Below are 55283 nucleotides of genomic sequence, written 5' to 3' on the forward strand. Positions count from 1 at the left end.
TGTTGTGTGGTACCGCTCAGATAAAGAGGAGCCAAAGGCCAGAAAAGTGAGGTCAGGAGAGGCCAATGTAGTTCAAATACCACTGCACAAGGTCTGTACCGTAGAACAAGGCAATTAACCCCCCAATGGCCAGGTACGGCCCAAAGGGAATCTGGTTGTCGCCCCCAAACCGCCGCATGATCAGGCCAATGATGGCCCCCGCGAACACCGCAACAAAAACCCCCACCAACAGGTTGGTGAAGCCCAGCCAGACCCCCAGAAAGCCAGCCAGCACCACATCGCCATAGCCCATTACGGTCACGTAGCCGGTGAGGTTTTCGCCTTTTGGCTCGGGCTCGACCTTGTCGGTCGGGTTGCGCAACCACCAGTAGAGCATACCGGCCAGGGCCATGCCGCCCGCGCTCACCAGCATGCCGCGCAGGCTTTCCAGGGGCGAAAGGCCCAACACCCAGGCCAGCAGGGGCGCCAACGCGGCAAGCCCCAGGGTCAGGCCGTCGTGCAGGGCGAATACCTTTCCGCTGCGGGCGTTGAGTGAGGCATTTAAGAGCCCCACCACAATGCCCAACCCACCCAGCCAAACGCCCCCCACCGTACCCAGCATTCCCCCCCAGGCCCCAACCATGGCAGCCAGGTGTACCAGGTGCAAACCAAAGGGACCTTCGCGGGGGCCATCCTTCAAGCGGTTGTAAAACAAGCCCCCAAAGCCTGCAAACAAGGCCACCAGCCCAGCTCCCATCAGGCCGCTATCTACGGCTTGTGGAAAAGCCTGTGGATAACCCACCAGCCCGGCTCCCAACAAGCCCAGCAAGATACCGGCGAAGTTAAGGGAGTTGGGTAAGGTTTTGGTATCAATATCAATAAAAGAAAGCGCTATCAGCAAAGCAATAAAAGCCCAGATGAAGAGTAAGTCGGGGAAAACCGGGCGCAGGAGGGCCGCCGCAGCGAAAAGAAGCGCCGTGAGGGCTTCCACGGCCGGATAGCGCGCCGAGATGGGGGCCTGGCAGCTTTTGCACTTTCCTCCTTGTAAAACCCAAGAGAGGATCGGTACCAGTTCGCTGGGGGAGAGGACATGCCCACAGTGGGGGCAACGCGAGCGGGGCCACACCACCGAGATACCGGCTGGAAGGCGATAAATTACCACATTCAGAAACGAGCCGATCAGGCTACCCAGCACAAACGCGAACACCGCCAACACGGGCAAAGGGAAAAAATCCACTCCGTTATTGTAGGCGCTGGGTCTTGTCTGGCTTGTGATGTATAGGGAGTCTGGGTCTACTGGAACCCAAGCCCCCTTGCAACCAGGGTTGGTCGCGGATTCAAAAAGACAGTTCACAAAACCAAAAAACTCATTAGGTTTTCTTTTTGAATTCTGGAGTACACCCCTGTGGGTTGGCGAAAAAAGCGCCTCCCTTTCCAAGTAGCGGTATCGCCCTCCGCTACGCGGATAACTTCGGTCGGGTTGATTCGTTACCGAACGGTAACGAATCAACCAATATCTGGTGTCAGTCTTTGCAAACCATACATAGCGCTATTAATCTGATACGGATTTGGGTGCACACTAACCCGGGTCTGGAGGGAGTATGAAAAAACTGCTTATTCTGACGGTGCTGTTTTTTGGGATTTCGCTGGGTCTGGCCCAGGGCAATCGCAGTGCCTTCGGCCTTTATGTGCTGGGAGCACAGTATACCCTGGACGCGGGTGCAGTAGACTTGCGTCTGGGAGCGGGCTTGCCCTTGTTATTCTTTGGCTCAGGGGGTGGCACCCTGCTTTCTGGTTCCCTGGATCTGTTGTTTCCCATGGGCCTGGTGGGCTCGAGTGCACGGTGGTATTTGGGGGCGGGCAGCGAAGTCTATCTGGCCCTGGGTGGTGGTGGGGGTGGAGCTGTCTTCACCCCTCGAGGGTTTGCCAACTTCGAGTTCGGCGGGGATGGGGTGAGCTTCTTCATTGAAGGGGGGTTGCAGGGTGTGGTGGCCGTGGGGGGCGGCAGTGTGTTTGGGGCCAGTGTCCTGATTCCCCATGTGCGCTTGGGAGTTAACTTCCGTTAGGGGTTGTTCGCAGTAAGCGCTATGGTCATGCTACAAAGCCCGCTGCTGGAAGTGCCGCATGGCTTTACGACCCGTGCGGGTGGGGTTTCTCCTGCCCCCTTCGAAAGCCTCAACCTGGGGTTATCTACAGCAGACGACCCGGCGCATGTGCAGGAGAACCGCCGGCGGGTTCTAGCCTTTTTTGGTAACCCGCCCCTGGCCGGGTTAAGTCAAGTCCACGGCAACCTTGTACATGTGGTCGAGACAGCGGGGGAGTGGGAGGGCGATGGTTTGCTCAGCTCCACCCCTGGACTGCTGCTGCGGGTGAGTGTGGCCGACTGCTATCCCATCCTGCTGCACGACCCCCAAAAAGGGGTGGCAGGCGCCCTGCATGCGGGCTGGCGTGGCGTGGTTTCGGGCATCCTGCCCCGGGCCATCGAATTAATGCAATCTCACTGGGGTAGCCGCCCTGAGGATATACGAGTTGCGGTAGGCCCTGGTATCAGCGGCCCCCATTTTCAGGTGGGGCCCGAAGTGCTGGCCCAGTTCGAGCGAGCGGAACTGGCTTTTGCTGTGCCAGACCCCCGGTATCCGGGCAAGTACTTGCTCGACCTGGAGCGGGCCATACGAACCCAGGCCCAGCGGGAGGGCATTTGCCCCGAACACTACTGGGCCCTGGGGCGCTGTACCTATGCCGACCCGGCGTTTTTTTCTCATCGGCGCGATAAGGGACAGACCGGGCGTATGTGGGCCTTGGTTATGCTGCCAAAGCTATAAAATTGAAGACCAAAACAAACCCATTTGCAATATTGGAGCATCCGGCAAGATTTCTGATCCGCTCCCGCATGACCTGTAGTCTTACACAAGTTTTCGTTACACTATTGGGGTGCTCAGGCCCAGGGCCCGCCTCAAATCGGTCATGGCCATCACCCCCGCGTGGCTTCGGGAGCGGGGGTTGAGGGCGGTTTTGTTTGACCTGGATAACACCCTGGTACCCTACAAGACCTATGGCGAGGCCCCCCAGGGTCTACTGGAATGGCTCGAGGCCCTCAAAGAGGCTGGCATTCAGGTCATGCTGGTTTCCAACGGTAGCCGCCGCAGGGTGCGCTACTGGTGTGAGAAGCTGGGGGTGCCGGGCTTCGGTCCGGCGGGCAAGCCCTGGTTTGGCTTTCGTAAAGCCCTGCGGCGGTTGGCTCTTGCCCCCCGTGAGGTGGCCGTGGTTGGAGATCAGCTTTTTACCGATGTGCTGGGGGGGAACCTGATTGGCGCCTATACCGTACTGGTTCCTCCTCTTTCTAAGAGGGAAATGGGATATACCCGGTTGGTGCGAAAACTCGAGCGCTGGGTGTTGCAAAACCCCGGCTTGGGGCTGGCGGCTGGGGGAAATGAGGAATTTGACCCAAAAGAACCCCGCCAAGAGCCCACAATAAGCAAAGACTAGAAGGAGACGAAGCGATGGCTTGTATCACCCGCTACCGCAAAGAAGGAACCGGCGCCCTGCCCTTTATTTGCAACCACATCACGCCGGGCAGCATCTGCTTCGCATAGGAGGACGGGTCGAATGGCGAATGTCTTGACCATTGGAGACAAACGATTGGGTGCCGCCCTGCTGGACATGGGGCTTGCTGGGGGATGAAGAACTCCAACGGGCCCTCGAGCAACACCGCGAAGTGGGGGGCAATCTCTCGGACATCATTGTCGAACTGGGGCTGCTTTCCGAACGACGAATTGCCCAGGCCATCGAAGAGACCTTCGGCGTTCCGATGGTGGAGCTGGTGGGCCTGGAGATTGCCCCCGAGGCCAAATCCCTGATTCCCGCCGAGCGGGCCCGCGACCTGGGGGCCATTCCCTTCAGCGTGGAGGGCGGTACCCTGCGGGTGGCCCTGCTCAACCCCCTGGACAACCTGGTTCTGGAGGAGCTGGAAGACCTCACCAACCAGATCATCGAACCCTACCTGACCACCCCTGTCCTCCTTCCGCTACGCCCTGGCTTTGCACTACCCCGAGCTAGGCTTGCCGGTGCCCCCGCCGCCCTCGGCTGACCTCGCCGGGCGAGATGCAACTGGGCGAGATCCTGGTGAGCAAGGGGTGGTTGAGCCGCGACGACCTCGAGGCTGCCCTGGTCGAGCAAGAGAAAACCGGCGAGCTGCTGGGCCGTCTGCTAATTGGCAAGTATGGCCTTGAAGAAGAAAAACTCTATCAGGCGCTGGCCGAGCAGGCTGGGCTGGAGTTCAAGACGGAGTTGGACAACCTCGAGCTGCAAAACGAAGTGACGGCCCTCCTGCTGCGCCCCGATGCCCTGCGCTATCAGGCGGTGCCCATCCGCCAGGACGGCCAGCAGGTACTGATTGTCCTGGCCGACCCCCGCCACCGCCACGCGGTGGCCCAGCTGGTCGAGCGCCCGACCAGGTTCGTCCTGACCCTGCCCAAGGTCTGGGAAACCTTGTTTGGCAAGGCTTATCCCGAAAAGAGCCGCCTGGGCGAGGCCCTGGTTCAGGAAGGCAAGCTGGGCCGTGCGGCCCTCCAGGATGCCCTTTCGGTGCAGCGCCGTATGGGCAAGACCCGGCCGCTTGGGCGAGGTGCTGGTGGAGCTGGGGTACGTCACCTCCCAGGACGTAGAAGAGGCCCTCTCCAAGCAGCGGCAGGGCGGCGGTCGCCTGGAAGACACCCTGGTGCAGTCGGGCAAGATCAAGCCCGAGATGCTGGCCAAGAGCCTGGCTACCCAACTGGGCTACCCCTACATTGACCCCACCGACTCCCCCCCGGACCCCTCGGTGCTCACCATGGTGCCCGAATCCACCGTGCGGCGTTACACCATCTTCCCGCACCACCTGGAAGGCAACACCCTGGTGGTCTTGATGAAAGACCCCCGCAACATCCTGGCCATTGACGACCTGCGCATGATCACCAAGCGCGACGTGATGCCGGCGGTCTCGGCGGAGGCCTCCATCACCAAGTTGATCGAGCGCTTCTACGGCGGCTCAACAGGGGTCGAGGAACTGGCCCGCGAGTTCGAGGGCAAGAAGGAAGGATGAAGAAGCGGCCGACACCAGCGGCCTGGACGACAACGCGGTGGTCAAGCTGGTCAACAGCATCATCCGCGAGGCCTTCTTGCAGGAAGCCTCGGACATCCACATCGAGCCGCGCCAGTCAGACATTCTGGTGCGTATCCGGGTGGACGGCAGCCTGCGCGAGTATATGCGTCTGCCCAAGGGGGCAGGCCCGGCCATTGCCTCGCGGGTCAAGATCATGTCCAACCTCGACATCGCCGAGCGGAGGCTGCCCCAGGATGGTCGGGTGCGCTACCGCGACCGTTCCATAGACCTGGACTTGCGTCTTTCTACCCTGCCCACCGTCTACGGCGAGAAGATCGTGATGCGCCTCTTGCGCAAAGCCGCCGACATCCCCGAGATCGAGCAGCTCGGTTTTGCACAGGATGTATTTCAGCGCTTCGAGGATGTGATTTCCAAACCCTATGGCATCTTTCTGATTACCGGCCCCACCGGCTCGGGTAAGTCGTTTACCACCTTCAGTATCCTCAAGCGCATCGCCACCCCCGATAAAAACACCACCACCATCGAAGACCCCGTAGAGTATGAGATTCCCGGCATCAACCAGACCCAGGTGAACCCGGTAGCCGGTCTGACCTTCGCTAAAGCGTTGCGAAGCTTCTTGCGCCAGGATCCCGGACATCATCATGGTGGGTGAGATCCGCGACTCCGAAACGGCCAAGATTGCTACCGAAGCCGCCCTCACCGGCCACCTGGTCATCGCCACGCTGCACACCAACGATGCGGCGGGTGCGGTTACCCGTCTGGACGAGATGGGGGTGGAGCTTTTCAACATTTCTGCTGCCCTGGTGGGGGTGCTGGCCCAGCGCTTGGTGCGCAAGATTTGTGAGCATTGCAAGATTCAGGTGGAACCTGACCCCAATGTATTGCGCCGACTGGATCTGAGCAAGGAAGATGTGCGCGGCAAGAGCCTGTACAAGGGCACCGGTTGCGATAAGTGTAACGGCTCGGGCTACAAGGGCCGTGCGGCCATCCACGAGCTGATGGTTCTGGACGACGAAATCCGCCGGGCCATTGTGGAGGGGCAGTCGGCCACCCAGATCAAGGAGATCGCCCGCAAAGGTGGCATGAAAACCCTGCGCGAGGACGGCATCCAGAAAGCCTTTTTGGGCCTGACCACCCTGGAAGAGGTGACGGCCCGCACCAACGAGTAGTCCACCTGCTGCATAGGGTGCTCTATTGTAGCGGTGTGGCCAGAATCAGTTCTTCGTATGCGGTTTGCAGGCTGTGCGGATACCGCAGCACCAAGGCCGGTATGACCAAGCACTTGGTTAGGTGTGTGGAGCGCCACCCTGCCAAGGCCAAAGGGAAACCCGTCCGGTTGTTTCACATTCGGGTGGAGGACGCTTACCGACCCTCACCTTTCTGGCTGGATGTGGAGGTTCGGGCCAGTGCCTCCTTGCGCGAGCTGGATCAGTTCTTACGGGACATCTGGCTCGAGTGCTGCGGACATCTGAGTATGTTCGAGATCGGGGGTGTAATGCTACGAAGTTTACCCGGATCGCACCTGGGGCCCTGCCGAGTCTAAATCTATGCAGGCCAAGCTGAGCCAGGTTGTACAGGTGGGTAGCGCTCTTTACATACGAATACGACTTCGGCTCCACTACCGAGCTGAAAGCTCAAGGTGTTGGGTGAGCGTGAGGGCTACCAGAACAAAAACCTGCGCTTGCTGGCCCGCAATGAACCCCCGGTCTGGCCCTGTAGCGTCTGCGGGCAGCCGGCCACCCAGATTGACACCGAGTGCGCCTACGAGTTAGAGAGCCCTTTTTTCTGTGAGGCTCATGCCCAGGAGCATATACAGCAAAAGCATGATGGCGACGACTATATGCTGTTGCCGGTCGTGAACTCGCCGCGCATGGGGGTATGCGGTTACGAGGGGCCGGACGACGAGACCTCCTATCTGCCCTGAGGCGGTAGAATCGCCTTGCTATGAGCTGGAAAGACTACCTGACCCTTCACCAGGCTGCTCACCTCGAGGACTTCCGCACTTTCCTCTCCATCCCCAGTATCTCGGCCCAGCCCGCCCACCAGGACGACGTCCGCCGGGCCGCTTTGTGGCTGGCTGCGCGTTTCAAGCAGGCCGGTTTCCTGCAAGCCGAGGTACTGCCAACCGCAGGGCATCCGGTGGTGCTGGCCGAGTACTGCCCATACCCGGACAAACCCACGGTGCTTTTCTACGGCCACTACGACGTACAGCCCGCCGACAACCCCGAGCGCTGGAACTCTCCGCCCTTCGAGCCCACTGTGGTAGATGGCCGTATAGTGGCGCGGGGGGCCTCCGACATGAAGGGGCAGGTGATGGCGTTTCTACTTGCTGCCGAGTCGCTTATTGCCAACGGAGCGCTCGAGCTAAATGTGAAAGCCCTGATTGAGGGGGAAGAGGAGATCAGCAGCCCCAGCCTGCCCGCTTTCATTGAGCAGAACAAGGAGCGCCTGCGCTGCGACATGATCATCAACGGTGATAGCGGCCAGCTTTCTGAGTCCACCCCGCTTTTGGGGCTTGGCGTAAGGGGGATTTGTGCCCTGGAGTTTGACCTGGTGGGCCCAAGCCACGACCTGCATTCGGGTACCTGGGGCGGTGGCCTCCAGAACCCGTTGCACGCCATGGCCGAGCTGGTGGCTTCGCTGCATAACCCCGATGGCAGTGTGGCGGTAGAGGGCTTCTACGATGACGTGGAGCCCCTGAGCCCTGAGCTACGTGCGTGGTACAAGAAAATTCCCTGGGACGAGGAAGCCGAGCTGAAGAAACTGGGCCTGCAAGAGTTTTATGGCGAGGAGGGCTACTCCCACTGGGAGCGCACAACTGGGCGGCCCACCCTCGAGGTCAACGGCATGTGGGGTGGCTATACCGGCCCCGGCGGTATGACCGTAATCCCCTCCACCGCCCACGCCAAGATTACCTGCCGCCTGGTGCCCCACCAGAACCCCGAGAAAATCGTGATGCTGGTCAAAGCCCACCTGGAGAAACATTTGCCCAGGGGGGTGCGCCTGCAAGTCCGCACCAAAGAAGCTGGGGCCTTTGCTTTCCGCATGAGCGCCGACCATCCGGGTTGCGTGGCCGCCCGGGAAGTGCTCACCGAACTCTATGGGGTGCCCCCGGTTGAGACCATGTTCGGTGGCTCGGTGCCCATCCTGGGCACCCTCAAGCAGATGCTGGGCCATGACCCGGTGAGCTTTGGTTTTGGGCTCGAGGACGAGCTCATCCACTCGCCCAACGAGTTCTTCCGGCTTTCCAGCTTCGAGAAGGGCAAACAGGGCTACGCCATGTTGCTGGGTCGGCTGGCACAGTAGTTGAGAAAAAAGGTTGTAGGCCGACGTATTGGGGGGCACTGGAGGCCCTGCCCAAGAAGGCTTGATGAGTCTCGAGGCCCTTCCAATAAGCGCTTTGAAGCCCAATCAGGATAGGCCGACCGCGTTTGGGCTGGGGTGCGTGACGAAAATATCGGCGCTGACAAGGCCTTAGAATGCCCCTATGGCCTTAACCTGTATATTGTGTAATCGGCTCATTTGACTTGACAATAATACGCTCAAGTTTCATACTATTTTTAGTATGAACTTGGAGCGTTGGACCGAACAAGCTCGGCAGGCGGTGGCCCAGACCCAGGTGCTGGCCCGGGAGAACTCGAACCAGCAAATGGATGTGGGGCATCTGGCCTCGGTGCTGTTCCGCGACCCTTCGGGGTTGCCCGCACAGCTTTTGAAGCGGGCGGGGCAGAACCTGCAGGCGGTGCAGCAGACCGCCAGCCGCGACCTGGGGAGCTACCCCAGGGTTTCGGGGGCCGAGGGAGGGCAGTATCTTTCGGGTAAGCTCTCGAGCGTCCTCGAGCGCTCGGAAAAGCTGGCGGCAGAATTAAAGGACAAGTTTGTCGCCATAGATACGCTCACCCTGGCCCTGGCCGAGACTGGCTATGGGGGGCTCAATGCCAGCGCCATACGGTCGGCGCTGCTGGAGATGAGGGGAGGTAAGAAGGTGGAATCTGAACATGCCGAAGGAACCTACAATGCCCTCGAGCAATACGGCATAGACCTGACCAAACTGGCCGAGCAGGGCAAACTCGACCCCGTGATTGGGCGCGACGAGGAAATCCGGCGTACCATTCAAATTCTGTTGCGTCGCACCAAGAACAACCCGGTCTTGATCGGCGAGCCGGGGGTGGGCAAGACGGCCATTGCCGAAGGGCTGGCCCAGCGCATTGTGAAGGGCGACGTGCCCGAGGGGCTCAAGGGCAAGCGCATCGTGAGCTTGCAGATGGGTTCGCTCCTGGCCGGGGCCAAGTACCGCGGCGAGTTCGAGGAGCGGCTCAAGGCGGTCATGCAGGAGACCATCCAGAGCGCGGGGCAGATTATCCTGTTCATTGACGAGCTGCACACCGTGGTGGGGGCCGGCAAGGCCGAAGGCGCGGTGGATGCGGGCAACATGCTCAAGCCCGCGCTGGCCCGGGGTGAGCTGCACCTGATTGGGGCTACGACCCTGGACGAGTACCGCGAAATCGAGAAGGACGCAGCCCTCGAGCGCCGCTTCCAGCCGGTGTTTGTGGACGAGCCCAGCGTAGAGGACACCGTGAGCATCCTGCGCGGCATCAAGGAGAAGTACGAGGTGCACCACGGGGTGCGCATCTCTGACCCTGCCCTGATTGCCGCCGCCCAGCTCTCGCACCGCTACATCTCGGATCGCCGCCTGCCCGACAAGGCCATAGACCTGATTGACGAGGCCGCTGCCCGGTTGCGCATGGCCCTGGAAAGCAGCCCCGAGACCATCGATACCCTTAACCGCAAGAAACTCCAGCTCGAGATCGAACGCGAGGCCCTGAAGAAAGAAACCGACGCCGAGAGCAAGTTCAGGCTGGGAGAACTGGAAAAAGAAATTGCCGAACTCACCGAGGAGATTCACAAGCAGCAGGCCCTTTGGGAGGCCGAGCGCGAGTTAATGCAGAAGCTCCGCGCGGCCCAGCAGCGCCTCGACGAAGTACGTACCCAGATCGAGCAGGCCGAGCGGGCCTACGACCTCAACAAGGCCGCCCAGCTTCGCTACGGGGAGCTGCCCCGGCTCGAGCAGGAGGTCAACGAGCTCTCCGACCGCATGGCGAGCGCCCGTTTCGTGCGCCCCATGGTGGCCGAGGAGGACATCGCGGGCATCGTGAGCCGTTGGACGGGTATTCCGGTGAGCAAGCTGATGGAAGGCGAAAGGGAGAAGCTCCTGCGCCTCGAGGAGGAACTCCACGCCCGCGTGGTAGGGCAGGACGAGGCCATCAGCGCGGTGGCGGACGCCATTCGCCGCGCCCGGGCGGGCCTCAAAGACCCCAACCGGCCCATCGGCTCCTTCCTGTTTCTGGGCCCTACGGGCGTCGGTAAAACCGAGCTGGCCAAGACCCTGGCCGCCAGCCTCTTCGATACCGAAGAAAACATGGTGCGCATCGACATGTCGGAGTACCAGGAGAAGCACACCGTGGCCAGGCTCATTGGAGCGCCTCCAGGCTATGTGGGCTACGAGGAGGGGGGCCAGCTCACCGAGGCGGTGCGCCGCCGCCCCTACGCGGTAATCCTCTTCGACGAAATCGAAAAAGCCCACCCCGACGTGTTCAACACCCTCTTGCAGGTGCTCGACGATGGCCGCCTGACGGACGGGCAGGGCCGCACGGTAGACTTCCGCAACACCGCCATCATCCTCACCTCCAACATCGGTTCGCCCCTCATATTCGAGGGCATCCAGTCCGGCCAGAGCTACGAGACCATCCGCGAACGCGTGTTTGGCATCCTGCAACAGCACTTCCGCCCTGAGTTCCTGAACCGCCTGGATGAAATTGTGGTCTTCCGTCCGCTGGCTAAGGAACAAATTGCCGCCATTGTGGAAATTCAGCTCTCGGCGGTACGCAAGCGCCTGGCCGAACGGCGCATCAGCCTGGAAATGTCGCCCGAAGCCCTGCAGTTTATCGCCGAGCGGGGCTACGACCCGGTCTTTGGGGCCCGGCCCCTCAAGCGCGTCATCCAGAAGGAAATCGAGACCCCACTCTCGCGCAAGATTCTCTCGGGCGAGGTGCCGGACGGCACCACCGTCTACGTTACCCCCGGCCCTCTGGGCTTGCAGTTTGAGACCCGCAAAGCGGCCATGGCCTGAGCTGCTGGCCCTGGGCTCCTACCTTTCCGTAAATTGTTTGTATGACGGCCAACGACAACATCACCTCCTGCGTTCATTGCGGTGCCAAGAACCGTTTGGGCAGGCCCCCTGCCGGTCAGGTGCCGGTGTGTGGGGCCTGCAAGAAGCCCCTGCCCTGGCTGGTCAATGCCCACCAGGGCCTGACCCCCGAACTCGAGGCCGGTGTACCGGTGCTGGTAGACTTCTGGGCCGAGTGGTGCGGGCCCTGCCGGGTGATTGCGCCGGTGCTCGAGGAACTCGCCCGCGAGTATGCGGGTCGGCTCAAAGTCGTCAAGCTCAACGTAGACCACCACCCTCTGGCCCAGAGTGCCTACCACGTGCAGGGCATCCCCACCCTGATCCTCTTCAAGAACGGACAGCCGGTGGAGCGGATTGTGGGGGCTGCACCCAAGCATATGCTGGTGCAGAAATTGCAACCCTACTTGTAAACTTGTAACCTGCCGGTTTTGACCAGCTTTACAGGTCCAGTTGTGGCAGAATAAAACCAATTCGCTCCACGTATTGTCTTCTCCTGCCCTCCCCGAAAGGGGAGGTTTTATTTGGCAGGAGCGTTACTGCAAGGTCTTTCACGCCGCGCTGCGGCGCGGCGCAGGGGCCAGAGTTCACCCATCTCTTGTGCCGTGCGCTTTGTACATACATTTTGCTTATGTCATTCCGAGCGAAGCGAGGAATCTGGTACATCACAGGCTAACAAAACCGCGTTACTTCAGTTCCTTGTCGGCTGCATCTCCCCAGAATGACCCGGTGAGCGCAGTGTAGCAACGCCCTAATGATTTTTTAGCAAACTGGCTAACTATACTTGACAACAATATACTCAAGTTTTATACTTTTCTCCGTAAAGGAGGTTGCTATGATTCGATACAACCCTTTCCGTGAGATTGAGCAAATCCAGAACGCGCTGCTGCGCAACTTCTTCACCCCCGCCACCGAAAGCGCCAACACCCCGCTGGTGGATGCCCTCGAGGACGCCCAGGGGGTACATCTGGCGGTCTACCTGCCGGGTGTGGAACCCAGCCAGGTCGAGGTAACTACGGAGAACAACACCCTCACCATCAAGGCCGAGCGGCCCTTCAGCAAGCCCGAAAATGCCAACCAGTGGCGGCTGGAGGGGGTCTATGGCAAGTTTGAGCGCAGCTTCGTGATCCCCAACACCTACGACCTCGGCAAGATTGAGGCCAACTTCAAGCACGGCATCCTCTACCTCGACATTCCTAAGGCCGAAGCAGCCCAGCCGCGCCGCATCGAGGTGCGCGTCAACGGATGAGTCCACCTTCTCCGGTAACTCCCCGCCCGCCGGGGAGTTTTGCTTTTTGGATGTACCTTGCGCTTGAGGCCCATCACACTGCTGAACCTGGCGAGGCGGCTGTAGGCCGACGAAGCGATCCAAAGTGGCCCAGTAAGCTCGCGGGCTTGAGGGTTGCCTGTATTGCTTCCCCCTCGAGTGCACCTCAGGGTCGCAAAAAACCGATCGACTTTCGTTTTGGGCTGCCGAGATACACCCCATAGTTGATTAGTCCGTGCATCCTGCATTATCCTTCTGCAGGTAACACACAGCTTGAGCGGTGCGTTGGAATTGCAAACGAGGTGCATATGGTACGAGCAATCGCGGTGGTATGGGTACTGGCATTGAGCCTGGCCTGGGCCAGGGACAACACCTTCTCTCTCCAGCTAAACGCTGGCTGGTTCAATGGGCTCTCTGGCGAGATTGGCCTGGGACTGTTCAACATCGGGGGTGAAAAAATCGGGGTGCGCTTTGGGCTGGCTTATTCCCAGGCCGACGCCGTGGACAACAGCGTATTTGCTCCCAGCAGCGAAAACGCCCAGAACATTACCCTGGGCCTGGACGTGTCCTATTCCTTCGACTTCCAGAGCGCTTTCACCCTCAGCCCCTACCTGGGCGCTCGCTACAACCTGTTTTCGGGCTCGGTCACGGTGGGTAGCTCTTCCAACGCACTGGCTTCCAACCAGTTCGGCTTTGGCGGTGGGGTGCGGGCAGGCTACTTCCTGGACAGCCAGTTCAGCCTGCTGCTGGATCTGGGGGTGGACTACTTCCTGGAGAGTACCATCCAGGTGGGCTCTACCCGCTATAACCCCGGTGATACCCTGGGGCCCCCCCTCAACCTCAACGTCCACCAGTGGGTCAACGACCCCCGTCTGGTCTGGAAGGGCCGTGTTGGCCTGGCTTTTAACTTCTGAACCCGCTATGTTTGTCAAGCACAATGCCGACTTCCTGCCCGGGGGATAAGGTAGGCTGTTGACATGTTTCCGCTGCACGACATTAACAGGGCTCATCGGCGCCCTTATGTGGTTTACCTGCTGATTGTCCTGAACCTGCTGGGCTTTGTGTATGCGTTTTTCCTCACCGATCCCGCTGCAGTGATCCAAGCATACGGTTTCGTGCCTGCGCGGTTTGTGGCCGACCCTTTGAGCGAGTGGTTCACGCTTTTCAGCAGCATGTTCCTGCATGGGAGTATCCTGCATATTTTGGGTAATCTGTGGTTTTTGTGGGTCTTCGGCGACAACATCGAAGACCGCCTGGGACACTGGCGCTTTTTGCAGTTCTACCTGCTGGGGGGTGTGCTGGCGGCTTTTATGCAGGGTCTGATGGGGGGCTTTTCCAGCGAAATACCCATGATCGGCGCCTCGGGCGCCATCTCGGCCTTGCTCGGGGCGTACATTGTGCTTTATCCCAGGGCGCTTATTCTGTCGCTGGTGGGCTGGATTCCCGTTCCCATCCCGGCGGTTCTCTACCTGGGCTACTGGCTCCTGATTCAGTTTGTAGGGGACTTCATGGGAGAGGAAGGCATAGCCTTCTGGGCGCATATCGGGGGGTTTGTGGCGGGGGTGGTGCTTATACGGTGGTTTGAGGGGACCGCCAAGCCCCGGTCACTGCGGCGCTGAGCTGGAGGTTACCACGGAGCGTGAGCGTACAATGGCCCTATGGCAGCAGTAGCTCGAGAAACCCTCGAGGTCATCCTCGCACACATTCGAGCGCGGCTTTCACCCCTGGCCATCTACGTGTATGGCTCCCAGGCCACAGGCCAGGCCCACCCGGGCAGCGACCTGGACATAGCCGTTTTGGGCCTTGCTCCTTATGACCCCTGGACACTATTCATGCTGTCCGAAGAGCTGGTCTCCCTGCAGGAACAGTACCCCCAGAACGGCCCGCCCAGCGAGTTAGACCTGCTAGACCTGAATGCCGTACCTCCCACCTTGCAAGTAAGCATCGTGACACAGGACCGACGTGTGTTTTGTGCAAACCGCCTGCGCTGCGATTTGTTCGAGATTCGAGTGCTAAAGGAGTACTGCTACCTGCAAGACGAACGGCGGCCCATCCTGGAAGAGATCCGCCGCAGGGGGCGGATTTATGGATGAAGTGCTTTTGGGTAAGGCGGCTACCATCGAGCGCTGTTTGAAGCGTATCGAGGTCACGAAGACGAGCTATTTGTGAATTTCACCCGCCAGGATGCCATTATCCTGAACCTTTTACGGGCTTGTGAGGCGTCTATTGACCTGGCCATGTATATGGTGCGCTTGCATCATCTGGGTCTGCCGCAAAGCTCGCGTGATGCTTTTCGCCTATTGCAGGAAGCAGGCTTTATTTCAGCCGATCTGGCGCGTCGAATGCAGCGTATGGTTGGCTTCTGCAATGTAGCTGTTCACGACTATCAGGCACTATCCCTGCCGATTTTGAAGACCATCCTGGAGGAACGCTTGGGCGATTTTCTCGAGTTTACTTCTGCGCTGTGGCGCCGGGATAACCCAGAAGGCTGAAGCCGATCAACGCCTCTATAGGCGAGGAGGGGGTCGTCTTCTGGGTGCAGATTGGGAGTTTGTTGTGGGTTGGAGTTGATTTGGGTTGGCGAACAGATAAACTCAACGGGTTCTGGAAGGCGGTTTTCGTCTTATGCGTTGGTTTTGACCGAACTGATGAAGCAAAACCTTTCATAATATGAGCAAGCTATGTCTAGTCTCTTACCAAAGATATTACTGTTGTGTGGAAAAGGTCAGATAGCTGCAAACGCTTTGCGCTATACCCTGTCGTTTTTGAAAACTCATAATTTGAATTGTTCACTTGTGGCTTGTCCAAATAATGATGATAAAGGCTATGAAACTTGGTATCCATCACTTTTAGGGGTTGCTAAAGCTTCGGGGGTCGCGATAACAAAGGATATTTATGAATATGCTTCTGAGCCAGAGTTGGTGCTCATTTCTTTGGAGTATAACAAGATCATTCGGATTGACCGTTTTATTTCGCAGCGTCTATATAACATTCATTTTTCGAAGTTGCCGAAGTATCGTGGTGTTTATACGTCAATCTGGCCGATTTTGAATGGTGAAAGAGAATCTGGCGTCACTTTGCATACATTAAGCGCCGGTGTTGATGATGGTGATATTGTTGGTCAAATTGCCTTTCCGATAGGTATTTCTATAACGGCCCGCCAGTTATATCAACTCTATATGGATCACGCCTTTGAGCTCTATCAGCAATACCTAGAACTCCTAATTTCCAAGCCCATCAGGGGTATACCTCAAAATCACAGTCAAGCAAGCCTCTATAATCGCAAATCGCTTGACCTTACTAGAGATTCGATAATTTCTCTTGATATGACCAGTGAAGTGATTATTAGGAAGGTGCGAGCTTTTTATTTTCCTGAATATCAAGTGGCCCGCTTTGAGGGCCGTGGAGTCAAGCAGGCTTGGGTAGTAGGTTCTTCAAGTCATATGCCTGGTTCTAAACTAGCAGAGACCTCGATGAGTGCAGTGTATGTGGCTTCAGATGGATTGGCTGTAGAGCTAGTGTGGGCCTAAAGGAGAAACATGCCACTTGACCAAGTGCGAATTATAACCCTTCCCAAGATTAGTGATCCCAGGGGAAACCTGACCTTTGTCGAGGAAAATCGCCACGTTCCCTTTGAAATCAAGCGTGTTTATTACCTTTACGATGTGCCTGGTGGTGAAGTACGGGGGGGTCATGCGCACCACGAACTAGAACAACTCATTATCGCAGCTTCTGGAAGTTTTGACATTATCCTTGATGATGGCTATGTGCGGCATCGCTTTCATTTGAACCGTTCTTATTTTGGCTTGTATGTGCCTCGAATGATTTGGCGTGAAATGGATAACTTTTCCTCGGCCTCGGTCTGCTTGGTTCTCGCATCAAATTACTTCGATGAGGCTGACTACATCCGAGACTATGCTGAATTTGTAAAGATGGTTCGCAATGGATAGAGTGCCTTTTCTGGATCTCAAAGCCGCTTACCACGAACTCAAGACGGAGATTGACAGTGCTGTTCTGCGCTCGTTGGATAGTGGCTGGTACATCGGTGGTTCGGATGTAGAAGCCTTCGAGGCAGCCTTTGCCGAGTATTGTGGAGCGGAGTTTTGTGTGGGTGTCGGGAACGGACTTGATGCCTTGCATCTGGTGTTGAGAGCTTTTGGCATAGGCCCTGGCGATGAGGTAATTGTGCCCAGCAACACCTATATTGCTACCTGGCTGGCGGTGTCTTACACGGGCGCAAAACCAGTGCCTGTCGAGCCGGAGGAACGCACCTACAACCTGAATCCCGAGCTTGTAGAGGCTGCTATAACACCCCGCACAAGGGCCATTATTCCTGTTCACCTGTATGGCCAGCCAGCTGATCTCGATCCGATTCTGTCTATTGCCCAGCGATATAACTTGCGGGTGCTTGAAGATGCGGCGCAGGCGCATGGGGCACGTTACAAAGGACAAAGAATTGGGGCACACGGCGATGCAGTGGCTTGGAGTTTCTACCCCGGCAAAAACCTGGGCGCGATGGGAGATGCAGGGGCTGTTACTACCAATAACCGCGAGGTTGCCGAAATAGTCCGAATGCTGCGCAACTATGGCTCCAAGGTCAAATATGTCAACGAGATAACGGGCTACAACAGCCGCCTTGACCCACTTCAGGCCGCAGCACTTGGGGTCAAACTGGTTCACCTTGACGAATGGAATGCACGTCGCCAAAAGATCGCTGCTTTCTACCTCAGAGAGCTGGCTGATACCGGTCTGATGTTGCCCTATGTGCCCGACTGGGCCGAGCCTGTTTGGCATTTGTTTGTGGTTCGCTCCCCAGAGCGGGATCGCTTGCAAAGGCACCTTGAAGATAGAGGTATCAGTACCCTTATTCACTATCCCATCCCCCCTCACCTTCAGCGAGCCTATGTTGAGATGCAGCTGCCAGAAGGAAGCCTCCCCCTCTCCGAAGCCATTCATCGGGAGGTGCTTTCCTTACCGATTGGTCCGCACCTGAGTATGGAGCAGGCAGGTCGTGTGGTGGAAGCTGTCCAGTCCTTTGCATGGGCTCGATACTGAAGGCCACTCTAGTTCTGGGTAGCGGCTCGTTCGTAAGCCTGCTGGCAGGTTTTGTCTCGAACAAGGCTTATGCGGTTTTGGTGGGGCCGGAAGGGGTAGGGCTGCTTGGATTGTTGCAAGGTTTATTGGGCTTGGCAGCCTTGACGGCTGGCGTGGGTCTTTCATCGGGCTTGGTGCGCTTTGGTGCACTTTATGCTAGCAAAGATGACCTGACAGCCATAGCCGCCTTGCAAAAGGCTGCCTGGCAAATCTACCTATATTTTTCAGGCTCCGTGGCCCTGATGATGCTTATTTTTAGCCAACCTATTGCCGACCATATGCTAGCGGACAGCCCGTTTTGGGTGGTGGTACTGGTTGTGTTGGCGATGCTATTGAGTTTAGCAGCTGGGGTGCAAATCGGTATTATCAATGCGCATCATCGGGTGAGAATACTGGCCCAAGTGACGGCAATTTCCAGTGTGTTTGGGGCGGTTTGGGGAGTTGTACTGGTCTGGTTTTGGCGTGAAGCGGCAGTACCTTGGCTGGTATTAGGTATGCCAGTGGCCCAAATAGTGCTATCAACCTACTTTGTTGGGGAACTGAACTTACCGAGAGTACCGTCCAATGCCGCAAAGGTAAAGGAAGCTAGGGTACTGCTGCTGCGTTTTGGTTTGCCCTACACCGGAAGCCAGCTCGTCGGTAGTGCTGTACAGCTTGCCATGCCATTTCTGGTGCTATATCAGCTTGGACAGGAGAACGTAGGATATTACAGAGCGGCGGTACTCTATTCAACAGCATATATTGGTTTTTTGCTGAGTGCTCTGGGTCAGGATTTTTATCCTCGTTTGTCGGCATTAAAAGACCAACCTCAAGCCTTCCAAAAAGCCATAGACGTTCAGCAGAAATTTCTGCTGCTGCTCGGTAGCCCGCTGGTTGTACTTTCGCTGGTATTAGCTCCTGTGGCTGTCACGCTTTTGTTTTCATCGGAGTTCAAACCAACTGTCGGTGTATTGCAGTGGCAACTGGTAGGGGATTTGCTACGTTTTGTGAGCTGGACGCTGGGCTTTGCGGTATTGACGGTCTTGCCAAGTCGCACCTACCTTCTAACGGAAACCTTGGGTGGCGGTATGCTGCTGGGCTTTAGCTTATGGGGAATGCAACAATTTGGTTTGCAGGGCTTAGGTATTGGCTGGATGGCGGCCTATGCTGGCTATTTACTGGTTCTGACCGTAACCTTGAGTCTTAAGAGGATTTGGATACCGTCTTTGTCAAATGTGGGTTTGCTGCTGTTATGCCTGGGGATAGCTGTGCTGATCAAGGTTATTTCTGCGCCTTTGGCTCTGATTATTGCTTTATTATGGGTGTTGGCGTGCGGGTTCTTGCTGGCCAAGCATGTACTCCAGTCCAGAGTGAAGGGTGTAGAGCTATGAACGAATCACTGGTGAGTGTGCTAATCCCAGTCTACAATCACGCTCGCTACGTGCGCCAATGTCTGGATAGTCTGCTGACAGAGGGTTGGTCCAACCTCGAGGTTCTAGTTACGGATGATGGTTCGACAGATAACTCCTTCGAAGTAATCCAAGAGTGGCGTACTGAGCATCCAAATGCCTTTGTACGATTTGAACTTACAAAGCAAGAAAATCAGGGTCTCACAAAAACCCTCAACCGCTTGGTAGCCAAAGCCAAGGGTGAGTTTGTGACTTTGGTAGCCAGTGATGATTACCTGCTGCCTGGAGGCATCTCCGCACGAATTGAATCTATGCAGGAACACCCCAACTGGTTTGGAATAATTGGCAATGCATGGATCATTGACCCCTCCGGTAACTTGATACATGAGGATGGCACACTTGTATTTAAGGGTAGAAGGAGAGGAATTTTTGGCAATACCGATACTTTAAAGCGTGAACTACTAATAAGATGGTGGTCTCCAGGCCCAACTTTACTTTTGCGACGAGATTGTTTTGATTCAAAGAAAGGATTGGGTCTGTATGATGAAACTGTCTCTTTCGAGGATAGAGACTATTACATTCGTTTGTTGGCTCGTAACGCCTTGGGTTTCGTGGATTATCCAGTGGCAGCTTACCGTGTAGATATGGTTCGTTTAGCTACACCGCCATCTCCAAAAATGTTGATGGATGAGGTGCGTTCGGAACTTAAGAACCTAAAGCAATTTTCCGGTTTTGAGCAGTTTGTTTTATGGTGTAGAGCACACCGTACGCTGGCTAAACTGTCACTTAGAGAAAATCCTCAGTTCTTATTTGGCAAAGCTAAGGCTATTGTTGTTTCAAGGAGTTTGGGCCGCCATTCAACTACAGCATTGGGTTTACCTGCGATTAAGAACCCTGTCTTCAAACTAATTCCATGAAAAAGCTGGCAGTTCTTATTCCTGTGTACAACGACTCAAAAGGTCTTGAAATAACACTGGATGCTTTGATAAATCAAGCTGAGTGCACTGGATATATGGGTCGTTGATGACGGAAGTGATATTCCTATACAACTACCAAAATCCGATAGTCGCCTAACATTTATTTGCTGAGAACACCATACAACCTGGGTATTGTTGGGGCTTTGAATGCGGGTCTGAGGCGAATCCTCCAGGAGGAATACCCCTACATTGCCCGTCTTGACGCGGGAGACATACCGTTGCCCGGGCCGTTTTACCAAACAACTTGCACTTTTTGAATCAAACCCCAAATTGGGCCTTGTAGGAACACATGCTGAATTTGTAGACCTAGAGGGGCGACTACTTTATATTTGGCGGCCTCCAGCGAATCCGGCGCTTTTGCGCAAATTCATGCACTTACAAAATCCTTTTGTTCACTCCTCGGTGATGTATACCTCGGAAGCAATCCGCACAGTTGGGTTTTACAGCGAAGAATATCCGGCCTCAGAAGACTATGAGCTATTTTTTCGTATTGCAAAGCATTTTGAAATTGCCATGATTGGTGACATCCTTATGCGATGCGACCTAAATCCAAAGGGACTATCTGTTCGGAAAAGAAATGCGCAAATGCGTTCAGCGCTCTCAGTACGGTTAAGAAACTTTGATCCCAGGGTTATTGAAAGCTATAAAGGACTTGTTCGTGGCGCGATTTCAAGCATCATGCCCCTGGAGTGGGTCAACGCAATCAAACGTCAGATGTGGGGTAGGGAGTAGGCTTTAGATGAAGGTTTCCGTGATTATTCCTACATGGAAAGCTGAATACTATGTTCGTCCACTCGCAGAGGTCCTCTGGCGACAAACCCGCAAACCCCTCGAGATCATCATCATAGACTCTTCCTCTCCCGACCAAACGGCCGCAATTGCCAAAGAGATGGGCTGCCGGGTTGAGGTAATTCCCCAGTCAGAATTCAATCATGGAGAAACGCGCAACCGTGCAGCACGGCTGGCGAAGGGTGAAACCCTGGTTTTCATGACCCAGGATGCCCTGCCTGTAGACGAATTCTTTCTGCAAAAGCTGATTGAACCCATCGAGCAGGGTAGAGCCGTGGCAGCCTATGCCCGTCAAATCCCCTATCCTGATGCCAACCCCCCCGAAGCCTTTGGACGACAGTTCAACTATCCGGCTCAAAGCCACCTGCAAACTCTAGACCAACTCCCCCAGAAAGGTTTCAAAACTTTTTTTTACTCCGACGTAGCCTCGGCGGTGCGGGCCGAGGTGTTCTGGGCGATGGGGGGCTACCCCGATTGGGTGATTGTGGACGAGGATGTGTATTTGTGTGCCCAGTTGCTCCGAGCAGGGCATTCGGTGGCCTATAGTGCCGAGGCCAGGGTATGGCATTCGCATAACTATAGCCTCTCTCAGCAGTTTCGCCGACTATTCGATGTGGGGGTGTTTGTAAGTCAGGCAGGGGAGATGCTGGCGGGGGCCAAGACCAGTGGAGAAGGGCTTCGATTTGTGCGGCACATGACCACACATCTGGCCCAAAATGGTGCCTGGGGCTGGATTGTGTATGGCTGGCTCGAGGCCGCCCTCAAGTTCCTGGGTTATCAGATGGGCCGCCGCCATGGCTTGCTTCCATTGCCGCTTAAGCGTCACCTGAGCCTGCACCGGCGCTTCTGGGATGCCAGTTCCTGAACCTGCGGCATTTGCCCCAAGAAAATTGGCAACAGGCGCTAGGCTAAAGGAGATGCAGTCTCGTATTCCCAGGGTTTTGCCCTATCCTATGGCCAGGTCGAACGCTGTGGTTGCCAGCAAACCTTGGCTCACCATTGCCACGCTTGCAGTGGGCGATGCTCTTACCCTGGCGGCCCTGATGGCCGGAACGGTCTGGGTGCGCTACGAGCTGGGTGGAGTGTACGAGTTCCAGACCTACTGGCAGCTTTGGCCAGCCTTGTTCCTGTTTGGGGCGGTCTATGCCTTACTGGGGCTCTATCCGGGTGTGGGGCTAAGCATTCCCGAGGAAATTCGCCGGGTTTTTACCGCTACCACGGTGGTCTATTTGCTGCTGGGCTCTACCACTTTCTTATTCAAGGAAGCCGAAACCTATTCGCGGGCCATTTTTCTGGTGGCCTGGGCGCTCAGCCTGGTGGGGGTTCCGCTCGTCCGGGCCCTCCTGCGGCACTGGTTTTCCGCACAGCCCTGGTGGGGCTATCCGGTGGTGGTGTTGGGGGCAGGCAAGACCGGCGAGGCGGTGGTGCAAGCCTTGCGGCAGCAGCCCGGACTGGGCTTGAAGCCAGTGGCGTTTCTTGACGACGATCCGGCCAAGCGCGGCGAGTTCGCGGGGTTGCCGGTGATGGGCGGACTGGAACTGGCCCCCAAAATAGCACAGGAGTGGGGTATCCGCCATGCCGTGCTGGCGATTCCCGGTGCCTCGAGGGCGCGGCTCCTGGAGGTTATCGAGCGCTATGGCAGTGCCTTCCCCAGGCTAACCCTGATTCCCAATCTGTTTGGCATGGCCAGCTTATGGGTATCGGCTACCGATATGGGGGGCATCCTGGGCCTGGATTTGCGCCACAACCTGCTACAACCCTCGGCTCGCTGGCTCAAGCGAGGGCTCGATTTACTGGGGGTGGGGCTTGGGGGCCTGCTGTTGCTGCCCCTGCTGGCCCTGCTGGCGCTCCTGATTCGCCTGGATTCACGTGGCCCGGTGCTGTTTGCTCACCCACGCATCGGCAAGGACGGAAGGCCTTTCAAGGCGCTTAAGTTTCGCACCATGGTACATAACGCCGACGAGGTTTTGCAAAAAGCCCTCGAGCAAGACCCTCTCCTCAAGGCCGAGTGGGAGCGCGACCACAAGCTGCGGCGCGACCCCCGCATCACCCGCGTGGGGGCCTGGCTGCGCCGCACCAGCCTGGACGAGCTGCCACAGCTCTGGAATGTGCTAATGGGGGAGATGAGCCTGGTGGGGCCACGCCCCATCGTGCAGGCCGAGGTTGAGCGCTACGGCGACCGTTTTTCGCTTTATACCCAGGTGTTGCCCGGCATGACCGGCCTGTGGCAGGTCTCGGGCCGCAACGACACCACCTATGCCCAGCGGGTAGCGCTGGATACCTACTACGTGCGTAACTGGTCGCCCTGGCTGGATTTCTACTTGCTGGCCCGCACGGTATGGGCGGTGGTCTGGAGTAAAGGGGCCTACTGAAGAGGCCAACAAGAAACTTTGCTGCCTATCGTTCGCTTTGAAGCTGCCTCAGCAGAGCAGGGGCCTCTACGCTCCAATCCCGGTAGGTCTTCTGAATTCCCTGACCCAACGGCACCCCTGCAGGCCGGAAACCGGGGGGAAAGTGTTTCAAGCCAGCCTCGAGGGCGGCTATTGCCTCTTCTTTACGCCCTAGCTGAAGCGCCAACTGGGCTTGTTGCCAATAGAAGCTAGGGCTGGCCAAGGGGAAAGTGCGATTAATTTGAGATAGCGTAGCAAGCTGTTCTTCCGGCGTCTGGGCGTATTGCAGCTTGGCCCGGTAAACCCACAGGCTTTTGGGGTTAAGCTGGGCTGCTCTTTCCAACAGCGCTCGCTCGCTCAGATCCGGAAAGTTTGGCGGCCTCGGCCAATACTTCGGGGCGATAACCTAAATGCCTTGTGTTGGCGCAGTTGTGGGTGCAGGGCCAGTACCACCAGGCCAAGAGCCCAACTGCCAATCCAATTCCAGCGAGCGGAACAGCCAAGCCCAAATTTGATCTGGGCCGATCAGGCGGTCTGCTCACCTGGCCTCTGGATTTGCCCGTAGACGGCCCCCAGGCTGGCAAAGGCCAGCATCATCACTGCTGGGTACATGCCGGTGATGTCAAAAGCCAGGGTGGCCCATAGCCCCGCAGCCCCCAACGCCCAGGGCCAGGCTGGTGAATTCCAGCCACGCCAGAGTATCCAGCCCAGTATTCCCAGCAGCAGTAGCAGCCGCAGCCAGCCTCCAGTGGCGGCGGTCTCGAGGTAGTAGTTGTGGGCGCTGCTGAAGAGTACCCCCGGGTATTGCTGATAGGCTGCCAGAACATCCCGAAAACTGCCATTGCCGGTGCCCAGGGGCTCCTGCAGAGCAATGTTCAGGGTTTGTTGCCACATCTGAAGTCGGCTGCCGAAGCTGCCCTCGGTGGTGGCATCGCTAAGCTGTTGTTCTATAGATGCACGGGTGCCCAGGGCAGTTTGAATGGGGTGAAATGGGAGAGCAGTATCTATAGCAAATATAACCAGGCCCACAGTGCCCAGCCCTGCCAAAATACGTGGAGCGCTAATTTGCTCTCGCCATAGCCGGTATAGAAGTAGAACAAGAATGAGTAAGAGGGGCAGATAGACGGCTCGAGACCCCGACATCAGGGCCAGGTACAGGGCGCCCGTTAGCAGGAGGCCACCCAGAAGGGGCCATCTCGAGCGAAACATCCACACCATAGCCAGTGGAACGAGTACCAGGGCCTGGGCTCCGGCCACATAGTGCGCCGAGCCTGAAAAGTACATCACCAGTCCAGACCAGGCCAGTGCGAGGGTAGTTAGTAGTCCATAGCCCAACAAAAAAACATTTAACCCTACAAAACCTATCAGATGGCCTCCGGCGGTAAAAGCGGCCAAGTAGGCAAGCTCCCACAATCCCACCAGCAAAGTATTGCTGGGTGTATAGCTCCAAAACACTGTCACCAGACCCATTGCCCACCAGAGCCAAACAAAAGCCGGGGTTTTGAAAGTCAACAGAACTAAGCTACCAACTCCAAGACCAATCAACCATAACGGTGGCTGATCATGGTGGGATGCGGTCTGCTGCCAGAGCCAAAAGAGTAGGCCAAGAATCCCCAACGAGAAAAGCTTAAACAGCGATTTCATTTTTTGGCCTTGAAGTATGAGGTAGTGCCCATGCTGCGGCTAGTAGAATCAGGTGAATGGGTTCCACTTGCATCACCGGAAACCACGCAAAATAGTAGATCATAAGTGCAAAGAGCACCCAACCCAACCGGTGTCCCTGACGCAGGGTCAGATACACAGGATACAGCCACAAAATCAGCCATACAAAAACGCTAATTAACCCGAAAGCCAGCCAGCGATCCAGAACGTAATTGTGCGCTCTATCTATGGCAAAACCGTGCTCCTTGGTTACATTTTTTTGCCCATCGAATAGTTCAAATTCGAAGGCGATCCATTGGTCTCTGATCTTGATGTTTTCCTCGGGAAATTTCTTGATATGGACATCTTTAACTGTAGCGTCCTTAGGCCAGTGAAACTCTAGAGCATATTGTTTTGCAAGCAAATCGAAGGGAGGATTGCGCAATTGGGCTAACTTAAGCGCATCCGGCCCGCCCCCCAACATTGGTTGGAGAGGTGTTTCTCGAATGGCTTTCAGGGCGATTTCCCAAATGACGAAGCGAGTTTCCAGAGTGCTTGTGTCTAGGTAACTCTGACTATTTTCAAAGTTTCTGGGGCTGGTCAGAACTGCCCTAGGAATTAGAACGGCAGCTACCAATAAGCAGCTTAAGAAGATCAGAAGCCAATTCCTGTTCACAAAATTCATGGCAATTAGTGTCACAACTAAACTATAAAACGCTGCACTATTGCTTGTAATTCCCAGCCCATATGCTGAAAGCAGCGCGGCGCTTATCCAAAGAAGACGGTAGCGAGGCTGTTTTTCTTCAATAGCCAGCCAAAGTGCGACTAGAGTCCCCGGTAGCAACAGTGCAGCTACCATGCCTGGATGTCCTAGTGTGCCGAGAGGTACGTTAGATTCTTGCCAGAGCCGGAGCGGTGTTACTGGGTCAAGGTTGAGTCTTTGCAAAATTACAACCAAGCTCTGAACAAAGCATCCCGATACCAGAGCAACAGCAATCTTGTGAAAATGTTGAGGTGCATTTCTCAGATTCAGATACGCTATAGTGCCAATGGCAGATAGTCCTAAGTGATACAAAATTCCATCGAATCGCTGACTTGGCCCTAGGAGATTATAGGTGAGTTCGTCGTGGGCATTAAAAGTACTTAGAACTACTAGTATTATATGTGCAAGTAGCATAAGCAAGAAAACCGATATTGTAATCTGTTTTCTAACTTCTATTAGCCCCAAGGTACCTACAGCTAGCAAAAACAATAACTTGGGTAGATACAAAAACTGCTCGGAAGCCATTATGTTATCGAGAGGCGTAATAACTGCCGGTCTACCCAAAAGGGTGCCAGGAAAAAACAAAAGAGGGTACGCAAGAACAAAGAAAAAAAGAAGCCAGGGATATGCTGGCTGCTTCTCAGTAGAGGGCCGCATATCCCTGATTGTAGTGGTCGGAAGCGGATCTAGAAGCCGATTGTGACCCCAGGCTGAACGCCTCCTGAGTAAATCACTGAAACCTGGGTCGCTTGGTTTGTATAAGTGCAACTTGTTACGACTAGAGCACTGGTGGGCGCAGGTACAACATAGCCACCAAAGTTAGCACCAGCAGTACAAGTGCCGCTAGGTATGAGTGCCGACGGGTTTTCGCCAATGTATGCCTGAGCGGATCTGTACACATTCGAAGCATAGGCTAGGGCAGCTCGATCAATTGCTACTTTGCGGGCATTAATGAGATTAGGTATTAGTACAGCCGCCAGGATACCAATGATGGCGATGACGATCAGCAACTCGATGAGGGTAAAGCCTCTTTGAGACCTCATGATCTTTTTGGGAAAAATGCCCTGCCAGAGGGCAGGGCATTGTCTAGGCTTCCAGCTAGTTACCCACGGTCACGGAGGTTTGAGTGCCGCCAGTGTAGGTGACAGTGACAGTTGCACCGCTAGCGGGAACCGTGCAACCCGTGATGAAGGAACCAGGAGCGGGCACGCTGTAGCTGCCAGCAGTGTAACCGGCGGTTCCCGAGCAAGTGGTGGGCACGGTGGTTACGTTTACGTTCTCAGCCAAATAGGCTTGGGCAGTCTTGTAAACGTTCTGGGCAAAGGCTTGTGCAGCGCGGTCGTTGGCAACGGCACGGGCACGGAGCAGGTTAGGGATCAGCACGGCGGCCAGGATGCCAATGATGGCGATGACGATCAGCAGCTCAATCAGGGTAAAACCGGACTTCTTCATGGTACTTCTCCTAAGGTTCCGCACCGGGATATGGGTATGGGTGCGGTATGGCGTAGTGCAGATGACTTGGGGCCTCGAGGGAGCGGGCCGATTCCCGAACTCCAAGTAGCAGTATAGCCCCCGGTTTTGTTAAGCGTGTGGAATTTGACCCAACCCAACCCCCAAAGCGTTACGTGCACGGCAACCCCGCCCGATACTCGTGTTTTTTTGTTCTAGACAATAAAACACCCCAAAACTGTCCTTATTGCGTAGGAGGCCATACGACCGACGAAGCAATCCTGAAGGGATCGTGGTTGTACCCGGACGTGGTGAGGGAGGATAGTGTTCCCATTCCCTGCCCGGAGATGAGCTGTGTCTGGACGAGGTATACGAAGGTTTGGATGTGCCCTACGAGCCCCCAGTGTACGAGCCCCCAGTGGAAGAACAGTTTGCTAGACTGAAGTGGTGGGTTCACTGAGAGATTTGCAACGCATTAGCTTTGAGGCGTACCTGGCCCTGGAGGAAAAGGCCCAGGCGCGACACGAGCTGGTGGATGGGGTGCTCTATGCCATGGCGGGGGCTAGCAGCAACCACAATCTGTTGGTTACGAATGTTTCAGGCCTGTTGTGGAACAAAGCTCGAGGTAGCGGGTGTAGGGTGTTCAGCAGCGACATGAAGCTGCGGGTAGATGCCTTTACCAGCTACTACCCCGATGTAATGGTGGTGTGCGAGACGGACAAGGCCGAATACTACAAGGAGCGGCCCTGCCTATTGGTGGAGGTGCTCTCGCCCTCTACCGAAGCTACCGACCGGCGGGAGAAGCTCGCCAAATACCGCCAGATTCCCAGCTTGCGGGCGTATGTGCTGGTGGATTCCCTCTCACGGCGGGTCGAGGCCTACTACCGCGAGGGCCAGAACTGGCTGTACCTGGACGTGGTGAGGGAGGGTAGCCTTCCTATTCCCTGCCCGGAGATGAGCCTGTGTCTGGACGAGGTGTACGAGGGTTTGGATGTGCCCTACGAGCGTCCTGCTGATGAGGCTTGACGAGATGGGCCTTGCCCCCTATACTTTCCCTTGCTGTTTGCGGGGCTGTGGCGCAGTTGGGAGCGCGTCTGAATGGCATTCAGAAGGTCAGGGGTTCGAATCCCCTCAGCTCCACCAGAGAAGTGAAACCCGTGGTTAAACGCCACGGGTTTTCGTATTTACCATAGCCTTGCCAAGGCTACGACACATTTTCACTGTTGCCGTAAAAGGTTCCAAGCCCACTTTCTTCTGCACCGGGAGGGTGGGGGAGGGTATTGGGCAAGGCCTGAGCGCTGGCGGAAGCCCTAGCGAACCCGGTGGGCTCAGCAGGCGCAGCCCCACCAGCACCACAAAAACCGTGCCGCCTTCGTGGGCCACAACGCCCATCGGGAGGGGTACTTTTCCGGCCAGGGCAAAAGCGCCCACCACCACAATCACCCCCAGGGCAAAGCTCAGGTTGAAATAGACGGTGCGGGCGGTGGCGCGGGCCAGCTGTTGGGCCCCTACCAGGCGGTTCAGGTCGTTTTTCATGAGCACCAGGTCGGCGCTCTCGAGCGAGACGTCGGAACCAGCGGCCATCGAGACCCCCACCGCTGCGGCGTTCAGGGCCGGGGCATCGTTGAGACCATCGCCCACCATCACCACCGTGCCCTCCTGCTCTAGTTGCTGGATGCGCGCCAGTTTATCTTCCGGCAGCAGTTCGGCATAGACCTCGCTAATGCCGACCTGGGCTGCGATGTGGTGGGCCACAGCTTTGCGGTCGCCGGTGAGCATGACCACCCGCGCCCCTTGCTGCCTGAGCCGGGCGATGGCCTGGGCGGCTTCGGGGCGGGGGGTATCGGCCACGCCCAGCAGGGCGAGGGGGTGGTGGTTGGTGCCCAGTACGGCGGTGGTCAGCCCCCGATCCTCCAGGGCTTGCATCTGGGCTTCAACGCTGGGCGAAAGCGCAATGCCCAGGCTTTCCAGCAAGCGCCGGTTGCCCACCCAGACCTGTGAACCGTCGGCCAGAACACCCAGCACCCCGTGGCCCCGCACGGCCCGAATTTCACTTACCTCGGGGGTGGGGCCCTCCCAGCCCTGGACAATGGCCTGGGCAATGGGGTGTTCGCTGTAGCGCTCGATGCCCGCGGCCAGGGCTCTGGCCTCGGCTTCGGAGCCTTGTAGGGCACCTCACCTCCACCAGCTTCATGCGCCCCTCGGTGAGGGTGCCGGTCTTGTCGAACACAAAGATATTGGCCCGGGCCAGCGATTCCAGCGCGGCTCCGCTCTTGAACAGGGCCCCGGCCCTGGCCCCTGCTGCCATGGCCGAAAGCACCGCTGCCGGGGTAGCGATCACCACCGCGCAGGGGCTGGCCACCACCAAAAAGGTCATGGCCCGGTACCAGGCCTGGGCGGCCTCGAGGCCAAACACAAAGTGGGCTACGGCAAATACCACCGGGGCCGAAAGCAGCACCGCAATGGTGTAGGGCCCCTCGAAGCGCTCGGCAAACCGCTCGGTGCGGCTCTTGCTGGCCTGGGCGCTTTCCACCAGTTTGATGAGCTTGGCCAGGGTGCTTTCGCTGGCAGGCCGCTCCACCCGTACCCGCACCACCCCGTGCCCATTAAGGGTGCCGCTCTTGACGGGGTCGCCAGGCTTTTTGTCCACCGGTACACTCTCGCCGGTGAGGGCGCTTTCGTCCACATCGCTGTAGCCTTCCAACACAGTGCCGTCGGCAGCGAAGCGCTCGCCAGGGCGCACCACCAGCAGGTCGCCGGGGCGCAAGGCTTCCAGCGGCTTCCACTGCTCACTTCCATCCGGCAGCAGCACATTGGCCCCTTCGGGGTGCAGGGTCATGAGGGCCTCGATGGCCCGCCGGGTGCGGTTCATGGCCCAGCTTTGCAGGGTGTTGGAGAGGCTGAACAAAAAAAGCAGGATGGCCCCGTCGCCGGCCTGTCCCACCGAGGCGGCCCCCAATGCGGCCACCACCATCAGCAGGTCTACATCCAGCTTGCGCTCCTGGAACAGGCTACGCATTGCTTTGATGGCCGAGGGAACCCCCCCGGCCAGAAAAGCCAACGTCCAGAGGCTATTTTGCAGCCAGACCTGTTCGTAGGCCCCTGCCACAAAGCCCCCCACCACCCCCAGCAGGGTCAGGCCAGAGAGCAGAAAGCCCCGCTTGACTTCATGGTGCCAGAACAATAGCCAGGGATTTTGCGGTCGGGAGGTAGAAGCTCGCGATAGCGCTCATAAGGGGTTCCTTTGGTATCGTGAGGTTTTATTGCAACTAGTAATCATTATCAATAAGAGTATGTCATCAAAACAAAAGAAATGCAAGTCGAATCCCGAGTGGTTTAGTGCGGATTCTTCCCGTTCCACACGTAAATTCTACCGCTTAACCCCCCAGGACATTCGGCATCCTGATAAGTGAAGTGGCCTTTGGATCGTATCAAACTGGGGAATCGGCCCTGAACACACCTTATCGGTGAGCCAGCTTTGCGGATCCGCTCTGGATTGCGTTCCTCTGGGGCTATCCAGCAATGATGTATCAAAAGGGCGACAGATTAGATTGGACGCTTGACCACGGAGAGGGCCGAAAGCAAATCTTCTTCGCCAAAGGGCTTGGGGATGTGGGTGACTCGAGCGTTCCTGACCCAAAACCCCCGGGGGGGCTGCTCGGCAATCAGCCAGATGGGCAAAAAGCGCCCCCCCGGTAAGGCCCGCAGTTGGCGTACCTTGTCGGGTAGGTCGGCGCCCTCGAGCAGCACCCCGTGGAGCCGGTGGTGCTCCAGAATGCGTTTGGCGCTTTCGAGGTCGGGGGGCAACATGACCCGGTAGCGGTGGCGCTCGAGGGTTACCAGCAGGAGCCGGCGGATCAGGTTGGAGTCGCTCAAAACCATCAGCAGCGGGTCGTGGGGGCGCACGTCGGCTTCCATCAGAATCCCCCGGCTTTTGAGTTCGTAGAGCAGATGGTAGACCTGCTCCTCGGGCAGGTCGCACTCCAGCGCCACCGAGCGGGCCCGCTTGAGGCCATCAATGGCCTCGAGCACCGTCCAGGCGTCGGGCGAAAGGGCGTAACGGGTGGGGTCGCCGGCAAGTTGCAGCACGGTTTCGGGCTCCACCCTGCCCCGCATCCACTCGTCCAGGCGGCGCAGGGCTTCCATCAAGATGGTGCTGGTGTCGGTGACGCCGGGCAGCAGCACCTGCGAGGCGTCCACGGGTGGGGTCTCGGCTATCAGCTCGCCTTCCTGCTGGGCCAGAATGGTGGCCAGGGCCTCGAGGATTTGTGCGTGTAGTACATCGTTGAGCTCGTCCTGGGTGACCACTTTTTGTTGCAGGGCCAAAAGCCCCAAAGGGGTGCCGGGGTTCTCCTGCTGCTGGTATTTGACCAGTTCTTGCACCTGTTCCAGGGTTAGATAGTCGAAGCGCACCAGGTATTCGCCCAGGTGGGGGCCGGGGTGGGTCTGGATGTAGGCAATCTTGCCCTCGCGGATGTGAATACGGCCCTTCAACTTGGGGCAAGTAATGCCAATGACCGCATTTTTGCGGCCTGCCTCGAGGGTGCGCAGCAGGTCTCCCAGTTCAATCTCGTCCAGCTTGGCCCGAATCACGGCAAAGTATCCTCGGCGGCTGCCCGGGGCAACCCAACCTCAGTATGGCACTTCCTGGGGGCGGGGGCAGGGTAGAGGGGACAGGGATCGGGGTTCAAAGAGGAAAAATGGGCTGTTGGATATCGCCTGGAGAGTTTTGGGGGTAACCGGTTTCCTGTCCCCAGCCGGCTTTGTGTATGCCCCGTCCGGGCTCGGTTCCCGGCCCCTGAACCCTACTCCAACAGGCGGCTTTGCTCGGGCAGGGGATAGCCAAAGTGCGCATAGGCCCGCTCGGTGGCCTGGCGGCCCCGGGGGGTTCGCTTCAGGAGGCCTAACTGGATGAGGAAGGGTTCGTGGACTTCCTCCAGGGTCTCGGGGTCTTCGGAGAGGGCGGTGGCCAGGGTCTCGAGGCCCACCGGCCCCCCGGCAAAGCGCTCGATCACGGTCTGCATAATGAGGCGGTCGCGGGCATCGAGGCCCAGGGCGTCCATGCCCAGAGCGTCCAGGGCCTGCCGGGTGCGCTCGAGGCCCACCACCTGCTCACCGGCCACCTCGGCAAAGTCGCGCACCCGCCTGAAAAGCCTTTTGGCGATGCGCATGGTGCCCCGGCTGCGGTGGCCAATCTCCAGGGCTGCCTCGGGTTCAATTGCCAGTCCCAAGAGCTTAGCGTCGCGTTGCACACCCTGGGCCAGCTCGGTCTCGGTGTAAAACTCCAGGTGCTCGATAATCCCAAAGCGGCTGCGCAGGGGCCCGGAGATGAGCCCCGGGCGGGTGGTGGCCCCAATCAGGGTGAAGCGGGGGAGGTCCAGTCGCAGGGTGCGGGCGGCGGGGCCGCTGCCAATCACGATGTCAATCTTAAAGTCTTCCAGAGCCGGGTACAGGTGCTCCTCGGCGGCCTTGGAGAGGCGGTGAATCTCGTCGATAAAGAGAATGTCGCCTTCTTCCAGGCTGTTGGTCAGGATGGCCGCCAGATCGCCGGGTTTCTCGATGGCGGGGCCGCTGGTGACGCGGATGTTCACCCCCAGCTCGTAGGCCACCACATGGGCCAGGGTGGTCTTGCCCAGGCCGGGTGGCCCAAAGAGGAGCAGGTGGTCGAGGGCCTCCCCCCGGTTTTTGGCGGCCTCGAGGTAGACCCGCAGCTTTTTTCTTGAGCTTGGCCTGCCCCACGTATTCCTCGAGGCTTTTAGGGCGTAAGGTTAGGTCGGACTCCACGTCCTTCATCATAGCAAGCAGCGGGGTTTCATTCTGTTTTTGGCATATAAGTGCTGCCCAAAGGCTCCAAATAATTTTCCAGCTTGGGGGAAACCTCTTGCTGGGCATCCTCGAGCAGCGCGTCCAGCGTACCCTCCCGCCAAAGCGCTCCCAGGGCTTGCACGGCTTCTTGATCGAGGGGCTCGCATAGAAGACGCTGGTAAACTTCCAAGGGCTTGAGCGCCCCACGGTAAGGGCGGTGACTGGTGAGGGCATCCCAGACGTCGGCCACTGCCAGAATGCGGGCCTCGAGCGGGATGGCCCCTCCGCTAAGCCCATCCGGATAGCCGCGCCCATCCAGCCGCTCGTGGTGGTTGCGGATACCCGGCAGGTGGGCTGCAAGCGCCCTGGATTGACGGGCAATCTCGTAACCGATGAGCGGGTGGCTTTCCACCAGCTTGCGCTCCTGGTCGTCGAGCTTATCCGCTTTTTGCAGGATAGACTCGGGGACTCCAATTTTACCGATGTCGTGCAGCAGTCCGGTAATGTAAAGCCGGTAGGCTTTTTGTGAATCCCAACCCAGCTTTTGGGCGATGAGCTGGGCGTAGGCCCCCACCCGCTGCGAGTGGCCGCGGGTATAGGGGTCTCGAGCATCGATGGCGGCAGCCAGGGTCTGTACGGTATCGCGGTACAGCTCGAGGTTCTGTCGGCGCTCGGCCTCGAGGGCCTGGGCTAGCTGGTTAAATCCCTGGGTCAGGTCGGCCAGCTCGTCCCAAGCCACCGCGCTCACCCGCACTTGTCCTTCTCCGCACCGTATGGCCTGCATGCCTTCCAGCACTGCTTGTAAGGGTCGGGCCACCTCCCGGGTCAAGAGAATCCCCCCAGCCACCAGCAAGATCAGGCCGGAGCACAGCCCCCAGATCACCAGCCCTGGCAGGTGGGTGGACTCGAGCCGGAAGTAAACCAGCACGGCCACCTGCATGAGCGGGAGCAAGCCCAAGGCCAGCAAGACCCCCAGCACTTTGAAGACAAAAGGAATCCGCAGGTGCGTGTCCACCACCACCGCATCCCCAAAGCGCTCGCGCAGGTAAGCCAACAAGCGCTGGGACTGGCTGGCCCCCACCAGGTACTCGATGATGGCGTGTAAGGCTGCGTTAAGCGGATACCACGGCAGCAAATACAGCATGCCCTGTAGGCCTGTGGGGAATCCCCCCAACCGGTGGGCCAGGTCAATCGCCCATAGAAAGCCCGCCATGGTTGCAAGCAGGTGGGGCCCCATTACCCGCGCTAGCGAGAGCAGCGGCCAGTGTATAAGGTTACGGTAGGCTTGCCGGAGGGCTTCGGGCTCCTCGACCTCTTCTAAAAAACCCTTTGGGTGGGGCGCAGTTGCCAGCGAGCCCACCACAAATCCAAAAGTGCCACCAAGGGCGCTACCAGCAGACCTAGACACAAGGCATACCCCCAGACCCAGGCAGCCCAGCCAAAATATAGCCCGTGCACAATCAAGGCATTAACTAAAACCGCCAGCGTGCCAAAAAAGTAGGCCCACACCGAGCGGCGCAAAAACGTGGAGTACAGGTGCTTCGTCATTCTATGAATTCACCTTAGCACCCCCATCTAGCTCGGTTAGGTCATTTTGGGGTAACGTACAATGGCCCTGATGATACGTTTCTCCGCCCATGGGGTACGCCTGGATCAGGCTTTGGCCTTCGAGGCCAACACCTCCAGGGCCAGGGCCCAGGCGTGGATCGAGGCCGGGCTTGTCCTGGTGGGGGGTAAGGTGATTACCAAACCCTCCTACAAGCTTCGGGGTGAGACGGTGGAGGTAGAGCCGCCCCCACCTGTAGCGGCAACGGTGGCCGCCGAGGATATCCCGCTCCAGATTTTGTACGAAGACTCTGACCTGATCGTGATTAACAAACCGGCCGGCATGATTACCCATCCGGCCCCCGGGGTGTACTCGGGTACGCTGGTCAATGCCATCCTGGGGCGGTTTGGGCTGGATGTCTCGCTAGGCGAGAGCGAGGAGACCGACGAGGTTCGCCTGGCGGCCCCCAGGCCCGAACTTGTGCGCCCTGGCATTGTGCACCGGCTCGACAAAGATACCAGCGGGGTGATTGTGGTCGCCCGCCACGAGGCGGCCCACCGCCGGCTGTCCGAAGCCTTCGCGGGGCGCAGCGTTTACAAGCGTTATCTGGCGCTTACAGTGGGGATTCCGCCGGCAGGTACCTTAGCGGCCCCCATAGGCCGCCATCCGGTTGATCGTACCCGCATGCATGTGGGCGGCGTGGCCGCCCGGCACGCGCAGACCGACTTTGAAGTGCTTGCCTCGGTGCAAGAACACGCCCTGGTCTCGGCCATCCTGCACACCGGGCGCACCCACCAGATTCGCGTTCACCTGAAGCATCTGCACGCCCCCATTTTGGGCGATGATGTGTATGGAAAGCCCTCCGACCTGATTGCGCGCCAGGCCTTGCACGCCTACGAACTACGCCTGCAGCACCCGCGCAGCGGCAGGTATCTGCACTTTGTGGCCCCCGTTCCTGCCGACATGGTGTGGGCCTGGGGGCTGTTGGGTGGGGTCTGGCCGGAAGACTTGAAGACCGAAACGGTGGAGGCCAGTGCAGCAGGGCCATTCTGCTAAATGCTCCCCAAACGCACCTGCCGGACATGCAACCCGCCTTCGTCCGACTGGCTATCGGTCATAAACTATCTTCTCAGCTTGATTTGTAGCCTCCGGTTGGGAATACTGTGGTCAACCCAAAGCCCAGGAGGCATGGCATGAATGTAGTTTTTCTCTCCCCCCATTTTCCCCCTAACTTCTGGCCATTTTGCGTGCGCTTGCGCGAGGCTGGGCACAACGTGCTGGGCCTGGCCGATGCGGAATACGACTCACTGCGGCCCGAACTCAAATACGCCCTGACCGAGTACTACAAGGTCTCCGACCTGCACAACTACGACGAGCTGGTGCGGGCGCTGGGCTACTTCACCCACAAGTACGGCAAGCTCGACCGGCTCGACTCCATGAGTGAGTACTGGCTCGAGACCGAGGCCATGCTGCGTGAAGACTTCAACATTTTTGGTCTCCGCCCTGCCGACATGGACCGGGTCAAGCGCAAGTCGGTCATGAAACAGTACTTTCAGCAGGCTGGGCTGCGGGTTGCGCGGGGCAAGGTCTGCCGCACGGCGGTGGAGGCCCAGGACTTTGTGGAGGAGGTGGGCTACCCGGTGGTGGCCAAGCCCGATATTGGGGTGGGTGCAGCCAAAACCTACAAAATTAACAGCGATGCCGAGTTAATGGACTACATCGCCACCAAGCCTCCGGTGGACTACATTATGGAGGAGTTCATTCCCGGCATGATCGTCACCTACGATGGTCTAACCGATATCAAGGGCAATGTGGTATTCGACAGCTCGCTCGAGTACTCCAAAGGCGTGATGGACGTGGTCAACGAGGATACCGACATCTACTACTACATGGTGCGGGAAATCCCCGAAGACCTGCGCGAGGCAGGGCGAAAGGTGGTTAAGACCTTCAACGTGCGCGAACGCTTCTTCCACTTCGAGTTCTTCCGCCTGGAGGACGGCTCCCTGGTGGCCCTGGAAGTGAACATGCGCCCGCCCGGGGGCCTCTCGATCGATATGTTCAACTACGCCAACGACATAGACATCTTCCGGGAATGGGTGAACGTGCTCACCCACGGCAGCGTGAGCCAGCAGGCCAAACACCCCTATTTCTGCACCTATGTGGGCCGCAAAGACCATATCCACTACAAGCGTTCACACGAGCAGGTGATGGCCGAGTTTGGCCCCCTGGTAGCTCACCACGAACGCATCAGCGGCATTTTTGCGGGGGCCATTGGCAACTATGGCTACATCCTGCGCCACCCCGACCTGTCTACCCTGCTCCAAGCAGCCCAGGCCATCCAGGAAAGAGCCTAGAGTCGAGGGACAAGGGTCAAGTGCCTAAATCCAAATGGCTCTTGACGCTGGGCGCTAGACTCTCGACGAGGTGAATATGTACACCGAATATCACAAGTGGTACAGCCCTGCCCTGGGGCAGGACATGGAGCTAAAGCTCTACGGCCATTATGGTCAGCCGGTTATTGTGTTCCCGGCCCAGAACGGGCGCTGGTACGACTGGGAAGGCCACGCCGGGATGGCCCAGGCCCTCGCGCCCATGATTGAGGCGGGGCGGGTCAAGTTTTTTTGTGTGGACGGCATAGACTTTCAGAGCTGGACCAACAAGAGCATCCCCCCCTGGGAACGGGCCCGCCGCCACAACGACTACGACGCCTACATCATGCAGGAGGTGGTTCCGTTTGTGCAGAAGAACACCGGCCTGCCCACCATGTGGGTCACGGGATGCAGCATGGGGGCCTTTCATGCGGCCAACTTCTTCTTCAAATATCCCCAAGTGTTCGATGGTCTGATTGCACTCTCGGGGCTTTACCAGGTGGGGGGCTTTGTGGGCGACGAAGGGGGCATGGATGCCTACTTCAACTCACCCCTGTGGTACTTACGCAACCTGACCGACGAGGACAAGCTTAATGCTTACCGGCGCAACAAGATTGTGTTCGCCGTGGGGCAGGGGCGCTGGGAGGAGGAGTGCATCCGCGATACGCGCGAGATGCAAAACTTGCTGCACGAAAAGGGCGTATACGCCACCTTCGACTACTGGGGCCACGATGTGGATCACGACTGGCCCTGGTGGCAGAAGATGCTGCCCTACGAACTCGAGCGCCTAGGCGTTTGATTCGGGGGGGCTTTTAGGGGCGGGTTTCTCTATCGACTCGAGCTTGTGGTTTTTCTGGTAGTGCCCAGCCAGTTCGTCGATGTAGGTGTCCCGGCAGGGCTTGACCCCCGAGAGATAAGCCGCCCGGCCCAGGGCGTGGGCGGCCACCGGTGCGGTCAGGATGATGAACGCCAAAGCCGATAGCGCCCGGGCCGCTACCGAGAGCTCCTGATAGAACACCGCCACCGCCACCAGAATCAGGCCCACCCCCAGGGTGCCGGCTTTGGAGGTGGCGTGCATGCGGTTGTAGAGGTCGGGCATCCGCACCACCCCGATGGCCGCGATGAAGAGGAAGAATATCCCCACGGAAACCAGCGCATAAACCAGCACATCCACCATGCTCAGTCCCCCTTGTGGCCCCGGTACTCGATGTAGCGGGCCAGACCCAGCGTGGCCAGAAAAGCGAACAGGGCCAGCGCGATGGCCACGTCCAGGAAGGCGGTCTGGCCGCTGACCAGGGCATAGAGCGCAGCCATGGCCACCGAAACCGAGGTAATCAGGTCGAGGCCCACCACCCGGTCGGGCAGGGTGGGGCCCTTGACCAGGCGATAAACAGCAAAAGGCAACGTCAGCATGAGAGCCAGCAGCATTGCCTCCAGAAAGCTCATCTTGTCACCTCCAGAACGGCTTTTTCCAGGCTATCGTGGGTGGACTGGATGACCGCCTGGGGGTCATCCACAAACATCCCGTGCACATACAGCACCTTGCGGTCGGAGGAGACGTCCAGGCTCAGGGTGCCGGGCGTGAGGGTAATCAGGTTGGCCAGGAGGGTAATTTCCAGGTCGCTCTTGACGGTGAGGGGGTAGGCAATGAAGCCGGGCTTGATGGGCATCCGGGGTGAGAGCACCGCCTGGGCCACCCGCACGCTGGAGAGCACAATCTCCCAGAGCATCAGGGCCACAAAGCGGGGGAGCTTCCAGGCCAGGGTGAAGTAGCGCCTCGAGGGGGCATCAAAGAGGGGGCGGGCCAGCAGCAAAATCAAAAAGCAGATGGCAAAGCCCACCAGGAAGTTGGAGAGGGTGAAGCTCTCCGTCACCAGCATCCAGAACACCGTCAGCACTACGTTGTACACAAAGGCCCTCATCGGCTCACCCCCAGTACGGCCTCGATATAGCGGCCAGGCTCCAGAAGCTCCCGCGCGGCGGCTTGCGAAAGACCCAGGAGCGGTTCGGCCCACAGCCCGATACCCAGCGTCAAGACGGCCAGCAAAACAACAGGCACCACCAGACCACCCCAGCCCCCAGGGGCCTGGCCCAACGCTTGCGGCGCGTCTTTCCAAAAAACCTCGGCAAAGACCAGGCCCATCGAGAGCAGGGTCAAGAGGCCCACCAGCAGGGCCACCGTCACGATGGCGTACTGCCCGGCCTGTAAGCCTGCTGCTACCAGGGTGAACTTGGCCCAGAAGCCCGAGAACGGCGGCAGCCCGGCCAGCGAGAAAGCCGGCAGCAAGAAGAGTACCGCCAGCCAGGGGTGGCTCCGATAGAGCCCGCCCATCCGCACCAGCACCGTGGTGCCCTGCAAGCGATGCAAAAGCCCCGCCAGCAAGAACAAAGCAGCAATCACAATCATGTGATTAAGGGCATAAAACACCGAGCCGGTCAGGGCCAACGGGCTCAGGATGCCCAGGCCCATCAGCATGTAGCCAATGTGGCTCACGAGCTGGAACGAAAGCAGCCGTCGGAGCTCCCCCTGAGCCAGCGCCATCAGCACACCTAAAAGCAGCGTTAAACCCGCTATCCAGAGAATCAGGCCATGGGTAAACCCAACATCCTGGGTGAAGAGCAGGGTGAAGACCCGAATAAGCGCATAGACCCCCACCTTGGTCAGGAGGCCCGCAAACAGGGCCGAGATCATCACCGGCGGGGCCGGGTAGGAGGCGGGGAGCCAGAAAAAGAAGGGAAACACCGCCGCCTTGAGACCAAAAGCCCCCAGGAAGAGCATGGCCAGCGCGGTAAGCAAACCCGGCGCAACCGACCCCACCCGGGTGGCCAGATCGGCCATGTTCAAGGCTCCGGTCGCGCCGTACAGGAGCCCTACCGCCACCAGAAACAGAATCGAGGAGAAGAGCGAGACCGCGAAGTACTTGACCCCCCCCGTGAGCTGGGCCTTGCTTCCGCCCAGAATCATCAGCACAAACGAAGCGAGGAGGAGCACCTCGAACCAGACGTAGAGGTTAAACAGGTCGCCGGTGAGGAAGGCCCCATTGACCCCGAAGAGCAAGAGCTGGCTCAGGGGGTAGTAGCCCAGGTGTTCGCGTAGCTCATCCCCCGTGGCCAGGGCATACAAGGCCACCGCCACCGCCACCACCCCGGTGATGAGCACCATCAGGGCCGAGAGGTGGTCGGCCACGAAGGTAATGCCAAAGGGGGCGGGCCAGTTGCCCACCTGTACGGCCTGGATGCCGCGCGCATTGACCTGAATGAGCAATGCTAAAGCCGAGCCCAGCAGGCTTAGAGCGCCCACCAGCCCCAGCACCCGCTGGGCGGGGCGGCTGGCCAGCACCAGGCACAGGATGCCGGTGGTGAGGGGAATCAGGAGGGGAAGAACCAGCAGCCAGCTCATCGGCGCTCCTCCCTGACCTCGTCTACCGGCGAGGGGGCGGGGGCGGCCTCGAGGCTCTCGGGCATGGCCTCGGCGTTCAGGGTATGGAGCACCTGCTGGGCCCGGAAAAAGAGCACGATACCAAAAGCCGCCAGGGCGAAACCAATCACAATAGCGGTCAGGATCAGGGCCTGGGGCAAAGGGTTGGCGATGGGTGTCAGCACCGTACCACCGGGCTGTACCAGGGGCGGAAACTGGCTGCCCAGGCGGCCCGAGGTAAAAATGAGCAGGTTGGCGGCGTTGCCCAGCACCAGAAAACCAATTAAGAACTGGATCAGGTGAGGCCTTAGCATCAGGTAGACCCCCACTGCCGACAGACCCCCCACCAGAAAAGCCAGCAGGATTTCCATCAGGAGCCCTCCTGTGTGTGAGCAGACTCCTCCAGGCCAAAAATGGCCGACAGGAGCGCCCCAAATACGGTCAGGTAGACGCCAATGTCGAAGATTACTGGGGTGCCAATCTTCACCCCCAACAGGCTGAACCAGACACCGGTCATGAGCGGTTTATCCAGGAAGAAGGCCACCAGCGCGCTCACCAGGGCCACCAGCAAACCCCACCCCACCAGCCGCAGGGGAGGCAGGGGCAGCAGTTTGCGGGCGGCGCTGAGGCCGTGGGCCAGGGCAAACAGCGCATAGGCCCCCACCGCCACCAGGGCTCCAATAAAGCCCCCGCCCGGCTCGTTGTGGCCGCGCAGCAGCAAGAACACCGAAAGAAGGAGCAAGAGGGTGAAGAGGAACCTCGAGGTCGTTTTCAAAATCAGGGTATTCACGGCCTTTCCTCCCGACGCAGGCGCTTCAAGAGGGCCCAGACTCCCAGCCCGGCCAGCCCCACCACGGTAATCTCGCCAAAGGTGTCCAGACCGCGGAAGTCCACCAGAATCACGTTCACAATGTTGCGCCCGAAGCCCTCGGGCAGGCTCTTTTGGGCAAAAAACTCGCTCAGGTGCGGGCTCATGGGCTGGGCCAGCATACCCAGCATCAGGAGGGTCACCACGCCCCCAAAGCCCAGGGCCACCGCCTTGTCCAGCCAGCGACCGCTGGGCACTGGACCAATGTTGCGGATTTGCAAAAGCACCAGGGCAATCAGGATGGCGGTCAGGGTTTCCACCAAAAACTGGGTTATCGAGAGGTCGGGGGCGTTTTGCAGCAAGAACACGAGGGCCACCCCAGCCCCCACGATGCCCACCCCCACCACCATGGCCAGGTGCGAGCGCAACCGCAGCGCTAGCACAGCCCCCAATAGCATCAAGGCCAGCAAGAGTACCTGGGCTGGAGGGGGGCTCGAGGCTCCTCCCGGCCAGAAAACCGCCCCGCCCCGCAAAAACGCCAGCCCCACCAGCCCCGTAAGGCCCGCAAAAACCCAGACCAGGTAGGCCCGCAGCGAACCGCTTTGCAAAAGCCGTTCCACAAAGGCTGCCAGCCGCAAGAGCCCCCGCAACAGGGCCACATAGCCGTTCTCGGGGCCGGGGACGGGGTCCTGGGCCATCCAGGCTTGTAGCCGGGGGTACAGGTAGTATAGCCCCACCCCCACCACAACCGTCAGCAGGCTCAGAAGCAGGGCCAGGTTGAACCCTGGCCAGAGCTTCAGATGGTACACTACGGCCTTGCCTTTCACTGCGCTGGCCACGGCCTCGGCTAGGGGGTTGTAGAGCCCCGGAAGCAGGCCGATCAGGAGGCCCAGCCCCGCCAGCACCAGCGGTCCCAGCCAGAGGCTAGGAGGCCCATCGTGCACCTCTTCGGGCGGTTTACCCCTAAAGAAAGGCACCACCAGGATCAGGGCCAGCATGGCCCCCACCGCAAAGCCCAGCACCGCCAGCCCAATCATCCAGACCGGCGCCGCCTGCAACGAGGCCAGGTAGAGCACCTCCTTGCCGATAAAGCCCAGCACCGGCGGCAGCCCCGCCAGCGAGAGCGCAGCCAGCACCACCGCCACCCCCGTGATGGGCATCGCCCGGAAGAGGCCTGAAAGCTGGGTAATGTCGCGGGTGCCGGCCTCGTGGTCCACCGCCCCCGCCGCCATGAAAAGCCCCCCCTTGTAGAGCGAGTGGGCCAGCAGGAAGGTGGCGAAGCCCATGGCTGCGTAATAGTCGGTGAGGGGTACCATCCCGATGGCAAAGACCAGCGCCCCCAGCGCGGCTACGGTGGAGTAGGCCAGCAGGCGCTTGAGGTCGGTGTGGCGGAAGGTGAGCGTGGCCCCGGTGAGCAGGGTGGCCAGTCCAAAGGTCATGAGGGCTGCGCTCCAGACCTCGCTGCCGCCTAGGGCCGGCTGGAGCCGGGCCAGCAGGTATACCCCGGCCTTGACCATGGTGGCCGAGTGCAGGTAGGCCGAGACCGGCGTGGGGGCCTCCATGGCATTGGGCAGCCAGAAGTGAAAGGGGAACTGGGCCGATTTGGTGAAGGCCCCCAAAAGCACCAGCACCAGGGCGGGAAGGTACAGAGGCTGCGCCCGCAGTACCTCGCCTTTGCCCAGCAGCTCGGAAATTTCCCAGGAGCCACCCATGCCCGCCAGCAAAATGAGCCCGGCCAGCAAAGCCAGCCCACCCCCCGCCGTGACAAACAGAGCCTGGGTGGCGGCTCGGCGCGAGCGAAACTCGCTGTGGTTAAAGCCGATCAGCAGGTAGGAGGTAAGGCTGGTCAGCTCCCACATCACGAACAAGGTCACGATGTTATCGGCCAGCACCAGCCCCAGCATGGAGGCCATGAAGAGCAGAATGGTCAGATAGAACTTGCCCAAATCCGGGTGGCCTTTCAGGTAGCCGCCGGAATAAATCACGATGAAGGTGCCGATGCCGGTGATGAGCAGGGCAAAGAGCAGGGAAAGCCCATCGAGGTAAAAGGAAAAGTTGACCGATAGCGTGGGCACCCAGGCTGCGCTATGTCGCACGGTATGGCCTGCTTCCACGGCGGGAAGCAGGCTGGCAAAGTACACCGTCAGGCCCAGGGGCAACAGAGCCAGCACCCAGCCTGCAAGGCTACCTAACCTGCGGTACAGGAGCGGCGCCAAAAGGGCACCCAAAAAAGCTGATATAACCGCGATTATCATACACGAGTTCCTCAACCACGCAGACGCTGAACAGTTTACCCTGACACAACAAAGAGCGGAGACTGTTGCCCGTCTCCACCCTTGCAGCTACCGGAGGCTGCACTCCTGCTGCCTGAGCAGCAAACTTTACACCAGTGTATTACATGCACAAATCGGGCGGCAAATCTTTACCTTCCCAACAATTGATGCTCAAATGATGCTCAAAAACCCCAGGCTATACCACCGGCTCCCGCCCCAGCATTTTGTGTACCGCCCGGCCCAGGCGCTTGATGCCTTCTGCGATTTGCTCGTGAGAAGCGCTCGAGTACGAGAGTCTGAGGGTATTCTTGCCGCTGCCATCGGCGTAGAAAGGCTGGCCTGGCACAAAGGCCATTTTCTCTTCTACAGCTTGCTTGAGGAGCTCGAGGCTGTCCAGCTCTGCAGGCGCAGTGAGCCAGAAGAACATGCCCCCTTCCGGCACAATCCAGCCGATGTCCTCGGGCATGTACTTTTGCAGGGCCTCGAGCATCCAGGTGCGCCGGGTCTGGTAGGTGGCCCGGATTTTCCCAATCTGTGCTTGGAACCACTCGCCGTCACTTACCAGCGCATAAACCAGCATCTGGTTGAGGGTGGGGGTGTGCAGGTCGGCCCCTTGCTTGGCATACACAATCTTCTGGATGACCGGCTTGGGCCCCACCACCCAGGCCACCCGCAGCCCTGGGGCCAGGGTTTTGGAGGAGGTGGAGAGGTAGACCACATTGCCCCCGCCGAGTTCCTGGTCGAGGGCGTAGAGGGTGGGCAGGGGTTTGCCGCTAAAGTAGAGCTCAGCGTAGGCGTCGTCTTCCAGGATGGGGGTTTGGTACTTTCTCGCCAGCTCCACAATGGCCTCGCGCCGCTCCAGGCCCATCAGGCGGCCTGAGGGGTTCTGGAAGGTGGGCAGCACGTACATGAACTTGAAGTGGTGGGCCTTGAGGGCGGCCTCGAGTTCGTCGAGCCGGAGCCCCTCCTCGTCCATGCCGACCGAGATGAATTCGGGCTCGTAGGGGTTGAAAGCGCTCAGGGCCCCCAGATAGGTCGGTGCCTCTACCAGCACCTTAGAGCCGGGGTCAATGAAGACCTTACCGATGAGGTCGAGGCCCTGCTGCGAGCCGGAAACAATTTGCACGTGCTCCGGAGTAGCGCCCGGCATCCGGCCCGCAACCCACTCCCGCAGGGGCAGGTAGCCCTCGGTGGTGCTGTACTGCAAGGCCTGAGCGCTGTGCGCTTGCATAATGCGCTGGGTGGCCTCGGCGATGCGCTCGATGGGGAACAGGTCGGCAGCGGGCAGCCCCCCCGCAAAGCTGATGAAACCCGGCTGGGTAGTCAGCTTCAGGATTTCCCGGATGGTGGAGGCCTGGATGCGCTGGGTGCGGGCCGCAAAACGACTTTGATAAGAGCTTTCGAGATGGTTCACCCTATTAGTCTACTCTGCAAATATGACGCTTTGTATAGTTTCTGCCGCAAAGGCGTTAGGTAATGCTATGGTCGTGAGTCAGATGGCTTTTGACTATCTTGGCTATCCAGCTTAGCGGTGAAACTCCGGCTCGAAAAGGCGGGCGTACTCGTCGAGGGCAAAGCGGTCGGTCATGCCGGCGATGTAGTCGCAGGCCGCACGGTGGATACCCTCGGTCTCGGTGGCTTTTTGCACCTGGGGGGGCAGGATGTGGGGGTCGTGGGTATAAGCCTCGAAGAGCTTTTCCAGCACAAAGCGCGACTTGCCCACCTGTCGCACCACGTAATAGTGGCGGTAAAAGTTGGCGTAGAGGAACTCTCGTAGTTGGTTGAGTTGCTGGGTCAGGCCCTCCGAATAAACGGCCAGGGGGGCTGGGTGGCGGCGGACGGCCTCGAGGCTTTCAATCTGGTGCTGCTGCAAAAACGCATGGGTGGCGTGGATGGTGTCGGTGATGATGAGCCCCAATAGCTCGCGGATGAAGACCCGGCGCCCCATCTCGTCGAAGCGGTCGGGATGCAGGCCCAGTTCGCCCAGCAGGTCGCGCAGCAGCTCAACTTCCCAAAGCTGTCCCGGAACCAGCAGACCTGAGCGCAGGCCGTCGTCGAGGTCGTGGGCGTTGTAGGCGATCTCGTCGGCCAGGTTTACAATTTGGGCCTCGAGGCTGGGGCGCAGGTGGGGCTCGTAGCCTTCGGCGTCGGGGAGGTCGTAGCGGGTCTCGTGCTTGACAATGCCCTCGCGGGTCTCCCAGCATAGGTTGAGGCCCCGAAAGCCCGGATAGCGCTGCTCGAGGTAGGTCACGATGCGCATGGACTGTTTGTTGTGGTCGAAGCCGCCGTGTCCCTGCATCAGCCCGTCCAGCACAGCCTCGCCCGAGTGGCCAAAGGGGGGGTGCCCCAGGTCGTGGGCAAAGGCGATGGTCTCGGCGAGTTCCTGGTTCAACCCCAACGCCCGGGCGATGGAGCGGGCCACCTGGGCCACCTCCAGGGTGTGGGTGAGACGGGTACGGTAGTAGTCGCCCTCGAAGTTCACAAAGACCTGGGTTTTGTACTGGAGCCGCCGGAAAGCGGTGGTGTGGTTGACCCGGTCGCGGTCTTTCTGGAAGGGGGTGCGGTAGCGCGACTCGGGCTCGGGATGCTCTCGACCGCGGCTCTCGCTCGACTTGACCGCGTAGGGAGCCAGGGTTTGGGCCTCGAGGGCCTCGAGGTGGGCGCGCTCGAATAGCATGTACTCAGTCTACGCTTGGCGTCCTTTGCCGACAAACCGACAGCTTGTTGTGAAATACTGCGGGGGTGATGGACATGCGCTTTTACTGGTTCTTGCTGGGATGGATGGTGGTATTGTCGGCGTGCGCTCCGGGAGCACTGCGTCCGAGCAGCTTCAATCTGACGGTTGATAACAGCCGTTGCCAGGGCACCTACCGCACCGTTTTTATCTACCGCAACAACGTGATTTTAGGCCAGGTACAGGGTGAACCCCGTACCTTCCTCTCACTTCCGGCGGGTAGCGCCGATTTCAAAGCTACCCCGGTGCTGGGCAACAGCCCCTCGCTTTTCAAAACCATCCGCCTGGAAAAAGACGAAGTCTGGCGGCTTTGCGGGTAGTTTGCCCGCTGAGCCCTCATGTAATTTGCCCGGGCTCGAGGTATCAAGGTCTTGATGTCGCGAATTTGCTTACTAATCTTCATTCTGCTGCTTGCAGCCTGTGTTCCTGCGCAACAAAGCAATGTGCGACGGTTCGATCTCATCATCCAGAACCAGTGCAGCGGCCCCAACCAAACGGTGTTCTTTTATATCAATGGAGAGTTTATCGGAACCGTGCGGGGCTCGAGGCTTTTCCCCGGCCTGCGCGAAGGCCGCTACGAACTGCGCGCCGAGGGCACCCAGCCCGGCCAGCCGGGGCACCTGCGCTTCAGCCGCTCCTTGATGCTGGATAAAGACACGGTCTGGACGCTGTGTCCGTAAGTCCATATCCACCGATGTCAGGTCGTTGACGAGGAGGCTGCGGGCAGTTTAGTCGCTGCCCTTTAATCCTGCAATGAGCTTGTCCAGGTCGGCCTGGGTGGTGTAGTGCGCGATGGAGGCCCGAATAGCGCCGTCGGGCCACAGGCCCAGGGCCTGCATGGGCATGGTGGCGTAGTAGTGCCCCGCCGCGACCCCTACCCCCACCTGGGCCAGGCGTTCGGCCACCCGAAGCGGGGGCTGCCCCTCCAGGTTGAAACAAAACGTTCCCACCCGGCCCTTGACGGTGGACATTCCATAAAGCTTCAGGCCCGGAATCTGTTGCAGGCGCTTTAAGGCTTGCTCGAGCAGGGGTTGCTCGAGGGCCTCAATCTGGTTGTATGCCTCGATTAGCCCTTCGCGCCCGGGCTTCCCGCCTCCCAGCTCATCCCGCAGGTAGGCCAGCGTACCCAGCCAGCCGGCCAGCCCTTCGTGGTTGTTGGTGCCGGGCTCGAACTTGAGCAGGCTATCGTTGGGGATGAACCAGAGCTTGTCGGTGGGCAACTGGGCAATAAGCTCCTCGCGCACATAGAGGAAGGCCAGGTGTGGGCCAAACACCTTGTAGGCCGAGAAAAAGGCCATGTCCACCCCCATAGCCCGAACATCGGGTAGGTGGTGGGGGCTATAGTGCACCAGGTCGGTAATGCACCAGGCCCCTACCGAGTGGGCAATCTCGGCGGCAGCGGCCACGTCTGGGGTGGTGCCCAGCGAGTTGGCCGCCGAGGTAACGGCCACCAGCCTCGTTCTGGGCGAGACCAGGGCTCGCAGGTCGGCGGGTTCTAGCCGGCCGCCTTCGTCCCAGCGGGCCTTCCAGACCCGTACCTGCACCCCCTTTTCTTGCAGGTTGCGCCAGGGCGAGGCGTTGGCTTCGTGCTCGAGCTGCGAAATCACCACCTCGTCGCCCTCGCTAAAGAGCCGCGAAAAGGCCCTCGAGAGAATAAAAGTAAGGGCCGTGGCGCTTGGGCCAATGGCCACTTCGGCGGGCTTGCAGTTGAAAAAGGTAGCGGTTTCTTCTCGAGCCTGTTCGCGCACCCGGGTTGCTGCCTGGGAGCCGGGGTAGGGCATGCCTACGTTGCAGCTCGAGGTAGCTAAAAACTGTGCAATACCCTCTATGCACTGCTTAGGAACCTGGGCCCCTGCGGCGTTATCCAAAAAGCTAAAGCCTCTGGCCAGCGCGGGAAAATGGGATTGAATCAGCATGCCCGATTCTACAGGTTATACCAGATTCGGTTAGTTCGGCGCCGGATGGCGGCGAACTAACAGGGCCGAAGTTATCCGCGTAGCGGAGGGCGATACCGCCCCTTGGAAGGGAGACGCTTTTTTCGCCGACCGATAGGGAGGGGTGTGCTCTAGGATTCAAAAAGATAGCCTCTAGGGGTCTTTGATTTGGATGATTATCTTTTTGAATCCGGTATTATTGCTGCTCTAACCTCTCCCAAAAGCCTGAGCAGCGACAAAACGCACCAACCCGACTTGGAATCTTGGCCTCAAACCCGCTTGAACAGCAACGTGGCGTTCATGCCCCCAAAGGCAAAGGAGTTCGAGAGGGCGTACTCCACCTGTTTTTCCTTGGGGGTATTGGGCACGTAATCCAGGTCAAGCTCGGGGTCGGGGTCGTCCAGGTTGATGGTGGGGGGTAGAATCCCGCTCACCAGCGCCTGAACGCTGGCAATGGCCTCGATGGCCCCCGCCGCCCCCAGCAGGTGCCCAATCATGCTCTTGGTAGAGGAGACCGATAGCTTGTAGGCGTGCTCGCCAAAGACCTTCTTGATGGCCAGGGTCTCGGCCTTGTCGCCCACGGGCGTGGAGGTGCCGTGGGCATTGATGTAACCCACCTGTTCGGGGCTAATCTGGGCGTCCTTGAGAGCAGCCCGCATGGCTAGGGCTGCGCCGGCCCCTTCGGGATGCGGCTCGGTGATGTGATGGGCATCGGCGCTGCGGCCAAAGCCTACCAGCTCGGCGTAAATTTTGGCACCCCGGGCTCTGGCCCGCTCGTACTCTTCCAACACCACGACCGCTGCCCCCTCGGATAGCACAAAACCATCGCGGCTTTGGGTAAAGGGGCGGCTGGCTTTCTCGGGCTCGTGGTTGCGGGTCGAGAGGGCCCGCATGACCCCGAAGCTCCCGATGGCCATCTCGGTCACCACCGCTTCGGTGCCGCCGGTGAGCATGACATCGGCCTCACCCAGTTGAATAACCCGAAAGGCGTTGCCAATTGCATCCGAACCCGTGGCGCAGGCGGTGACCACCGTGGAGGAAGGCCCCATAAAGCCATATTTCATGGCCAGCTGGCCCGAGGCCATGTTGGCAATCATCATGGGAATGAAGAAAGGGGAGAGGCGGGTGCCGCCCTTCTCAAAGAGCACCTTGCTCTGTTCCTGCCAGGTAATCATGCCCCCGATGCCCGTTCCGATGAGGGTGCCGATACGGGTGCGGTCTTCTTTTTCTAGTTCTAGCCCCGAGTCCTGTAAGGCCAGATGCCCGGCTATCAGGGCCAGCTGGGTGAAACGATCCAGGCGGCGCAGTTCGCGCTTGTCAATGTACTCCTCGGGGTTGACGTCTACCTCGCCAGCAATCTGGACGGGATAGTTCGAAGCATCGAACTGGGTGATTCGCCGGATGCCCGACTTGCCCAAAAGCTGGGCTTCATGGAAGGCTTTGGCTCCAATGCCGTTGGGGGCTACCGGGCCAAGGCCGGTGACGACGACACGACGCATAAAGGCCATTATAGAGCACCGATGCGGTTGGTCTAGGCACATGCTTCATTTATTGATTAGGGACGGCCATGGCACGGCGTTGGCAGCAGGTTCGGTTAGGATGTATGCTTTTTGCCACAGTAAAAAAGCGCCTTTCCTTAGCTGGTGCTGCTCGCTTATACTAAAGAACGGTGATTTATGGCTGGCCATAGCAAATGGGCACAAATTAAGCGCAAAAAAGCTGCCAACGACCTCAAGAAGGGAAAGATCGTTAGCAAATACCTGCGTCTGATTGCAGCCGCGGCTAGAGCAGGGGGCAGCGCAGACCCGGCGGCCAATGTTAACCTGCGCAACCTGATTGAGGCGGCCAAAAACGCAGACGTTCCCAACGACAATATTGAGCGCCTGCTGAAGCGTCTGGCCGGTGGTGATGATGAAGGTAGTCACTATGAAGAGGTGGTCTACGAGGGCTATGCGCCGGGCGGGGTAGCCATCATCGTCAATGCCCTTTCGGATAACAGAAACCGCACGGCCTCCGAGGTGCGCCATATTTTCACCAAACACGGGGGTAGCCTGGGGGCTACAGGATCGGTCTCGTGGCAGTTTGACCGGCGGGGCTATATCTGGATTGAACCCAATACCGAAGCAGCCCAGGAGGCGGCCATCGAGGCCGGGGCGCTCGACCTCCAGGAAAGCGAGGAGGGTTTGGAAGTCTACACCGACCCTCAAGAGGTCTATGCGGTAGCCAATGCTTTAAAGGCCAAAGGCTTCAAACCAGAGGACACCGAGATCACCATGGTGCCCCAAAACACCCTAAGCTTGAGCCAGGAAGAGGCCGAAAAGGTATTGCGCATGGTAGAAGCGCTGGAAGAGCTTGACGACGTGCAAAACGTGTACACCAACCTGAACCTCGAGAACATCTCGGTAGAGGCTTGAGCATGCGCCAAGCCCAAGAGCACGCCCACAGCATAGATGCCTATATTGAAGGCAAGAGCGATATGATCCTGGCCATGCTGGCGCAAACTGGCTTTGAGGAGGATCAGCTGGACTCCATTCGAGAGCAGAACCGTGCGAAGTGAAGTGTTTTGGTGTAATAGGCAACCGGCTCACAGCATCTGGTAAAGACGTGGGCTAGCCTAGGACTGTTCGGGAGTATTTGCCGGGCCGACCCTCGCATGCTAAATGTTGGTTGTGGATTTGAGCCATGATGCGATTGATCGAACGCCTCAAAGAAGATGTGCAGGCTGTGCTCGAGCGAGACCCTGCTGCCCGGGGTGCCCTCGAGGCCATCCTCTTTAGCCCCGGAATGCATGCTTTGTGGATGCACCGGCTTAACCACTGGCTCTGGCGGGCCAATTTCAAATTTCTAGCCCGCGTTCTGGCCCACCTGACCCGCATGCTCACGGGGGTCGAAATCCACCCCGGTGCTCGGATTGGCCGCCGGGTGGTAATTGACCACGGCATGGGCATTGTAATTGGCGAGACCGCCGAGGTAGGCGACGATGTGATGATCTACCACGGCGTGACTTTGGGGGGTACGGGTTTTACCCGGGAAAAGCGCCACCCCACCATAGGGAATGGGGTGTTGCTGGGAGCCCATGCGGTGGTTTTGGGGCCTATTGTGGTGGGAGCTGGGGCCAAAGTGGGAGCTGGGGCCGTGGTTACCAAGCCGGTGCCTCCTGGCGCTACTGCGATTGGCAACCCGGCTCAGATTATCGTTCGGGAGTCCAAACTCGAGCCCGTCGAAGCCTAGAGCGCTCTTTACATATTTTGGTTCATCCAGCTGTAAGGAAGCTTTGTCCTGGACAGAAAAGTGTCCGTTTGGAAACATGAAACCCAAGTACCTGCGGGCCAGGCCCGGCCCACGTTTTGAGTGCATTACATGGGTCTGCCAGGGAATGGCCTGGGCCATTGCACTACATGGCTAACCTGATCCAGACCCATTCTAGGTTTCGCGGGGAACCGTATCTGCGAAGAGCGCGATAAATTCCCGGAATCCTGAGCCCTGTTCCCTTAACCCTGACCCCTATAAAATCAACATTGCATCTCCCAGGCTATAAAACCGGTAGCGTTCAGCCACGGCGGTCTGGTAGGCCCGTTGCATGAGTTCGTGCCCCATAAAGGCCGAGACCAGCATCAGCAGGGTGGATTTGGGCAGGTGGAAGTTGGTGACTAGGGCTTCTACCACGTGGTACTGGAACCCCGGACGGATGAAAAGCTGGGTCTCGCCAGCACCGGCCTGAACCTGCATACCGTTCCAGGCGGTCTCGAGGGTTCGTACCACTGTGGTTCCCACAGCAATAACGCGCCGCCCCTCAGCCTTGGCCTGGTTGATGGCCTGGGCTGTAGGGCGGGGCACCTCGTAGGGCTCCAGGTGCATGTGGTGCTGGTCGGGATCGTCCTGTACCGGCTTGAAGGTGCCCGGCCCCACGTGAAGGGTGACGTAGCAGATGGTGACCCCCAGCCCCCGAATCCTGTCCAGGAGCTCCGGGGTGAAGTGCAGCCCGGCGGTAGGCGCGGCCACCGAGCCGGGGGTTTGGGCATAAACGGTCTGGTAGCGTTCCGGGTCTACCGAGGCTCGAATGTAAGGGGGGAGGGGGGGCTTGCCCATGTTTTCCAGGTGCTCCCACACATTCCCCGCAAAGCGCAGCAGCCGGGTGCCATCTTCTTCCACGGCTTCCACCGTGGCCTGTAGGTCATCTGCAAAGGTCAGTACGGAGCCCACCCTGGCCCGCCGTGCTGGTTTCAGCAGAGCCTCCCACAAACCGCCCGATCCCGCATCGGCGGAGATTTCCCGCACCAGCAAGACCTCGAGCAAGGTGCCGTATGGGTTGGTGGCAAAGGTGCGGGCGGGAATAACCCGGCTTTCGTTCAGTACCAGTACGTCGCCAGCCCTAAGGTATTCGGGCAGGTCGCGGAAAATCCGGTGCTCAATCTGGCCGGTGCTGCGGTGGATCACCATCAACCGCGATGCGTCGCGGGGCTCGGCGCCGCTCTGAGCGATGAGTTCGGGGGGTAGGTGGTAGTCGAAGTCCTCGAGGTTCATAAAACGTCACTGCCAGCAGGTCTCAGGCCGATAAGGCAACCGAGCAGAAGTCCACACATTCGCCTGGCCACTCGAACAGTCTCGATGGCTTTGCTGCCAAGGCTCACACACGCGGTTGACTGGCAATAGAGCGATGATTGCAGATTTCACTCAGCTCTGGGGATCAAGGTCCGTTCCCGCTCCTTGCTGGGCACAAAGGCGTTCTCGATTTCGGGCAGGTGGATGAAGCGGTCTACGGCGTCAATCAGCTTTTGCGAGGTGGTCTCCTTGAAGGCAATCACCTCGACCCGGATGCCCCGCTCCATCAGCACCTCCACAATATCCACAAAGTCGCCGTCGCCGCTCCCCAGGACCACCACATCCAGGGTGTGCATGAGGCGTACCATATCGGCGGCGATGCCCATATCCCAGTTGCCCTCGTAGATGGGCTTGCCCTCGTCGGTGGTTTCCTTGAGGGTCAGGTTCATGCGCCGTACCCGGAAGCCGATGGTGGAGAGCTTGTAGATGAAGGGCCAGGCCGAGGTGTCGTGTTCGCGTTCGACCACATATGCGGTGGCCCGCACCAGCTGGCGGTTACCGATGGCAAAGCGCATCAGGCTCTCAAAGTTGACGTTCTGCCCGTAGTAGTCGCGGGCGGAGTGGTAGAGGTTTTGGGTATCTACAAACAGACCTACGCGTTGATTGGGGCTCCAGCCTGGCACACGGCCAAAAGGGTCGTTCATGAAAGCTCCTCTAAAAAGTTAGATTCTGTAAAACCTGGGCATTGCCCAGCGAAATTGTATCAAAACCCTAACACAAAAGGTTGCTCTTTGGGATTTGGGACAGGGTCGGTGCGTGAACCCTCACAAACCTCAGCCAGGGGTGTTTCAGACGCCTGGGGTTGCAAAAATGCTCGTAGCAAGGCGAGATGGCTGGGTGTTATGCCCCCACCTAGCCTCCCCCGTTGGGGGAGGAAGGCGTGGATTTACTTTATGCACCAGCCCTGGGATTTGGGATGATCGGCTGGTATTAAACACTTTACCCTCTTCTTATGGCGGGAAGGATAGGCTACAGCCACATCTAGAGAAAAAAACCGAGATCAGGTGTAGCCGGTTGAAAGGGCTGATACGCGCCTATTCTCTGAGCAGGCTATCCCGCCCAGAGGTATCCCTTGCCACGCAGGATAGATTCGGATAAGCCTGTGAGCTGTGGGTGAAGAGGTCCTTCCAGCTGGCTTTAGCGTAACGCCGCCATTTCCCGGCGGGCCCGCTCCTGGTCAAAGCGGTCGGCGGCGGTTTTGGGGGCGATGGACAGGGCGGCCTCGTATTGCTTGCGGGCGTCTTCCTTTTTGCCCTGGGCGGCCAGTACCCCGGCCAGCTCGACCTTGTGGATGATGGTCTGGGGCTCGAGCTGAATGGCCTCGTTGAAGAGCGGCACAATCACGTTGCCGTTAGCCCCATACAGCCAGCCCACGTTCTTGGAAATGAGCGAATGGTGCCACAAGGCCAGCGCGACCTTGGCCCCGGCATGGCGGGGGTTCAGGCGGAGGGTTCGGTCCAGATTGTCCTTAATGCTACTGGCCAGCCCCAGGCTTTCCAGAATGCCCCGGTATTGCGAAAGGCGGCCCTGGGCGCGGGCCAGTTCAAAATAGGCCTCGGCATTGTTGCTATCGGCTTGAATGGCCCGGCGGGCAGCGGCTTCGGCCCGGCCAAACCAGTCGGCTTTTTCGCTGTCCTTGGCCTGGTAGCCCGCATAGTAGCTGGCTGCTTTGGCGGCCAGAACCAGCCCCTCGGCACTGCCGAGGCGCAAGCCGGCTTCGTAGGCTTCCTGAAACTTCCCTTCATCCACCAGTTTTTCCACTGCACCGGCGTTTTGCGCCAAAGCCAGAGGTAACAACAGCACCAGCGAAAGCACCAGACCCTTCATACCTATAACCTCCTTGGGGGTTTAACGGCCCAAAGCCGACAACCGTACGGCATGGATTCTACCGGATGTGCATCTGAGGGCAAGAACTTTGCACCGGCATGTTACACTACCCCCATGATAGCGTTACGAGCGGTTCCTTTTGCCGTGGGAATCGCCCTATTTGCGTTCACGGCTTTTGCCCAGTTGGGGGCCGAGGGCTACTACACCCAGTGCAAGGCTCTGTACGACCAGGGGGTGCGGGATAGCGCCCGGGCCACCTGCCAGCTTGCGCTGGTGGCCGACCCCAACCACCTGCCCAGCATCAAACTGCTGGGGCGAATATACCTGGAAGAAAACAACCCCGGCGCAGCCCAGCCCTTCCTTCAGCAGATGATCCAGCTCGCACCGCAAGACCCCGAAGTAGCTCTGCTGGATGCTCGTTTTCTGCTCTTGCAGGGTCGCCCGGCCGACGCTCTGGCCCGGCTGCCGCGCGGTTTGAACACCGAGGCAGTGCTGTTGAGGGCCCAGATCAACGAAGCGCTGGGCCGCTACGAAGAGGCCTATGCCACTTTCCGCCGGGTGACTGCTTCGGAGGAAGCCCGGCTGGGTGCCGCCCGCCTGGCGGAGCGGCTGGGACGCCCCCAGGAAGCGCTGGGCTTGTTAGGTAATAGCCCAAAAGAACAGCTGACCAAAGCCCGTCTGATGTGGCTATCGGGCGATACCCGTGCGGCAGCAGAGGCCCTCGAGGAAGTTCTGCCCCGCTTGGGGCCCCTGGAAGGTGACTACACCCGAACCCTGGGCCTGCTGGCGATGGTCTACTACGGGTTGGGCGAGTTCGATAAGGGCTCGCTGGTCTTGCGGCAGTTGTCCTCGAGGATGAGCCTGCCCAGCAACCTGCTGGGCAAGGTCTGGCCCTGGTTGGTGGTGTTTTTGATATACCTGGGGCTGGTGCTCTACGGTGAGAGC

At 58.8% G+C, this 55283-nt stretch carries 57 protein-coding genes, 1 tRNA gene and 2 pseudogenes (2 of these 60 only partly in view); 34 read left to right on the forward strand and 26 right to left on the reverse strand.

The genetic code is table 11. The annotated features are described in order from the left end of the window. Positions 1–24, forward strand: partial view of a hypothetical protein gene (locus Q0X23_RS09990; protein ID WP_297860153.1) — the 3' end only. 180 nt of this gene lie to the left of the window's left edge; 24 of the gene's 204 nt are visible here — the last part of the coding sequence; the start codon falls outside the window, past its left edge; its stop codon occupies positions 22–24. Positions 25–52: 28 nt separating this feature from the next. Here Q0X23_RS09990 and Q0X23_RS09995 read toward each other — a convergent pair whose 3' ends face one another. After that, on the reverse strand, positions 53–1216 hold the full coding sequence (locus Q0X23_RS09995; protein ID WP_297860154.1) for an A24 family peptidase: 1164 nt from the start codon (positions 1214–1216) through the stop codon (positions 53–55). 364 nt (positions 1217–1580) lie between these two features. On the opposite strand from Q0X23_RS09995, the gene Q0X23_RS10000 reads away from it, so the two are divergent. The 22 genes and pseudogenes from Q0X23_RS10000 (at position 1581) to wbaP (ending at position 23151) form a co-directional block, all read left to right on the forward strand. Continuing rightward, positions 1581–2045, forward strand: coding sequence for a hypothetical protein (locus tag Q0X23_RS10000; protein ID WP_297860155.1), 465 nt, complete (start codon positions 1581–1583; stop codon positions 2043–2045). Between the two features lie 21 nt (positions 2046–2066). After that, a complete protein-coding gene (gene pgeF, locus Q0X23_RS10005) occupies positions 2067–2801 on the forward strand; it encodes a peptidoglycan editing factor PgeF (RefSeq protein WP_297860156.1) in 735 nt (244 codons plus the stop codon). Between the two features lie 109 nt (positions 2802–2910). Beyond that, positions 2911–3465 (forward strand): YqeG family HAD IIIA-type phosphatase, encoded by a 555-nt coding sequence (locus Q0X23_RS10010; protein WP_297860157.1) that lies wholly within the window; start codon positions 2911–2913, stop codon positions 3463–3465. 120 nt (positions 3466–3585) lie between these two features. Beyond that, positions 3586–6249: pseudogene (locus Q0X23_RS16100) on the forward strand (ATPase, T2SS/T4P/T4SS family). A 101-nt stretch (positions 6250–6350) separates the two neighbouring features. Next, complete coding sequence (locus Q0X23_RS10040) at positions 6351–6623, forward strand: hypothetical protein (protein WP_297860163.1); 273 nt, start codon at positions 6351–6353, stop codon at positions 6621–6623. Between the two features lie 96 nt (positions 6624–6719). Beyond that, positions 6720–7004 carry a hypothetical protein gene (locus Q0X23_RS10045; protein ID WP_297860164.1) on the forward strand — a complete coding sequence of 95 codons (285 nt, stop codon included), beginning with the start codon at positions 6720–6722 and terminating at the stop codon, positions 7002–7004. Positions 7005–7024: 20 nt separating this feature from the next. Beyond that, the gene (locus Q0X23_RS10050; protein WP_297860165.1) at positions 7025–8386 is read left to right on the forward strand and encodes a dipeptidase; all 1362 of its coding nucleotides are present in this window, start codon (positions 7025–7027) and stop codon (positions 8384–8386) included. Positions 8387–8645: 259 nt separating this feature from the next. Continuing rightward, positions 8646–11210, forward strand: a complete 2565-nt coding sequence (gene clpB, locus Q0X23_RS10055) for an ATP-dependent chaperone ClpB (protein ID WP_297860166.1) — start codon at positions 8646–8648, stop codon at positions 11208–11210. Positions 11211–11251: 41 nt separating this feature from the next. Continuing rightward, positions 11252–11677, forward strand: a complete 426-nt coding sequence (gene trxA, locus Q0X23_RS10060; protein WP_297860167.1) for a thioredoxin — start codon at positions 11252–11254, stop codon at positions 11675–11677. Positions 11678–12099: 422 nt separating this feature from the next. Then, positions 12100–12513 carry an Hsp20/alpha crystallin family protein gene (locus tag Q0X23_RS10065; protein WP_297860168.1) on the forward strand — a complete coding sequence of 138 codons (414 nt, stop codon included), beginning with the start codon at positions 12100–12102 and terminating at the stop codon, positions 12511–12513. A 326-nt stretch (positions 12514–12839) separates the two neighbouring features. Beyond that, positions 12840–13445: an outer membrane beta-barrel protein gene (locus Q0X23_RS10070; RefSeq protein WP_297860169.1), complete on the forward strand. Its 606-nt coding sequence runs from the start codon at positions 12840–12842 to the stop codon at positions 13443–13445. 63 nt (positions 13446–13508) lie between these two features. Then, entirely contained in the window at positions 13509–14150 is a 642-nt protein-coding gene (locus Q0X23_RS10075) for a rhomboid family intramembrane serine protease (protein ID WP_297860170.1), read from the forward strand. A gap of 39 nt (positions 14151–14189) precedes the next feature. After that, positions 14190–14624 carry a nucleotidyltransferase domain-containing protein gene (locus Q0X23_RS10080; protein WP_297860171.1) on the forward strand — a complete coding sequence of 145 codons (435 nt, stop codon included), beginning with the start codon at positions 14190–14192 and terminating at the stop codon, positions 14622–14624. A gap of 72 nt (positions 14625–14696) precedes the next feature. Beyond that, complete coding sequence (locus Q0X23_RS10085) at positions 14697–15023, forward strand: DUF86 domain-containing protein (RefSeq protein WP_297860172.1); 327 nt, start codon at positions 14697–14699, stop codon at positions 15021–15023. Between the two features lie 189 nt (positions 15024–15212). Continuing rightward, the gene (locus tag Q0X23_RS10090) at positions 15213–16061 is read left to right on the forward strand and encodes a formyltransferase family protein (RefSeq protein ID WP_297860173.1); all 849 of its coding nucleotides are present in this window, start codon (positions 15213–15215) and stop codon (positions 16059–16061) included. A gap of 9 nt (positions 16062–16070) precedes the next feature. Next, positions 16071–16481: an FdtA/QdtA family cupin domain-containing protein gene (locus Q0X23_RS10095; RefSeq protein WP_297860174.1), complete on the forward strand. Its 411-nt coding sequence runs from the start codon at positions 16071–16073 to the stop codon at positions 16479–16481. Continuing rightward, positions 16474–17586: a DegT/DnrJ/EryC1/StrS aminotransferase family protein gene (locus Q0X23_RS10100; protein WP_297860175.1), complete on the forward strand. Its 1113-nt coding sequence runs from the start codon at positions 16474–16476 to the stop codon at positions 17584–17586. The genes Q0X23_RS10095 and Q0X23_RS10100 overlap by 8 nt, the downstream gene beginning before the upstream one ends. After that, positions 17571–18995, forward strand: a complete 1425-nt coding sequence (locus tag Q0X23_RS10105; protein ID WP_297860176.1) for an oligosaccharide flippase family protein — start codon at positions 17571–17573, stop codon at positions 18993–18995. The genes Q0X23_RS10100 and Q0X23_RS10105 overlap by 16 nt, the downstream gene beginning before the upstream one ends. Further along, a complete protein-coding gene (locus Q0X23_RS10110) occupies positions 18992–19930 on the forward strand; it encodes a glycosyltransferase (protein WP_297860177.1) in 939 nt (312 codons plus the stop codon). The genes Q0X23_RS10105 and Q0X23_RS10110 overlap by 4 nt, the downstream gene beginning before the upstream one ends. 258 nt (positions 19931–20188) lie before the next feature. After that, entirely contained in the window at positions 20189–20722 is a 534-nt protein-coding gene (locus Q0X23_RS10115) for a hypothetical protein (RefSeq protein ID WP_297860178.1), read from the forward strand. A gap of 7 nt (positions 20723–20729) precedes the next feature. Then, positions 20730–21644, forward strand: a complete 915-nt coding sequence (locus Q0X23_RS10120) for a glycosyltransferase family 2 protein (RefSeq protein ID WP_297860179.1) — start codon at positions 20730–20732, stop codon at positions 21642–21644. 52 nt (positions 21645–21696) lie between these two features. After that, positions 21697–23151, forward strand: a complete 1455-nt coding sequence (wbaP, locus tag Q0X23_RS10125; protein ID WP_297860180.1) for an undecaprenyl-phosphate galactose phosphotransferase WbaP — start codon at positions 21697–21699, stop codon at positions 23149–23151. 25 nt (positions 23152–23176) lie between these two features. Here wbaP and Q0X23_RS10130 read toward each other — a convergent pair whose 3' ends face one another. From Q0X23_RS10130 to Q0X23_RS10150, 5 genes are all read right to left on the reverse strand, one after another. Then, positions 23177–23512 carry a hypothetical protein gene (locus tag Q0X23_RS10130; protein ID WP_297860181.1) on the reverse strand — a complete coding sequence of 112 codons (336 nt, stop codon included), beginning with the start codon at positions 23510–23512 and terminating at the stop codon, positions 23177–23179. Positions 23513–23694: 182 nt separating this feature from the next. Continuing rightward, a complete protein-coding gene (locus Q0X23_RS10135) occupies positions 23695–24639 on the reverse strand; it encodes an O-antigen ligase family protein (protein WP_297860182.1) in 945 nt (314 codons plus the stop codon). A 157-nt stretch (positions 24640–24796) separates the two neighbouring features. Continuing rightward, the gene (locus tag Q0X23_RS10140) at positions 24797–26230 is read right to left on the reverse strand and encodes an O-antigen ligase (protein ID WP_297860183.1); all 1434 of its coding nucleotides are present in this window, start codon (positions 26228–26230) and stop codon (positions 24797–24799) included. Between the two features lie 29 nt (positions 26231–26259). After that, positions 26260–26616 carry a type II secretion system protein gene (locus tag Q0X23_RS10145; RefSeq protein ID WP_297860184.1) on the reverse strand — a complete coding sequence of 119 codons (357 nt, stop codon included), beginning with the start codon at positions 26614–26616 and terminating at the stop codon, positions 26260–26262. Positions 26617–26671: 55 nt separating this feature from the next. Continuing rightward, a complete protein-coding gene (locus tag Q0X23_RS10150) occupies positions 26672–27025 on the reverse strand; it encodes a type II secretion system protein (RefSeq protein ID WP_297860185.1) in 354 nt (117 codons plus the stop codon). A gap of 444 nt (positions 27026–27469) precedes the next feature. On the opposite strand from Q0X23_RS10150, the gene Q0X23_RS10155 reads away from it, so the two are divergent. Both Q0X23_RS10155 and Q0X23_RS10160 read left to right on the forward strand, forming a co-directional pair. Continuing rightward, positions 27470–28048: a Uma2 family endonuclease gene (locus tag Q0X23_RS10155; RefSeq protein WP_297860186.1), complete on the forward strand. Its 579-nt coding sequence runs from the start codon at positions 27470–27472 to the stop codon at positions 28046–28048. Positions 28049–28089: 41 nt separating this feature from the next. Then, a tRNA-Ala gene (locus Q0X23_RS10160) sits at positions 28090–28165 on the forward strand. Positions 28166–28183: 18 nt separating this feature from the next. On the opposite strand, the gene Q0X23_RS10165 is transcribed toward Q0X23_RS10160, so the two are convergent. The 6 genes and pseudogenes from Q0X23_RS10165 to Q0X23_RS10190 all read right to left on the reverse strand — a co-directional run bounded on the left by Q0X23_RS10165 (position 28184) and on the right by Q0X23_RS10190 (position 34375). Beyond that, positions 28184–29161 (reverse strand): HAD-IC family P-type ATPase, encoded by a 978-nt coding sequence (locus tag Q0X23_RS10165; protein WP_308446098.1) that lies wholly within the window; start codon positions 29159–29161, stop codon positions 28184–28186. Then, entirely contained in the window at positions 29073–30206 is a 1134-nt protein-coding gene (locus Q0X23_RS10170) for an HAD-IC family P-type ATPase (protein ID WP_297860187.1), read from the reverse strand. The genes Q0X23_RS10165 and Q0X23_RS10170 overlap by 89 nt, the downstream gene beginning before the upstream one ends. A 362-nt stretch (positions 30207–30568) precedes the next feature. After that, positions 30569–31615 (reverse strand): DUF4388 domain-containing protein, encoded by a 1047-nt coding sequence (locus Q0X23_RS10175; RefSeq protein WP_297860188.1) that lies wholly within the window; start codon positions 31613–31615, stop codon positions 30569–30571. A 212-nt stretch (positions 31616–31827) separates the two neighbouring features. After that, positions 31828–32818, reverse strand: a pseudogene (gene ruvB, locus Q0X23_RS10180) (Holliday junction branch migration DNA helicase RuvB). Between the two features lie 16 nt (positions 32819–32834). Beyond that, positions 32835–34190 carry an HD-GYP domain-containing protein gene (locus Q0X23_RS10185; protein ID WP_297860189.1) on the reverse strand — a complete coding sequence of 452 codons (1356 nt, stop codon included), beginning with the start codon at positions 34188–34190 and terminating at the stop codon, positions 32835–32837. Further along, positions 34145–34375 (reverse strand): hypothetical protein, encoded by a 231-nt coding sequence (locus Q0X23_RS10190; RefSeq protein ID WP_297860190.1) that lies wholly within the window; start codon positions 34373–34375, stop codon positions 34145–34147. The genes Q0X23_RS10185 and Q0X23_RS10190 overlap by 46 nt, the downstream gene beginning before the upstream one ends. Positions 34376–34445: 70 nt before the next feature. Between Q0X23_RS10190 and Q0X23_RS10195 the strand changes: the two genes are divergently transcribed. The 3 genes from Q0X23_RS10195 to Q0X23_RS10205 all read left to right on the forward strand — a co-directional run bounded on the left by Q0X23_RS10195 (position 34446) and on the right by Q0X23_RS10205 (position 37541). Beyond that, positions 34446–35429: an RluA family pseudouridine synthase gene (locus Q0X23_RS10195; protein ID WP_297860191.1), complete on the forward strand. Its 984-nt coding sequence runs from the start codon at positions 34446–34448 to the stop codon at positions 35427–35429. Positions 35430–35566: 137 nt separating this feature from the next. Further along, complete coding sequence (locus Q0X23_RS10200) at positions 35567–36727, forward strand: acetyl-CoA carboxylase biotin carboxylase subunit family protein (protein WP_119341637.1); 1161 nt, start codon at positions 35567–35569, stop codon at positions 36725–36727. A gap of 76 nt (positions 36728–36803) precedes the next feature. Further along, the gene (locus Q0X23_RS10205) at positions 36804–37541 is read left to right on the forward strand and encodes an esterase family protein (RefSeq protein ID WP_297860192.1); all 738 of its coding nucleotides are present in this window, start codon (positions 36804–36806) and stop codon (positions 37539–37541) included. Here the strand turns inward: Q0X23_RS10205 and mnhG are convergent. The 9 genes from mnhG to Q0X23_RS10250 form a co-directional block, all read right to left on the reverse strand. Continuing rightward, positions 37530–37919, reverse strand: coding sequence for a monovalent cation/H(+) antiporter subunit G (gene mnhG / locus Q0X23_RS10210; RefSeq protein WP_119341635.1), 390 nt, complete (start codon positions 37917–37919; stop codon positions 37530–37532). The genes Q0X23_RS10205 and mnhG overlap by 12 nt on opposite strands. Before the next feature lie 2 nt (positions 37920–37921). Then, positions 37922–38188, reverse strand: coding sequence for a monovalent cation/H+ antiporter complex subunit F (locus Q0X23_RS10215; protein ID WP_119341634.1), 267 nt, complete (start codon positions 38186–38188; stop codon positions 37922–37924). Next, complete coding sequence (locus Q0X23_RS10220; RefSeq protein ID WP_119341633.1) at positions 38185–38664, reverse strand: Na+/H+ antiporter subunit E; 480 nt, start codon at positions 38662–38664, stop codon at positions 38185–38187. Before Q0X23_RS10220 ends, Q0X23_RS10215 begins: the two co-directional genes overlap by 4 nt. Next, a complete protein-coding gene (locus Q0X23_RS10225) occupies positions 38661–40142 on the reverse strand; it encodes a Na+/H+ antiporter subunit D (RefSeq protein ID WP_297860193.1) in 1482 nt (493 codons plus the stop codon). The genes Q0X23_RS10220 and Q0X23_RS10225 overlap by 4 nt, the downstream gene beginning before the upstream one ends. Then, positions 40139–40531: an NADH-quinone oxidoreductase subunit K gene (locus Q0X23_RS10230; RefSeq protein ID WP_119341631.1), complete on the reverse strand. Its 393-nt coding sequence runs from the start codon at positions 40529–40531 to the stop codon at positions 40139–40141. Before Q0X23_RS10230 ends, Q0X23_RS10225 begins: the two co-directional genes overlap by 4 nt. Beyond that, the gene (locus tag Q0X23_RS10235) at positions 40531–40950 is read right to left on the reverse strand and encodes a Na+/H+ antiporter subunit B (RefSeq protein WP_297860194.1); all 420 of its coding nucleotides are present in this window, start codon (positions 40948–40950) and stop codon (positions 40531–40533) included. Before Q0X23_RS10235 ends, Q0X23_RS10230 begins: the two co-directional genes overlap by 1 nt. Continuing rightward, positions 40947–43223, reverse strand: coding sequence for a hydrogen gas-evolving membrane-bound hydrogenase subunit E (gene mbhE, locus Q0X23_RS10240; protein WP_297860195.1), 2277 nt, complete (start codon positions 43221–43223; stop codon positions 40947–40949). The genes Q0X23_RS10235 and mbhE overlap by 4 nt, the downstream gene beginning before the upstream one ends. Before the next feature lie 214 nt (positions 43224–43437). Continuing rightward, positions 43438–44655 (reverse strand): PLP-dependent aminotransferase family protein, encoded by a 1218-nt coding sequence (locus Q0X23_RS10245; RefSeq protein ID WP_297860196.1) that lies wholly within the window; start codon positions 44653–44655, stop codon positions 43438–43440. 111 nt (positions 44656–44766) lie between these two features. After that, the gene (locus tag Q0X23_RS10250; RefSeq protein WP_297860197.1) at positions 44767–45918 is read right to left on the reverse strand and encodes a deoxyguanosinetriphosphate triphosphohydrolase; all 1152 of its coding nucleotides are present in this window, start codon (positions 45916–45918) and stop codon (positions 44767–44769) included. 74 nt (positions 45919–45992) lie between these two features. Between Q0X23_RS10250 and Q0X23_RS10255 the strand changes: the two genes are divergently transcribed. After that, the gene (locus tag Q0X23_RS10255; protein ID WP_297860198.1) at positions 45993–46295 is read left to right on the forward strand and encodes a hypothetical protein; all 303 of its coding nucleotides are present in this window, start codon (positions 45993–45995) and stop codon (positions 46293–46295) included. A gap of 123 nt (positions 46296–46418) precedes the next feature. Then, positions 46419–46655, forward strand: a complete 237-nt coding sequence (locus tag Q0X23_RS10260; RefSeq protein ID WP_297860199.1) for a hypothetical protein — start codon at positions 46419–46421, stop codon at positions 46653–46655. 48 nt (positions 46656–46703) lie between these two features. Here the strand turns inward: Q0X23_RS10260 and Q0X23_RS10265 are convergent, their stop codons facing one another. Further along, positions 46704–47891 carry a cysteine desulfurase-like protein gene (locus Q0X23_RS10265; protein ID WP_297860200.1) on the reverse strand — a complete coding sequence of 396 codons (1188 nt, stop codon included), beginning with the start codon at positions 47889–47891 and terminating at the stop codon, positions 46704–46706. Positions 47892–48178: 287 nt separating this feature from the next. Further along, a complete protein-coding gene (gene fabF / locus Q0X23_RS10270; protein ID WP_297860201.1) occupies positions 48179–49408 on the reverse strand; it encodes a beta-ketoacyl-ACP synthase II in 1230 nt (409 codons plus the stop codon). A 177-nt stretch (positions 49409–49585) separates the two neighbouring features. Here fabF and Q0X23_RS10275 point away from each other — a divergent pair, with 177 nt between their 5' ends. From Q0X23_RS10275 to cysE, 3 genes are all read left to right on the forward strand, one after another. Further along, the gene (locus tag Q0X23_RS10275; protein ID WP_297860202.1) at positions 49586–50323 is read left to right on the forward strand and encodes a YebC/PmpR family DNA-binding transcriptional regulator; all 738 of its coding nucleotides are present in this window, start codon (positions 49586–49588) and stop codon (positions 50321–50323) included. A gap of 2 nt (positions 50324–50325) precedes the next feature. Then, entirely contained in the window at positions 50326–50466 is a 141-nt protein-coding gene (locus tag Q0X23_RS10280; protein WP_297860203.1) for a hypothetical protein, read from the forward strand. 125 nt (positions 50467–50591) lie between these two features. Beyond that, positions 50592–51140: a serine O-acetyltransferase gene (gene cysE, locus Q0X23_RS10285; protein ID WP_297860204.1), complete on the forward strand. Its 549-nt coding sequence runs from the start codon at positions 50592–50594 to the stop codon at positions 51138–51140. A 273-nt stretch (positions 51141–51413) separates the two neighbouring features. Here cysE and queA read toward each other — a convergent pair whose 3' ends face one another. The 3 genes from queA to Q0X23_RS10300 all read right to left on the reverse strand — a co-directional run bounded on the left by queA (position 51414) and on the right by Q0X23_RS10300 (position 54338). Then, positions 51414–52433, reverse strand: a complete 1020-nt coding sequence (gene queA / locus Q0X23_RS10290) for a tRNA preQ1(34) S-adenosylmethionine ribosyltransferase-isomerase QueA (protein WP_297860205.1) — start codon at positions 52431–52433, stop codon at positions 51414–51416. Positions 52434–52579: 146 nt separating this feature from the next. Further along, entirely contained in the window at positions 52580–53155 is a 576-nt protein-coding gene (locus Q0X23_RS10295) for an NYN domain-containing protein (RefSeq protein WP_119341709.1), read from the reverse strand. Between the two features lie 493 nt (positions 53156–53648). Then, on the reverse strand, positions 53649–54338 hold the full coding sequence (locus tag Q0X23_RS10300) for a hypothetical protein (RefSeq protein ID WP_297860206.1): 690 nt from the start codon (positions 54336–54338) through the stop codon (positions 53649–53651). 114 nt (positions 54339–54452) lie between these two features. Between Q0X23_RS10300 and Q0X23_RS10305 the strand changes: the two genes are divergently transcribed. After that, positions 54453–55283, forward strand: the 5' portion of a protein-coding gene (locus Q0X23_RS10305) for a lipopolysaccharide assembly protein LapB (RefSeq protein ID WP_297860207.1). Its footprint extends 666 nt past the window's final position; the window shows 831 of its 1497 coding nt (coding positions 1–831); the start codon lies at positions 54453–54455; its stop codon lies off the right edge, out of view.

The sequence above is a fragment of the Meiothermus sp. genome (assembly GCF_026004115.1).
Taxonomy (GTDB): Bacteria; Deinococcota; Deinococci; order Deinococcales; family Thermaceae; genus Meiothermus.

What these genes read in the sequence shown, in the direction of transcription:
- Q0X23_RS10190 (WP_297860190.1), bottom strand. Translation starts at nt 34,375, where the DNA reads ATGACGAAGCACCTGTACTCCACGTTTTTGCGCCGCTCGGTGTGGGCC.
- mbhE (WP_297860195.1), bottom strand. Translation starts at nt 43,223, where the DNA reads ATGATAATCGCGGTTATATCAGCTTTTTTGGGTGCCCTTTTGGCGCCG.
- cysE (WP_297860204.1), top strand. Translation starts at nt 50,592, where the DNA reads ATGATGCGATTGATCGAACGCCTCAAAGAAGATGTGCAGGCTGTGCTC.
- Q0X23_RS10050 (WP_297860165.1), top strand. Translation starts at nt 7,025, where the DNA reads ATGAGCTGGAAAGACTACCTGACCCTTCACCAGGCTGCTCACCTCGAG.
- Q0X23_RS10215 (WP_119341634.1), bottom strand. Translation starts at nt 38,188, where the DNA reads ATGAGCTTTCTGGAGGCAATGCTGCTGGCTCTCATGCTGACGTTGCCT.
- trxA (WP_297860167.1), top strand. Translation starts at nt 11,252, where the DNA reads ATGACGGCCAACGACAACATCACCTCCTGCGTTCATTGCGGTGCCAAG.
- Q0X23_RS10095 (WP_297860174.1), top strand. Translation starts at nt 16,071, where the DNA reads ATGCCACTTGACCAAGTGCGAATTATAACCCTTCCCAAGATTAGTGAT.
- Q0X23_RS10225 (WP_297860193.1), bottom strand. Translation starts at nt 40,142, where the DNA reads ATGAGCTGGCTGCTGGTTCTTCCCCTCCTGATTCCCCTCACCACCGGC.
- Q0X23_RS10080 (WP_297860171.1), top strand. Translation starts at nt 14,190, where the DNA reads ATGGCAGCAGTAGCTCGAGAAACCCTCGAGGTCATCCTCGCACACATT.
- Q0X23_RS10070 (WP_297860169.1), top strand. Translation starts at nt 12,840, where the DNA reads ATGGTACGAGCAATCGCGGTGGTATGGGTACTGGCATTGAGCCTGGCC.
- Q0X23_RS10135 (WP_297860182.1), bottom strand. Translation starts at nt 24,639, where the DNA reads ATGGGTCTGGTGACAGTGTTTTGGAGCTATACACCCAGCAATACTTTG.
- Q0X23_RS10255 (WP_297860198.1), top strand. Translation starts at nt 45,993, where the DNA reads ATGCGCTTTTACTGGTTCTTGCTGGGATGGATGGTGGTATTGTCGGCG.
- Q0X23_RS10140 (WP_297860183.1), bottom strand. Translation starts at nt 26,230, where the DNA reads ATGCGGCCCTCTACTGAGAAGCAGCCAGCATATCCCTGGCTTCTTTTT.
- Q0X23_RS10200 (WP_119341637.1), top strand. Translation starts at nt 35,567, where the DNA reads ATGAATGTAGTTTTTCTCTCCCCCCATTTTCCCCCTAACTTCTGGCCA.
- Q0X23_RS10295 (WP_119341709.1), bottom strand. Translation starts at nt 53,155, where the DNA reads ATGAACGACCCTTTTGGCCGTGTGCCAGGCTGGAGCCCCAATCAACGC.
- Q0X23_RS10090 (WP_297860173.1), top strand. Translation starts at nt 15,213, where the DNA reads ATGTCTAGTCTCTTACCAAAGATATTACTGTTGTGTGGAAAAGGTCAG.
- Q0X23_RS10040 (WP_297860163.1), top strand. Translation starts at nt 6,351, where the DNA reads ATGACCAAGCACTTGGTTAGGTGTGTGGAGCGCCACCCTGCCAAGGCC.
- fabF (WP_297860201.1), bottom strand. Translation starts at nt 49,408, where the DNA reads ATGCGTCGTGTCGTCGTCACCGGCCTTGGCCCGGTAGCCCCCAACGGC.
- Q0X23_RS10075 (WP_297860170.1), top strand. Translation starts at nt 13,509, where the DNA reads ATGTTTCCGCTGCACGACATTAACAGGGCTCATCGGCGCCCTTATGTG.
- Q0X23_RS10205 (WP_297860192.1), top strand. Translation starts at nt 36,804, where the DNA reads ATGTACACCGAATATCACAAGTGGTACAGCCCTGCCCTGGGGCAGGAC.
- Q0X23_RS10275 (WP_297860202.1), top strand. Translation starts at nt 49,586, where the DNA reads ATGGCTGGCCATAGCAAATGGGCACAAATTAAGCGCAAAAAAGCTGCC.
- pgeF (WP_297860156.1), top strand. Translation starts at nt 2,067, where the DNA reads ATGGTCATGCTACAAAGCCCGCTGCTGGAAGTGCCGCATGGCTTTACG.
- Q0X23_RS10265 (WP_297860200.1), bottom strand. Translation starts at nt 47,891, where the DNA reads ATGCTGATTCAATCCCATTTTCCCGCGCTGGCCAGAGGCTTTAGCTTT.
- Q0X23_RS10120 (WP_297860179.1), top strand. Translation starts at nt 20,730, where the DNA reads ATGAAGGTTTCCGTGATTATTCCTACATGGAAAGCTGAATACTATGTT.
- Q0X23_RS10100 (WP_297860175.1), top strand. Translation starts at nt 16,474, where the DNA reads ATGGATAGAGTGCCTTTTCTGGATCTCAAAGCCGCTTACCACGAACTC.
- mnhG (WP_119341635.1), bottom strand. Translation starts at nt 37,919, where the DNA reads ATGGTGGATGTGCTGGTTTATGCGCTGGTTTCCGTGGGGATATTCTTC.
- Q0X23_RS10280 (WP_297860203.1), top strand. Translation starts at nt 50,326, where the DNA reads ATGCGCCAAGCCCAAGAGCACGCCCACAGCATAGATGCCTATATTGAA.
- queA (WP_297860205.1), bottom strand. Translation starts at nt 52,433, where the DNA reads ATGAACCTCGAGGACTTCGACTACCACCTACCCCCCGAACTCATCGCT.
- Q0X23_RS10195 (WP_297860191.1), top strand. Translation starts at nt 34,446, where the DNA reads ATGATACGTTTCTCCGCCCATGGGGTACGCCTGGATCAGGCTTTGGCC.
- Q0X23_RS10300 (WP_297860206.1), bottom strand. Translation starts at nt 54,338, where the DNA reads ATGAAGGGTCTGGTGCTTTCGCTGGTGCTGTTGTTACCTCTGGCTTTG.
- Q0X23_RS10065 (WP_297860168.1), top strand. Translation starts at nt 12,100, where the DNA reads ATGATTCGATACAACCCTTTCCGTGAGATTGAGCAAATCCAGAACGCG.
- Q0X23_RS10145 (WP_297860184.1), bottom strand. Translation starts at nt 26,616, where the DNA reads ATGAGGTCTCAAAGAGGCTTTACCCTCATCGAGTTGCTGATCGTCATC.
- wbaP (WP_297860180.1), top strand. Translation starts at nt 21,697, where the DNA reads ATGCAGTCTCGTATTCCCAGGGTTTTGCCCTATCCTATGGCCAGGTCG.
- Q0X23_RS10220 (WP_119341633.1), bottom strand. Translation starts at nt 38,664, where the DNA reads ATGAGGGCCTTTGTGTACAACGTAGTGCTGACGGTGTTCTGGATGCTG.
- clpB (WP_297860166.1), top strand. Translation starts at nt 8,646, where the DNA reads ATGAACTTGGAGCGTTGGACCGAACAAGCTCGGCAGGCGGTGGCCCAG.
- Q0X23_RS10150 (WP_297860185.1), bottom strand. Translation starts at nt 27,025, where the DNA reads ATGAAGAAGTCCGGTTTTACCCTGATTGAGCTGCTGATCGTCATCGCC.
- Q0X23_RS10000 (WP_297860155.1), top strand. Translation starts at nt 1,581, where the DNA reads ATGAAAAAACTGCTTATTCTGACGGTGCTGTTTTTTGGGATTTCGCTG.
- Q0X23_RS10105 (WP_297860176.1), top strand. Translation starts at nt 17,571, where the DNA reads ATGGGCTCGATACTGAAGGCCACTCTAGTTCTGGGTAGCGGCTCGTTC.
- Q0X23_RS10250 (WP_297860197.1), bottom strand. Translation starts at nt 45,918, where the DNA reads ATGCTATTCGAGCGCGCCCACCTCGAGGCCCTCGAGGCCCAAACCCTG.
- Q0X23_RS10230 (WP_119341631.1), bottom strand. Translation starts at nt 40,531, where the DNA reads ATGGAAATCCTGCTGGCTTTTCTGGTGGGGGGTCTGTCGGCAGTGGGG.
- Q0X23_RS10110 (WP_297860177.1), top strand. Translation starts at nt 18,992, where the DNA reads ATGAACGAATCACTGGTGAGTGTGCTAATCCCAGTCTACAATCACGCT.